56 protein-coding genes (2 of these 56 cut by a window edge) are annotated in these 56,949 nt (G+C 52.7%); 45 read left to right on the top strand and 11 right to left on the bottom strand.

Annotation, left to right across the window (positions count from 1 at the left end; genetic code table 11):
* Positions 1-564 carry the beginning of an ammonium transporter gene (gene amt, locus MLE19_RS18000; protein ID WP_240719511.1) on the bottom strand. 2,817 nt of this gene lie to the left of the window's left edge, so 564 of the gene's 3,381 nt are visible here — the first part of the coding sequence; its start codon is at positions 562-564; its stop codon lies off the left edge, out of view.
* 311 nt (positions 565-875) lie between these two features.
* On the opposite strand from amt, the gene MLE19_RS17995 reads away from it, so the two are divergent.
* The 4 genes from MLE19_RS17995 to MLE19_RS17980 all read left to right on the top strand — a co-directional run bounded on the left by MLE19_RS17995 (position 876) and on the right by MLE19_RS17980 (position 5,091).
* Positions 876-2,117, top strand: a complete 1,242-nt coding sequence (locus tag MLE19_RS17995; protein WP_240719510.1) for an NAD(P)/FAD-dependent oxidoreductase — start codon at positions 876-878, stop codon at positions 2,115-2,117.
* A 138-nt stretch (positions 2,118-2,255) separates the two neighbouring features.
* Positions 2,256-2,465, top strand: a complete 210-nt coding sequence (locus MLE19_RS17990) for a putative motility protein (protein WP_240719509.1) — start codon at positions 2,256-2,258, stop codon at positions 2,463-2,465.
* A gap of 206 nt (positions 2,466-2,671) precedes the next feature.
* A complete protein-coding gene (locus MLE19_RS17985; RefSeq protein WP_240719508.1) occupies positions 2,672-4,261 on the top strand; it encodes a peptide chain release factor 3 in 1,590 nt (529 codons plus the stop codon).
* Positions 4,262-4,317: 56 nt separating this feature from the next.
* Entirely contained in the window at positions 4,318-5,091 is a 774-nt protein-coding gene (locus tag MLE19_RS17980) for a TatD family hydrolase (RefSeq protein ID WP_240719507.1), read from the top strand.
* On the opposite strand, the gene MLE19_RS17975 is transcribed toward MLE19_RS17980, so the two are convergent.
* The gene (locus MLE19_RS17975) at positions 5,088-6,059 is read right to left on the bottom strand and encodes a YgfZ/GcvT domain-containing protein (protein WP_240719506.1); all 972 of its coding nucleotides are present in this window, start codon (positions 6,057-6,059) and stop codon (positions 5,088-5,090) included. The genes MLE19_RS17980 and MLE19_RS17975 overlap by 4 nt on opposite strands.
* 172 nt (positions 6,060-6,231) lie before the next feature.
* On the opposite strand from MLE19_RS17975, the gene MLE19_RS17970 reads away from it, so the two are divergent.
* The 7 genes from MLE19_RS17970 (at position 6,232) to MLE19_RS17940 (ending at position 13,920) form a co-directional block, all read left to right on the top strand.
* The gene (locus MLE19_RS17970) at positions 6,232-6,429 is read left to right on the top strand and encodes a hypothetical protein (RefSeq protein WP_008957999.1); all 198 of its coding nucleotides are present in this window, start codon (positions 6,232-6,234) and stop codon (positions 6,427-6,429) included.
* Positions 6,429-6,836 (top strand): OsmC family protein, encoded by a 408-nt coding sequence (locus MLE19_RS17965; protein ID WP_240719505.1) that lies wholly within the window; start codon positions 6,429-6,431, stop codon positions 6,834-6,836. Before MLE19_RS17970 ends, MLE19_RS17965 begins: the two co-directional genes overlap by 1 nt.
* A 37-nt stretch (positions 6,837-6,873) precedes the next feature.
* Entirely contained in the window at positions 6,874-8,898 is a 2,025-nt protein-coding gene (uvrB, locus tag MLE19_RS17960) for an excinuclease ABC subunit UvrB (protein ID WP_240719504.1), read from the top strand.
* A gap of 4 nt (positions 8,899-8,902) precedes the next feature.
* A complete protein-coding gene (gene nei, locus MLE19_RS17955) occupies positions 8,903-9,724 on the top strand; it encodes an endonuclease VIII (protein WP_240719503.1) in 822 nt (273 codons plus the stop codon).
* A gap of 196 nt (positions 9,725-9,920) precedes the next feature.
* Positions 9,921-11,426 (top strand): fumarate hydratase, encoded by a 1,506-nt coding sequence (locus MLE19_RS17950; protein WP_240719502.1) that lies wholly within the window; start codon positions 9,921-9,923, stop codon positions 11,424-11,426.
* A 95-nt stretch (positions 11,427-11,521) separates the two neighbouring features.
* Positions 11,522-12,940 carry a cardiolipin synthase gene (cls, locus tag MLE19_RS17945; protein ID WP_240719501.1) on the top strand — a complete coding sequence of 473 codons (1,419 nt, stop codon included), beginning with the start codon at positions 11,522-11,524 and terminating at the stop codon, positions 12,938-12,940.
* A gap of 62 nt (positions 12,941-13,002) precedes the next feature.
* Positions 13,003-13,920, top strand: coding sequence for a LysR substrate-binding domain-containing protein (locus MLE19_RS17940; protein WP_240719500.1), 918 nt, complete (start codon positions 13,003-13,005; stop codon positions 13,918-13,920).
* Between the two features lie 23 nt (positions 13,921-13,943).
* On the opposite strand, the gene MLE19_RS17935 is transcribed toward MLE19_RS17940, so the two are convergent.
* A complete protein-coding gene (locus tag MLE19_RS17935; protein WP_240719499.1) occupies positions 13,944-15,038 on the bottom strand; it encodes a bifunctional nicotinamide-nucleotide adenylyltransferase/Nudix hydroxylase in 1,095 nt (364 codons plus the stop codon).
* 119 nt (positions 15,039-15,157) lie between these two features.
* Between MLE19_RS17935 and MLE19_RS17930 the strand changes: the two genes are divergently transcribed.
* Positions 15,158-16,057: a YihY/virulence factor BrkB family protein gene (locus MLE19_RS17930; protein WP_240719498.1), complete on the top strand. Its 900-nt coding sequence runs from the start codon at positions 15,158-15,160 to the stop codon at positions 16,055-16,057.
* Positions 16,058-16,082: 25 nt separating this feature from the next.
* A complete protein-coding gene (locus MLE19_RS17925) occupies positions 16,083-16,358 on the top strand; it encodes an acylphosphatase (RefSeq protein WP_240719497.1) in 276 nt (91 codons plus the stop codon).
* A 45-nt stretch (positions 16,359-16,403) separates the two neighbouring features.
* On the opposite strand, the gene MLE19_RS17920 is transcribed toward MLE19_RS17925, so the two are convergent.
* Positions 16,404-17,345 (bottom strand): D-2-hydroxyacid dehydrogenase, encoded by a 942-nt coding sequence (locus MLE19_RS17920; RefSeq protein WP_240719496.1) that lies wholly within the window; start codon positions 17,343-17,345, stop codon positions 16,404-16,406.
* A 236-nt stretch (positions 17,346-17,581) separates the two neighbouring features.
* On the opposite strand from MLE19_RS17920, the gene MLE19_RS17915 reads away from it, so the two are divergent.
* The 13 genes from MLE19_RS17915 to MLE19_RS17855 all read left to right on the top strand — a co-directional run bounded on the left by MLE19_RS17915 (position 17,582) and on the right by MLE19_RS17855 (position 28,510).
* Positions 17,582-17,881 (top strand): FmdB family zinc ribbon protein, encoded by a 300-nt coding sequence (locus MLE19_RS17915; RefSeq protein WP_240719495.1) that lies wholly within the window; start codon positions 17,582-17,584, stop codon positions 17,879-17,881.
* 65 nt (positions 17,882-17,946) lie between these two features.
* Complete coding sequence (gene aspS, locus MLE19_RS17910; RefSeq protein WP_240719494.1) at positions 17,947-19,728, top strand: aspartate--tRNA ligase; 1,782 nt, start codon at positions 17,947-17,949, stop codon at positions 19,726-19,728.
* Between the two features lie 75 nt (positions 19,729-19,803).
* Positions 19,804-20,352 carry a crossover junction endodeoxyribonuclease RuvC gene (ruvC, locus tag MLE19_RS17905; protein WP_240719493.1) on the top strand — a complete coding sequence of 183 codons (549 nt, stop codon included), beginning with the start codon at positions 19,804-19,806 and terminating at the stop codon, positions 20,350-20,352.
* A 106-nt stretch (positions 20,353-20,458) separates the two neighbouring features.
* Positions 20,459-21,067, top strand: a complete 609-nt coding sequence (gene ruvA / locus MLE19_RS17900) for a Holliday junction branch migration protein RuvA (RefSeq protein WP_240719492.1) — start codon at positions 20,459-20,461, stop codon at positions 21,065-21,067.
* Positions 21,068-21,136: 69 nt separating this feature from the next.
* The gene (gene ruvB, locus MLE19_RS17895; protein ID WP_240719491.1) at positions 21,137-22,174 is read left to right on the top strand and encodes a Holliday junction branch migration DNA helicase RuvB; all 1,038 of its coding nucleotides are present in this window, start codon (positions 21,137-21,139) and stop codon (positions 22,172-22,174) included.
* A complete protein-coding gene (gene ybgC / locus MLE19_RS17890; protein WP_276322492.1) occupies positions 22,171-22,584 on the top strand; it encodes a tol-pal system-associated acyl-CoA thioesterase in 414 nt (137 codons plus the stop codon). Before ruvB ends, ybgC begins: the two co-directional genes overlap by 4 nt.
* A gap of 58 nt (positions 22,585-22,642) precedes the next feature.
* Positions 22,643-23,338, top strand: coding sequence for a protein TolQ (tolQ, locus tag MLE19_RS17885; RefSeq protein WP_240719490.1), 696 nt, complete (start codon positions 22,643-22,645; stop codon positions 23,336-23,338).
* An 11-nt stretch (positions 23,339-23,349) separates the two neighbouring features.
* On the top strand, positions 23,350-23,787 hold the full coding sequence (tolR, locus tag MLE19_RS17880) for a protein TolR (RefSeq protein WP_240719489.1): 438 nt from the start codon (positions 23,350-23,352) through the stop codon (positions 23,785-23,787).
* Positions 23,780-24,967 carry a cell envelope integrity protein TolA gene (gene tolA / locus MLE19_RS17875; RefSeq protein ID WP_425356818.1) on the top strand — a complete coding sequence of 396 codons (1,188 nt, stop codon included), beginning with the start codon at positions 23,780-23,782 and terminating at the stop codon, positions 24,965-24,967. The genes tolR and tolA overlap by 8 nt, the downstream gene beginning before the upstream one ends.
* A complete protein-coding gene (gene tolB, locus MLE19_RS17870) occupies positions 24,967-26,253 on the top strand; it encodes a Tol-Pal system beta propeller repeat protein TolB (RefSeq protein WP_240719487.1) in 1,287 nt (428 codons plus the stop codon). Before tolA ends, tolB begins: the two co-directional genes overlap by 1 nt.
* A 54-nt stretch (positions 26,254-26,307) precedes the next feature.
* Positions 26,308-26,853, top strand: coding sequence for a peptidoglycan-associated lipoprotein Pal (gene pal, locus MLE19_RS17865; RefSeq protein WP_240719486.1), 546 nt, complete (start codon positions 26,308-26,310; stop codon positions 26,851-26,853).
* 62 nt (positions 26,854-26,915) lie between these two features.
* The gene (gene ybgF / locus MLE19_RS17860) at positions 26,916-27,713 is read left to right on the top strand and encodes a tol-pal system protein YbgF (RefSeq protein ID WP_240719485.1); all 798 of its coding nucleotides are present in this window, start codon (positions 26,916-26,918) and stop codon (positions 27,711-27,713) included.
* 35 nt (positions 27,714-27,748) lie between these two features.
* Positions 27,749-28,510, top strand: coding sequence for a YciK family oxidoreductase (locus MLE19_RS17855; RefSeq protein WP_240719484.1), 762 nt, complete (start codon positions 27,749-27,751; stop codon positions 28,508-28,510).
* Between the two features lie 45 nt (positions 28,511-28,555).
* On the opposite strand, the gene MLE19_RS17850 is transcribed toward MLE19_RS17855, so the two are convergent.
* The gene (locus MLE19_RS17850) at positions 28,556-29,224 is read right to left on the bottom strand and encodes an HAD-IA family hydrolase (RefSeq protein ID WP_240719483.1); all 669 of its coding nucleotides are present in this window, start codon (positions 29,222-29,224) and stop codon (positions 28,556-28,558) included.
* Positions 29,225-29,968 carry a bifunctional 2-polyprenyl-6-hydroxyphenol methylase/3-demethylubiquinol 3-O-methyltransferase UbiG gene (gene ubiG, locus MLE19_RS17845; protein ID WP_240719482.1) on the bottom strand — a complete coding sequence of 248 codons (744 nt, stop codon included), beginning with the start codon at positions 29,966-29,968 and terminating at the stop codon, positions 29,225-29,227.
* A gap of 170 nt (positions 29,969-30,138) precedes the next feature.
* On the opposite strand from ubiG, the gene galU reads away from it, so the two are divergent.
* The 7 genes from galU to MLE19_RS17810 all read left to right on the top strand — a co-directional run bounded on the left by galU (position 30,139) and on the right by MLE19_RS17810 (position 40,409).
* Positions 30,139-31,029: a UTP--glucose-1-phosphate uridylyltransferase GalU gene (galU, locus tag MLE19_RS17840; RefSeq protein ID WP_240719481.1), complete on the top strand. Its 891-nt coding sequence runs from the start codon at positions 30,139-30,141 to the stop codon at positions 31,027-31,029.
* Positions 31,030-31,032: 3 nt separating this feature from the next.
* Positions 31,033-32,325, top strand: coding sequence for a nucleotide sugar dehydrogenase (locus MLE19_RS17835; RefSeq protein ID WP_240719480.1), 1,293 nt, complete (start codon positions 31,033-31,035; stop codon positions 32,323-32,325).
* 9 nt (positions 32,326-32,334) lie between these two features.
* Positions 32,335-33,168 (top strand): hypothetical protein, encoded by an 834-nt coding sequence (locus MLE19_RS17830; RefSeq protein WP_240719479.1) that lies wholly within the window; start codon positions 32,335-32,337, stop codon positions 33,166-33,168.
* 99 nt (positions 33,169-33,267) lie between these two features.
* Positions 33,268-35,121, top strand: coding sequence for an autotransporter assembly complex protein TamA (gene tamA / locus MLE19_RS17825; protein WP_240719478.1), 1,854 nt, complete (start codon positions 33,268-33,270; stop codon positions 35,119-35,121).
* 9 nt (positions 35,122-35,130) lie between these two features.
* On the top strand, positions 35,131-39,186 hold the full coding sequence (gene tamB, locus MLE19_RS17820) for an autotransporter assembly complex protein TamB (RefSeq protein WP_240719477.1): 4,056 nt from the start codon (positions 35,131-35,133) through the stop codon (positions 39,184-39,186).
* 11 nt (positions 39,187-39,197) lie between these two features.
* A complete protein-coding gene (gene msrA / locus MLE19_RS17815; RefSeq protein WP_240719476.1) occupies positions 39,198-39,830 on the top strand; it encodes a peptide-methionine (S)-S-oxide reductase MsrA in 633 nt (210 codons plus the stop codon).
* 48 nt (positions 39,831-39,878) lie between these two features.
* On the top strand, positions 39,879-40,409 hold the full coding sequence (locus tag MLE19_RS17810; protein ID WP_240719475.1) for a c-type cytochrome: 531 nt from the start codon (positions 39,879-39,881) through the stop codon (positions 40,407-40,409).
* 26 nt (positions 40,410-40,435) lie between these two features.
* On the opposite strand, the gene can is transcribed toward MLE19_RS17810, so the two are convergent.
* Positions 40,436-41,083 carry a carbonate dehydratase gene (gene can, locus MLE19_RS17805; protein ID WP_240719474.1) on the bottom strand — a complete coding sequence of 216 codons (648 nt, stop codon included), beginning with the start codon at positions 41,081-41,083 and terminating at the stop codon, positions 40,436-40,438.
* A 187-nt stretch (positions 41,084-41,270) separates the two neighbouring features.
* Here can and gorA point away from each other — a divergent pair, with 187 nt between their 5' ends.
* The 4 genes from gorA to MLE19_RS17785 all read left to right on the top strand — a co-directional run bounded on the left by gorA (position 41,271) and on the right by MLE19_RS17785 (position 45,337).
* Positions 41,271-42,653, top strand: coding sequence for a glutathione-disulfide reductase (gene gorA, locus MLE19_RS17800; protein ID WP_240719473.1), 1,383 nt, complete (start codon positions 41,271-41,273; stop codon positions 42,651-42,653).
* A gap of 241 nt (positions 42,654-42,894) precedes the next feature.
* Entirely contained in the window at positions 42,895-43,473 is a 579-nt protein-coding gene (gene ectA, locus MLE19_RS17795) for a diaminobutyrate acetyltransferase (RefSeq protein WP_240719472.1), read from the top strand.
* Positions 43,474-43,584: 111 nt separating this feature from the next.
* Positions 43,585-44,853 (top strand): diaminobutyrate--2-oxoglutarate transaminase, encoded by a 1,269-nt coding sequence (ectB, locus tag MLE19_RS17790; RefSeq protein ID WP_240719471.1) that lies wholly within the window; start codon positions 43,585-43,587, stop codon positions 44,851-44,853.
* A gap of 91 nt (positions 44,854-44,944) precedes the next feature.
* The gene (locus tag MLE19_RS17785) at positions 44,945-45,337 is read left to right on the top strand and encodes an ectoine synthase (protein ID WP_035558199.1); all 393 of its coding nucleotides are present in this window, start codon (positions 44,945-44,947) and stop codon (positions 45,335-45,337) included.
* 127 nt (positions 45,338-45,464) lie between these two features.
* Here MLE19_RS17785 and MLE19_RS17780 read toward each other — a convergent pair whose 3' ends face one another.
* On the bottom strand, positions 45,465-45,995 hold the full coding sequence (locus tag MLE19_RS17780; protein ID WP_240719470.1) for a DUF3833 domain-containing protein: 531 nt from the start codon (positions 45,993-45,995) through the stop codon (positions 45,465-45,467).
* Positions 45,996-46,221: 226 nt separating this feature from the next.
* Here MLE19_RS17780 and MLE19_RS17775 point away from each other — a divergent pair, with 226 nt between their 5' ends.
* The 6 genes from MLE19_RS17775 (at position 46,222) to yidD (ending at position 50,977) form a co-directional block, all read left to right on the top strand.
* Positions 46,222-47,061 carry an ATP-dependent zinc protease family protein gene (locus MLE19_RS17775; RefSeq protein ID WP_240719469.1) on the top strand — a complete coding sequence of 280 codons (840 nt, stop codon included), beginning with the start codon at positions 46,222-46,224 and terminating at the stop codon, positions 47,059-47,061.
* A gap of 38 nt (positions 47,062-47,099) precedes the next feature.
* Positions 47,100-48,623 carry an inactive transglutaminase family protein gene (locus MLE19_RS17770; RefSeq protein ID WP_240719468.1) on the top strand — a complete coding sequence of 508 codons (1,524 nt, stop codon included), beginning with the start codon at positions 47,100-47,102 and terminating at the stop codon, positions 48,621-48,623.
* Positions 48,620-49,618 (top strand): alpha-L-glutamate ligase-like protein, encoded by a 999-nt coding sequence (locus MLE19_RS17765; protein ID WP_240719467.1) that lies wholly within the window; start codon positions 48,620-48,622, stop codon positions 49,616-49,618. Before MLE19_RS17770 ends, MLE19_RS17765 begins: the two co-directional genes overlap by 4 nt.
* Before the next feature lie 66 nt (positions 49,619-49,684).
* Positions 49,685-50,125 carry a transcriptional repressor gene (locus tag MLE19_RS17760; RefSeq protein ID WP_240719466.1) on the top strand — a complete coding sequence of 147 codons (441 nt, stop codon included), beginning with the start codon at positions 49,685-49,687 and terminating at the stop codon, positions 50,123-50,125.
* A 28-nt stretch (positions 50,126-50,153) separates the two neighbouring features.
* Positions 50,154-50,630, top strand: a complete 477-nt coding sequence (gene hisI, locus MLE19_RS17755) for a phosphoribosyl-AMP cyclohydrolase (protein ID WP_240719465.1) — start codon at positions 50,154-50,156, stop codon at positions 50,628-50,630.
* 2 nt (positions 50,631-50,632) lie between these two features.
* Positions 50,633-50,977, top strand: a complete 345-nt coding sequence (yidD, locus tag MLE19_RS17750; RefSeq protein ID WP_425356817.1) for a membrane protein insertion efficiency factor YidD — start codon at positions 50,633-50,635, stop codon at positions 50,975-50,977.
* Between the two features lie 6 nt (positions 50,978-50,983).
* Here yidD and MLE19_RS17745 read toward each other — a convergent pair whose 3' ends face one another.
* Positions 50,984-51,400, bottom strand: a complete 417-nt coding sequence (locus MLE19_RS17745) for a SufE family protein (protein ID WP_240719464.1) — start codon at positions 51,398-51,400, stop codon at positions 50,984-50,986.
* 82 nt (positions 51,401-51,482) lie between these two features.
* Positions 51,483-52,685: a tyrosine-type recombinase/integrase gene (locus MLE19_RS17740; RefSeq protein ID WP_240719463.1), complete on the bottom strand. Its 1,203-nt coding sequence runs from the start codon at positions 52,683-52,685 to the stop codon at positions 51,483-51,485.
* A 197-nt stretch (positions 52,686-52,882) separates the two neighbouring features.
* Between MLE19_RS17740 and MLE19_RS17735 the strand changes: the two genes are divergently transcribed.
* On the top strand, positions 52,883-53,923 hold the full coding sequence (locus MLE19_RS17735) for a DNA-binding protein (RefSeq protein WP_240719462.1): 1,041 nt from the start codon (positions 52,883-52,885) through the stop codon (positions 53,921-53,923).
* Between the two features lie 76 nt (positions 53,924-53,999).
* Here MLE19_RS17735 and nfuA read toward each other — a convergent pair whose 3' ends face one another.
* Positions 54,000-54,623, bottom strand: coding sequence for a Fe-S biogenesis protein NfuA (gene nfuA, locus MLE19_RS17730; protein WP_240719461.1), 624 nt, complete (start codon positions 54,621-54,623; stop codon positions 54,000-54,002).
* Positions 54,624-54,937: 314 nt separating this feature from the next.
* On the opposite strand from nfuA, the gene metH reads away from it, so the two are divergent.
* A protein-coding gene (gene metH, locus MLE19_RS17725) for a methionine synthase (RefSeq protein WP_240719460.1) crosses the window boundary here: on the top strand, positions 54,938-56,949 show its 5' portion. 1,684 nt of this gene lie beyond the right edge of the window; the window shows 2,012 of its 3,696 coding nt (coding positions 1-2,012); it begins with the start codon at positions 54,938-54,940; its stop codon lies beyond the right edge, outside the window.

The raw sequence follows: 56,949 nt of genomic DNA, 5'->3' as shown, positions 1-56,949 counted from the left end.
AGGGCCGATGCTGAGTACCGCTGCCAGCGCCACCCAGCCACCCACGCTATGCACCACTGTCGACCCAGCAAAATCGAGAAACCCCAACGACCCTAGCCAACCTTCTTCGCCGCCTAAAAGTCCGCCCCATGCCCAATGACCAAACACCGGGTAGATAATGAAAGCAATCCATAAGGCTGTCCAGGTGTAGGCTAAAAAGGGCATACGTTCTGCCACTGCACCGGACACAATCGTGGCCGCGGTGGCGCAAAACATTGATTGAAAAATAAAAATGGTAATGACCCAGCTGCCGGAAGCGTCAAGCTGCCAACCGAGTAAGGAGGTGCCAACTAAGCCGTGGTAGGAGTCACCAAACATGATGGCAAAACCCACTAACCAAAAAACACTGACGGCGATGGCAAAGTCCGCTACGTTTTTCATAGCGACGTTAATGGCATTCTTGGTTCGTGTAGTGCCCGCCTCTAAGCAAAGAAAGCCAGCTTGCATCACAAATACCAGAGCAGCCGCCCAGAGTACCCAGAGCGTATCGATCAGCGAGCTGTCCAAATTTAGTCTGGCAGGCATGGTGTTGTCCTTAGCATCTTTTGGTGCAAGTGCGCGTTTTTTTGGTGCATTGTCGATTTGCGCGGAGGGAGGAGGCACCGCCACAGCTGCGTTAAACGGAGGCTGTAATGGTTTCTTAATAGAAACTAAGCAATAGTTATGCCGCTAATAGTGATGTCATCCTTATTGATCATTTTGGCAGCAATAACGACTTAATTTAGAATCTAAAATAGCGTTTTCTACTATATTAATGCGTTTGTTTTGGTGATATTTTTCAAATAGTTATTGACCATCAATCGTGGTTCCGTATCGGTAAAAGGGAGTGCATCAAAATGGCGCGTCAAACGGTAGTTTTGGGAGCAGGCATGGTGGGTGTCAGCATTGCTTGGCATTTACGCCAGCGCGGTCATGACGTCACCATCGTGGACCGCCTTCAGCCTGGCCGAGAAACCTCGTTTGGTAATGCGGGCATTATTCAGCGTGAGGCGGTAAGACCCTATCCTTTTCCACGGGATGTCAAAACGCTATTGAGTGTTCTGCCTAATCGTCGGGTCGATATTCGCTACCGCCCAGCGGGCATGGTCAATGCCGCTTCTCCGCTATTACGCTATTGGATGAATTCAGCACCGAAGACTTATCAGAAAATCGTGCCGGAATACGCTTCATTGATCCAACTCTCCCTACAAACCCACGGCCCGATGATCGAGGCCGCCGGTGCTGAGCACTTAGTACGTAAGCAGGGGTGGCTTGAACTCTACCGCACGCCCGAAAAACTGGCGGCTCGGTTGCAAGACGCCGAAGAGGCGCGCCGACTTTATGGTGTTCAATTTGAGCAGTTAGATCGCCAGGCGCTGGTGGAAAAAGAGCCCTCGCTGAGCGATGCCATCATAGGCGCCATTCACTGGCTCGATCCCTGGACCGTGGCCGACCCTGGCGCGTTGGTAGCCGCTTACGCACAAGCATTCAGTCAGGATGGCGGGCGTATTGTGCAGGCGGATATCAAATCGGTTCAGCAGGTGGGAGCCCGTTGGCAGGTAAATACAGCCGCTGAAACGTTAGAAGCAGATGAGGTTGTCGTAGCGCTTGGGCCTTGGGCGGGTAGTTGGCTTAAAGAGCTCGGCTATCACTTCCCGACCTTTGTAAAGCGCGGGTATCACATGCACTACTCTCCTCAGTCATCGGCAAAACTCAATTACTGGATCATGGACGCCGAAGTAGGCTATCTGCTGGCGCCGATGAATGCGGGCATACGCTTAACCACCGGGGCTGAGTTGGATCGCTTGGATGCCCCTGCAGACGTTAACCAGCTGGGGGCTGCTGAAAAAGTAGCGCGCAGCGTATATCCGCTAGGTGAGCGCCGCGATGAAGCCCCGTGGAAAGGCGCGCGACCGTGCTTGCCTGACATGAAGCCTGTGATTGGGCCAGCGCCCCGCCACCCGGGGTTATGGCTTGCCTTCGGACATGGCCATCAAGGGTTTACCCTTGGCCCTGCAACGGGCCATTTATTAGCCGATATGATGGAAGGGCAGCCTACCGCTATTGATATGGCGCCGTTTCGCGCTGACAGGTTCTAATTAGCGTTGATACAGTTAATGCTTAGGTAAGTTAGGCCGATAGTATTAGAGGCGGTATTAGCCATAGGGCGATTTTTTTGCACATGGCCTAATGCTTTGCTAGCTTGTAAATACATTTGCATACCATGAGGTGGAAATATGGATGTAGGCATTAGCAGTGCAGTGAGTGCTTCGCTGTATATGAATCAGGCGCAAACTGCCGAACAGGCACAAATGCAGGTGTTTAAAGAAGCGCTAGATACGCAGGCTGAGCAAGTAACTGAAGTATTGGCCTCTGCGGACACGGGTGCTCAGCCAGATTTGGCTAAAGAGGGCACTGTCGGTACGCAGGTTAATACCTTCGCTTAACGTGTACTGGCAACACTTTCAGTTAAGTACGATAAAACGCTGACTTGTTCAGCGTTTTTTTTGGTCTTTTTGCTGGGCTATTAACCTTCAAGCCATCCGCGACAACAACCGCCTCCAAGCGTTACAATTGCTGCAATGAACATGACTCAACGCGTGGTAATCGGTGGATTGAGTACTACGCTGAGTACTTATATTGAAGAGGCACAATGAAAGAGACTCAATTAGCCCGCGAAGCCGAGCTTCGCAGGACCTTTGCTATTATTTCGCACCCAGATGCCGGTAAAACGACCATCACAGAAAAAATGCTGCTGTTTGGCAACGCCATTCAGATGGCTGGCTCGGTGAAGAGCAAGCGCAACGACCGACATGCCACGTCAGACTGGATGAAAATGGAGCAGGAGCGGGGGATTTCTGTGACCACCTCGGTGATGCAGTTCCCCTACGGTGGACGCATCGTTAACCTGCTGGACACCCCCGGTCACGAAGATTTCTCAGAGGATACCTATCGTACGCTTACCGCCGTTGACTCTGCATTGATGGTCATCGATGGTGCAAAGGGCGTTGAGGATCGCACTATCAAGTTGATGGAGGTCTGTCGTCTACGCACAACGCCGATTCTGACTTTTATCAACAAAATGGATCGCGATATCCGTGACCCGATTGAAGTCATGGATGAAGTCGAAACTGTCTTAAACATTCAGTGCGCGCCGATGACTTGGCCAATTGGCATGGGCCGTCACTTCAAGGGTGTGTATCACCTCTATAACGATGTGATTCATCTTTACACCCAGGGCCAAGGGAGTCGCATTCCCGATGATAAGCGCATCGAAGGACTCAATAATCCAGAAGTAGACGCCATTCTGGGTGAAGATCAAGCAGAAGAGCTGCGCATGGAAGTTGAGCTGGTGCGAGGGGCTTCCCATGAATTTGATCTGGAGGCTTATCGCCGTGGTGAGCTTTCGCCGGTCTATTTCGGTACCGCCATGGGTAATTTTGGGGTACGCGAAATGATGGATGGTTTTGTCGAGTACGCGCCACCTCCTCAGTCCCACGAAACCAATACTCGGGAAGTCACTTCCGATGATGAGCGTTTCACTGGCTTTGTGTTTAAAATTCAGGCCAACATGGACCCCAATCATCGCGATCGCATCGCTTTTTTACGTGTCTGCTCGGGTAAATACGAAAAGAACATGAAGATGCGCCATGTGCGCATTGGCAAAGATGTCAAAATCGCTGACGCACTGACTTTTATGGCCTCTGACCGCTCCCAGGTAGAAGAAGCCTGGCCAGGCGATATTATTGGCCTGCACAACCACGGTACGATTCAGATCGGCGATACCTTCACCGTGGGTGAAGATATGCGCTTTACCGGCATACCGCACTTTGCGCCAGAGCTCTTTAAGCGCGTACGGCTAAAAGATCCGCTGAAAATGAAGGCGTTGCAAAAAGGCTTGCAGCAGCTTTCTGAAGAGGGCGCAACCCAGGTCTTTATGCCGATGGATAACAATGACCTGATTCTCGGCGCCGTCGGTACCCTTCAGTTCGATGTGGTCGCCCATCGCCTGAAAGAGGAGTACAAGGTCGACTGCATATACGAAGGCGTTAATGTCCAGACCGCCCGCTGGGTTTACTGCGAAGACGCTAAAAAGCTCGAAGAGTTTAAGCGTAAAGCCAGCACTAACCTGGCGATTGATGGTGGTGGTTACCTTACCTACATCGCACCCACTCGGGTTAATTTGCAGATGACCCAAGAGCGTTGGCCGGATATTCGTTTCCAGCCGACCCGTGAACACTAAGTCTTTATATACCTAGGTCCTTGAAAACCTAGGTCTTTACCTACGTAGGCGGATCCATGCTCGTTGATGCTCACTGCCATCTCGATTTTGCTCAGTTCGATCATGATCGAACTGCAGTGTTCGAGGCCGCCAGGGCAGTGGGCGTTAGCCACTTTATCGTACCGGGCACCACGCGTGCTAGCTGGCCACAGGTGTTGGCGTTGGGGGAGCGGTCAGATACCTCGATATGCCTGGGTTTACACCCTTACTTCGTAGAGCAGCATCAAGCGTCGGATATCGCCGCGCTAGATAGTCTGCTCAGTGAGCACCCTGAAGCCATAGGGGTGGGCGAGTGCGGTATTGATGGTCGCTTTACCGACACCCTCGAAATGCAGTGGCACTACTTTGATGCTCAGTTGCGGCTCGCGAAGCAGCACTCACTGCCGGTAGTGGTGCATTGCGTTCATGCCAACGATAAGGTGGCCAAGCGGCTTCGCCAACTGGCTCTACCTCAGGCTGGGTTAATCCACGCCTTCTCGGGCTCTATTGAGCAAGCGACGAAATTTCTCGACCTGGGGTTTAAAATAGGACTGGGCGGAGCGGTGACCTATGAGCGTGCAAAGCGCTTGCGAAGAGCCGTGAAGGCACTCCCTGATGGCGTTTTTGTACTGGAAACCGACAGCCCCGATATGCCGTTAAGTGGTTATCAGGGCAGGCGTAATGAGCCGAGACGAATCGTCAACGTATGCGATACCGTGGCCCAACTACGCAGCCAAACCAAGGAGGAAGTGGCCAATCAAAGCAGTGCCGCCGCCGCGGCACTGTTTGGGTTCACTCAACGCGAGGGTTAAGCGTTCATGCTGATTGCCAATTGCTCTGGGTCGACGCGTTCAATCGCATAGGGAAGCGATTGTAAAGTCGCAGGCGCATCTAGCAAAAAGATCGGCGTGGGTTCTTCCGCTACTTTGGTGCTCATCACTGCCAGCAACTCGACATCCCCTTGGGGGGTAAAAGCGCTGGTTACCACTTCGCCCACCGATTTTTGGTCACTATTAACGACGCTGGCTCCCACTTCAGGTAGCGCTGCAGTGGCTACGCAAATGCGCATCAAGCGTTTTTTAACCTGGCCGCGAAAGTGTGCCCTGGCCACCACTTCTTGACCGGTATAACAGCCTTTCTTAAAACTAATACCGCCGAGGGCTTCCCAATTTAGCATCTGGGGTAGGAAATGATCCTGTTGGGCGTCGGTTAGCCACGCCAAGCCGCTACGAATATCCTCCAGCTGCCAAGCGTTGCGGCTCGATTCATCATCCTCAATCGTTGCTCCAGCGCTCAGTTCCGCGTGATCGAAACACAATAACCAGCGCGGTGATTCACCGGGGTAACGCAGCGCACAGGTATGCTCATCATTCCTATGGGTGCCCACGTGCTCGGGCAGTTGTAAGCCCAACTGCTCAGCAAGTGATTGGTCCTCACCGCATGCGCCAACAAATGTTAGGTCGGGCAGAGGTGTCAGTTCCGCCCGATAGAAAGCGGCGAATTTTTTAAGATGGTTGGCTAAACTCTCTAATAAGGTGTTGCTGAGTATCAATCGAAAATGGTCATCACCGAGCCGCATTAATTGGGCATTAGCCAGCATGCGGCCTTTTGGCGTACAGAAGCAGGTGAGGGGGGCAAAATGTCCATCGGCTAGACTTACCTGGGCGCTGGTCTGCCCTTGTAAGAACTTCTCTGCATCCGCCCCTTTCACATCCAGCGCGGCTAAGTGATGAAGGCGGACGCTGCCAAGGGCGAAATTGCTAGCGGTAACGGTCGCCATAATAACTCCTGAACTAGGTGGTGTGGTGCAAATGGGTAACTGTTTACCCGTCATTGAGTGTGTAGTGATGATATTAAATGCGGGCAGTGAGCATTAATTGCAAGGCACTATTAGCGTGCTAGACTCTTTCCCTTGTATGAGTTTTGCACAGGTCAACAGGTAGGGAAACGGTATGGCGCAGCAATCGTTAACATTCCAGGGTGTTAAATCAGTAGAACAGGTGAATAAAATCACCACGGCGTTAATGATGCTAGATGGTGTTGATAGCGCTGAGGTGGGCCGCCATGGGGCCGATGTGGATGGCCGTGCAAAGCGTGAAACGCTGATCAATGCCATTGAAAAACTTAAACTAGGCATAAAGGTGTCTTAATGCACATACCGATTACCGTTATTAGTGAGCGCAACCGTGCCTTTCGGCAGCGAGTCCAGGTCGATGGCCTGGAGGATTTGTATGGTGATGTGCCGACGGTGGTCGGTGGTGATGGCAGCGCACCGGATCCTCATGACTATTTCGATATCGCCCTAGGTACCTGCAAAGCGATTACCGTGCAGATGTATGCTAAGCGCAAAGAATGGCCGCTTGAGGGTATTACTGTCACCGTGCAGCGGGACGATAGCCAGGAAAAAAAGGGCGTTTACAAACTTGATGTCGCGTTAGAGTTTCACGGTATCGAGGATCCTGAACAGCGCGCCAGGCTAGAAGATATCAGCCACCGCTGTCCAATTCAGCGACTGATGACGACATCTACGGTCGAGATTGTTACCCGTCTTGTTTAGTTAATCTTGTCTCGTTTTTCCCTTATTTGGAGTACCGATGAGCAAAGCCTTTCGATTACAGTCAAAATTTCAGCCTGCTGGCGATCAGCCTGCCGCCATTAAAGGGCTGATCAGTGGCCTGGAATCTGGGCTTGCCCATCAAACGCTGCTTGGCGTGACCGGCTCGGGCAAAACGTTCACTATGGCCAATGTGGTTGAGCAGCAGCAGCGTCCAACCATCGTTATGGCACCAAACAAAACCCTTGCTGCTCAACTTTATGGTGAGTTTAAAGCCTTTTTCCCGGATAACGCGGTGGAGTATTTTGTCTCCTACTACGACTATTATCAGCCGGAAGCCTATGTGCCTTCGTCCGATACGTTTATCGAGAAAGATGCTTCTATTAATGACCATATCGAACAGATGCGCCTTTCAGCCACGAAAGCACTGCTTGAGCGTCGTGACGCGCTGATTGTGGTGTCTGTCTCGGCGATTTATGGCCTGGGTGACCCGGATCAATACCTGAAGATGCGTCTTCATTTCACCCGCGGTGAATTAATTGATCAGCGCGCCTTTCTGCGCCGTTTAGCCGAGCTTCAATACACCCGGAACGATATGGATTTCCGCCGTGGTACTTACCGGGTACGCGGTGATGTGATCGATATTTTCCCTGCCGACTCAGATGAAGAAGCCGTGCGGGTGGAGCTTTTTGACAGCGAAATCGACACGATTCGTTTGTTCGACCCGTTGACCGGTGCCGTTCGCGGTGAAGTGCCGCGTATGACGATCTACCCCAAATCCCACTATGTGACGCCGCGTGAAACTATTTTAGGCGCCATCGACGCCATAAAGGGCGAGCTTAAAGAGCGCTTAGAGTGGATGCGTAAGCATGATCGATTGGTTGAAGCGCAGCGCCTGGAGCAGCGCACGCTTTACGACATTGAGATGATGCTGGAGCTGGGTTACTGCAATGGCATAGAGAACTACTCGCGCTATCTCTCCGGGCGAGCTCCAGGAGAGCCGCCGCCGACGTTTTTTGACTACTTGCCCGACGATGCGCTGCTGTTTATTGATGAATCTCACGTCAGTGTGCCTCAGGTGGGCGGTATGTATAAAGGCGACCGTTCACGCAAAGAAACGCTCGTCGAGTACGGCTTCCGGCTTCCTTCAGCGCTGGATAACCGGCCGATGAAGTTTGAAGAGTGGGAGTCGATTTCCCCGCAAACCATTTTTGTTTCTGCCACCCCAGGTCGCTACGAAGACGAGCATGCCAGCCAAACCGTTGAACAGGTAGTGCGTCCTACGGGGCTTTTGGATCCTGAGATTGAAGTGCGGCCCGCCAGCACACAGGTTGACGATTTGCTTTCAGAAATTGGCCTGCGTACGGCGGTGGGCGAGCGGGTGCTGGTAACCACGCTCACTAAACGCATGTCGGAAGACTTGACTGAATATTTTGACGAGCATGGTATTCGCGTGCGCTATTTGCATTCGGATATTGATACCGTCGAAAGGGTCGAAATTATCCGCGATTTGCGCTTAGGTAAATTTGATGTGCTGGTAGGTATTAACCTGCTGCGCGAAGGTTTGGATATTCCGGAAGTTTCGTTGGTAGCGATTTTAGATGCTGATAAAGAAGGCTTCCTGCGCTCTGAGCGGTCTTTGATACAGACCATTGGCCGTGCGGCTCGTAATGCGCACGGTAAAGCGATTCTTTACGGCGATCGTATTACCGATTCGATGCGAAAAGCGATGGATGAAACCGAACGCAGGCGCACCAAGCAAACTGAACATAATTTAGAACATGGTATTACACCGACGACCGTGACACGTTCGGTGGCCGATATACTCGAAGCAGCCCAAGCGCCGGGTAAAAAGAGCAGTCGTCGGCGTGGCAATGAGCGCAAGGTGGCGGAAAGTGCCGCCGAGTATGATCTGTCGACCATGAGTAAACATGATCTTCTAGGTGCTATTAGCAAGCTTGAGGATGCGATGTTTGAAGCGGCGCAAAATCTGGAGTTTGAAGAGGCGGCGCGGCTACGTGATCAGCTCCATCAGATGAAAGAAAAGCAGTTGATGCTGGGTTAACGGTATGCCTGAAGGCCCAGAAATCCGCCGCGCGGCAGATCGTATTGAGCAGCAGATAGGGGGACGAGTAATTGAGAATGCCTGGTTCGCCTTTCCAGAACTCGCCGAGCAGGCATCGTCTTTTATCGGTGTTAGCGTTGCGCGAGTAGATACCTGGGGCAAGGCGATGCTGATCCGGTTTGCGGATCAGCGCGTGCTCTATTCTCATAATCAACTCTATGGAGTTTGGAAGTTGCATAGTGAAGGTAAGCCGCCCAGCACAAAGCGCACGCTGCGTGTTCGACTAACGGCAGAAGGGCGCTGCGCCAGCCTCTATAGCGCCTCCGATATTTCCCTCTGGCATCAGGAAACGCTCACCGAGCACCCATTTTTAGCCCGCTTAGGCCCAGACCTGCTGAGCCAGGATGTAGCGACATCCGATGTACAGTATCGCCTGAATTTAAAGCAGTTTCATAAACGTAGCCTCGGCGCGCTGCTGCTCGATCAGGGGTTGGTAGCGGGGCTGGGCAACTATTTGCGCTCTGAAATCTTGTTTTTCTCCCAACTCCCGCCGAGTGCTCGCCCGGTAGATTTAACCCCGGAACAGCAGCAAATACTGGCTCAGAGCATTATTGAGATTACTCGCCAAGCCTACCAAACCGCAGGCGTTACCAATCGTGAGACCTGGATTGTGCAGGCCAAAGCCGCAGGTGAGCCGCGCAGACAGTGGCGTTTTGCAGTATTCGAGCGAGCAGGCCTTGAGTGCCACCGCTGTGGAGCGGTGATTGAACGCAAGATGGTAGGATCGCGTCGTCTCTATCTCTGCCCAAACTGCCAAACGAGTTAGGTTGCTACGGTTTTATACCGTTATCTTGCCTGCAAAAGAAGACACGGATCAATTTATCTCGAAGTAATCAGTTCTCAGCGGGGGAGTGCTGCCGCAGAACGGGCAATACGGTATACTTATCTAACGCTTAGACGGCCAACTCCGCACTGGCGGAAGAAAGCCGCAGACTAGACGATAACCTAGGAGCAGTTAGTTCATGACCGTGATTCGCCAGGACGATGTTATCCAAAGCGTTGCCGATGCTCTGCAGTACATCTCTTATTACCACCCTAAAGATTTTATTGATGCGATGGCCGCGGCCTACGAGCGTGAAGAGAACCCTGCCGCTAAAGACGCTATCGCACAGATTTTGATTAACTCGCGCATGTGCGCCACCGGGCATCGCCCTATTTGCCAGGATACCGGCATCGTCACCGTGTTTGTTCACGTGGGCATGAATGTCACCTGGGAAGCGGACATGAGCCTGGACGACATGATCAACGAAGGTGTGCGTCGCGCGTATTTGCTGCCAGATAATATCCTGCGTGCCTCTGTGCTGGCGGATCCTGATGGCAAACGGGCCAACACCAAAGACAACACGCCGGCGATTATTCACCACTCGATTGTGCCTGGCGACAGTGTCGATATTCACGTGGCCGCGAAGGGTGGTGGCAGCGAGGCAAAATCCAAGTTCGCCATGCTCAACCCCTCCGATAGCGTGGTTGATTGGGTGATGGAACAGTTACCCAAGATGGGCGCTGGCTGGTGTCCGCCCGGTATGCTGGGGATTGGTATCGGCGGCACCGCCGAAAAGGCCATGTTGATTGCCAAAGAAGCGCTGCTGGATCCTATTGATATTCAGGACCTGCAAGCTCGCGGCCCCAGCAACCGTGCCGAAGAGCTGCGGTTAGAACTGTTCGATAAGGTCAACAAGAGTGGTATCGGAGCCCAAGGCCTAGGCGGTTTGACCACCGTGCTGGATATCAAGGTCAAAGACTACCCGACCCATGCCGCTAACAAGCCCGTCGCGATTATTCCCAACTGCGCGGCGACGCGTCATGTCCACTTCACCCTGGATGGCTCAGGCCCTGCGACGCTTGAAGCACCTAAGCTCGAAGATTGGCCGGAAATCACCCGTGAGGCGGGCGAGAACGTCAAGCGTGTCAATCTTGATACGGTGACACCTGCTGAAGTCAAAACCTGGCAACCTGGTGATACCTTGCTTCTGAACGGCAAGCTGTTAACCGGCCGCGATGCTGCCCACAAGCGCATGGTGGATATGCTGGCCAAGGGTGAGCCGCTGCCCGTGGATATGCGAGGCCGCTTTATCTACTACGTTGGCCCGGTTGATCCCATTGGTGATGAAGTCGTTGGTCCTGCAGGTCCGACCACCGCTACTCGCATGGATAAGTTTACCCGCACCATGCTGGAAGAGACTGGCCTGCTAGGGATGGTAGGCAAGGCCGAGCGCGGCCAGATGGCCATTGATGCTATTCGCGATAATGAGGCGGTCTACCTCATGGCCGTGGGAGGGGCTGCTTACTTGGTTGCCCAGGCGATCAAGAAATCACGGATTGTTGGGTTTGAAGACTTGGGCATGGAGGCGATCTATGAATTCGAGGTCGAAGATATGCCGGTGACCGTTGCTGTTGATAGTAAAGGCACTTCGGTTCATCAAACGGGGCCTGCCAAATGGAAAGAGATTATTGTTCAATCGGCGTGACACAATGGTAAGGTTGATTAGGCTATGAACGCATAAGTTTTTAAGTGCATAAGGGCTTCGCTGACGGCGAGGCCCTTGTTTTATGAGGATGTATTATGACCTCCTGGTTGCTAGGGACGGGCATCTTATTGATACACCTGATGGGCATTGTGTCAGCCATTATGGCGCTTATGTCCAGCCGGACCTCTCAGGGGGCGGTGGCGTGGATCATATCGCTGCTTACCTTTCCCTACGTTGCTCTTCCCGCGTACTGGTTCTTTGGCCGGCCGCGTTTTTATGGCTATGTATCGGCCCGAGGGCAGCGTGACACCGTACTACGCCGGGTGCTGGTGCGTTATAGAGCCAATGTGGAGCCTTTTGTGGCGCCCTCCAGCAATGCGGATATCCAGGCAGTTGAACAACTTGCCATGATGCCATTGACCCACGGCAACCACGCAACGCTGCTTATTGACGGGCAAGCGACGTTTGAGAGCCTTTTTGCCGGTATTGATAGTGCCCAGCACTATGTGTTGATACAGTTTTTTATTGTCCGCAGCGATGCGCTGGGACAACGCTTGAAGCATCATCTGCAACGTGCCGCCCAGCGCGGGGTGCGGGTCTATTTTCTTTACGATGAAGTAGGTAGCCGCAAGTTGAGCGATGGCTACCTCAACGAACTGATCAGTGACGGGGTTGCGGTAAGTGCTTTTCGCTCTTCTCGGGGCTTCAAGCATCGCTTCCAGCTTAATTTCCGCAATCACCGCAAGGTAACGGTTATTGATGGCAAGCAGGGGTGGGTAGGCGGCTTCAATGTCGGGGTCGAATATTTAGGCGAGGATCCGCGCCATGGTGCCTGGAGGGACACTCATCTCAAGTTACAAGGGCCAAGTGTGCTGGGCCTGCAGGAAGCATTCTGGGAAGATTGGCACTGGGCTACCGATGAGGTGATTAGCCTTAACTGGATGGCAGAGACGTCCGCATCTACCGACCATCATGTCGTCATCGTGCCGTCTGGCCCCGCCGATCGCCAAGACACGGCCAGTCTGCTCGTACAGCAGGTAATTCATAGTGCAAAACAGCGCCTGTGGGTGACAAGCCCCTATTTTGTGCCTGACCAGGGTGTTCAGGATGCGCTCCGCCTTGCCGCTATGCGGGGTGTCGATGTGCGTGTCATGATTCCTGAGCGCCCAGATCATTTATTGGTTTTTCTATCAGCGTTCTCGTTTCTACCTGACATGATAAGGGCAGGTGTAAAAATATACCGTTATCTTCCTGGCTTTTTACATCAAAAAGTAATGCTGGTAGATAGTGAAGCGGCAACGGTGGGAACAGTAAATCTGGATAATCGTTCGTTTCGGTTAAATTTTGAAATAACCGCCTTTATACCAAGCCATGACTTTGCTGCTGACGTAGAAGTAATGCTGGAAAATGACTTTGCACAATGCCGCAGGGTGAGCATCGATGAAATCAATCAACGCTCTGTGTGGATGAAAGTCGTCTCACGTGCTGCTTACCTAATGGCACCGGTTCAATAATTTGTTGAGTGCAAAAGAGAAATCACTATGCGAGCACGATGGGTGAGACAAGGAGTCACCGGGTGAATCTTGAAACAAAATGGCTAGAGGACTTTGTAGCGCTCGCCAACACACGTAGTTTCTCCGCATCAGCGCGGCAACGGCACGTTACACAGCCGGCTTTCAGTCGCCGTATAAGGGCGTTGGAACAAGCTGTTGATGTGACCCTTGTAGATCGATCTACCACTCCCGTAGGGCTGACGCCAGAAGGGCAGCTGTTTTTAGTAACGGCACGCAACCTGGTCGAGCAACTAAACGAATCGCTTAGCCATCTGCGGGGCCTATCTATCGCCAATGAGGCGCTCGATATCGTGGCGGCACACTCACTTGCATTGAGTTTTTATCCCCCCTGGATATCTCGTTTGCAGCAGGGCTTGGGCGAGTTGCCAACGCGTTTGGTGGCCATGAACGTAGGAGAGGCGATCCATGTGCTGCGGGAGGGGAACTGCGATCTAATGCTCGCCTATTACGACCCCTTTGCCACTATGCAGTTGGATGCGGAGGTATTTCCCTCCTTCTCGATTGGTAAGGTCAATATGTTGCCCGTTTCACTCCCTGATGTGCAGGGAAAGCCCAAATTTTCACTTCAGCACGACACTTCAATTCCTTATCTTTCTTATACCCAGGGGGCTTTTTTAGGCCGCAGTGTACGTATGCTGCTAAAAAATGACCCGCTACGAATGAAACTCCGCACAGTGTACGAAACAGCCATGGCCGAAGGCTTAAAAGGCATGGTATTGCAAGGCGTCGGTGTGGCTTGGATACCCGATTTTTGTATTCGTGAAGAGCTAAAAAGCGGCCGTTTAGTCAGGGCGAGTGACCAGAGTTGGGATATTCCCTTGGAGATTCGTCTATACCGCTGCTCTATGGTGCATAAGCCGGGTGTAGAGCGGCTGTGGCGACAAATGATGAAACTGCCGCGGGATTTTCTGCAAGCATAACTCTGACCCGGCAGCGAAGTGCTTTAGCTACTGCCGAAGTCCGCGGGTAGGCCCAAAAAGTTTTGTATGATAAAAAAGTGGTCTTCAAAAAGGCTCTCAGGCTCAAGGTCGGCAAGCGCCACCCAACGTGCATGGTCTCCGCCTTTAACTGGCTTGAGGCGAGGCAGCTGTTGATCTGGGCGCAGTGCAAAGTAGAAAGCTTCCGCCAATGTGCGGCCACGCCAACTGCGGTGAGGTTCATCAAACAGCCGCTGGCCACGTAGAGATCCTTTAAGAACGGGTTCCGGGACTTTTAATCGCAGGCGTTCGCGCAACTCTCGTAAACAGGCATCCAGCAAACGTTCATGAGGATTAATAAATCCCCCGGGGAGGGCGTAAAGTCCTTTGCCCGGTGCCGCTGTCCGCCGAACCAATAGAACATGACCTGACTGCACCACTACCGCATTCACCGTAACAAAAATAGGCGGATAGGGCGCTTGAGCCCACGCCTTGCGGTACTGATCCAATAATTGCTGCTCTTCCAAGAGTTGCTGGTAGGCGCTGACCTGACAGAACTTTTTTACACTGTCGACCACACCGGGGGGGAGGTCGTGGTATGCGCCGGTGCTCAAATAGTCATCCGTTGAGCTCGGCGAACGAAACAAGCGCTCACGAATCTGGCTGGCTGAAATCCCCTCGACCGAAGGCACGCTAACCGACTCCCACTGGGGGAATAACGAAAGGTAGTAGCTTGACTGCCCTCGGCTGGCTCCAATTAAGCCAATGCGTGGAAGACGAGCATTCGCGGGCGCGGCTAAATCACGCACTTTGCGCTGCACGTCCCGTACCCAAACGTCGTCATTGTAGAGGGCATCGAGTAGGGGCGTTATTTCTAAACGTTGGTTGTCTGCCTCATCAAATCCCGCGCGAAGCATGGCTTGACGCTCATCAAATCGCCACGGATTGCGTAACGAGCGCGCCTGCCAGGATGAGCCAACCAATACGATCACTTGGCGTGCGCGTTTGAGCGCTTCACGAATAATCGCTAGATGCCCGAGGTGAGGAGGTTGAAAGCGACCAATAAACACCAAACAGTCGAAGTCGCAGGCGGACTCTGAACGCGCAATATCGGTGGCCATCCAAGCTTCCTTTTTGGTTTGGTGAGATGAGAGATGCAACGTACCAGAAAACTGCGCTAAACGCTGGGGTTAGGTATGCTAGAAAAAACAGCTCAATACCAATGAACCAGGGAGTGGATATGATTAAACGTGCAGCTAACTTTTGGTGGAAGGTAACCCAAGACGCGACCGCTCTATGGTTAGAACGTAATGCCTTTAGCTATGCTGGCTCACTGGCGTTTTACACGCTTTTCTCACTGGCACCAACGATCATCATTGCGGTCACCGTGATCGGCGTTGTTATGGGGGAAGAAGCGGCTCAAGGTCAAATTGTTGCTCAGTTGCAGGGTACATTAGGCGTGGACGCGGCACTGGCTATCCAAGAGGCCGTCGCACAATCAAGAATTGAAGAGTCAGGTATTCTGCCAACCATATTAGGCGTTGGCGCGCTGGTGATTGGTGCGACAACCGTGTTCGCCCAAATGCAGTTCTCACTGAATACCATTTGGGGCGTAACGGCTAAGCCTACCTCTAACAGCGTATTTCTGTTTATTAAAAATCGCTTGCTGTCGCTAACGGTGGTGCTCTCCATTGGATTTATATTATTAGTCTCATTGGTAATGGGGGTCGTGCTGCGCGGAATGCTTCAAGCTGCCGATAACTTAGTTCCCTATGCCAGCTTGTTAACAACGTCGGTTGAGTCGCTAATCTCGCTGGGTGTGGTTACCTTGCTATTCGCCACCATTTTTAAAGTGCTTCCTGACGTTGTGCTGCGCTGGCAGGACGTGCTTATTGGCGCGGTTGTTACCGCCGTATTATTTACCCTAGGCCGCAGTGTCATTGCGATTTATCTGGCGTATACCGCCACCGCTTCAACCTACGGCGCTGCAGGGTCAGTGGTAATGATTTTGCTATGGGTTTACTACAGTTCTCTGATACTGCTATTTGGGGCAGCATTCACTAGATCATTGTTGTTGCGCCGTGGACGCGCATTGATCCCGCGTAATAGCGCGGTGCTGATCAAGCACGAATACATGTAATTTGCTGGTAGGGAGGAGTGAGAGTATGGCTACTTGCTGTGTACGCGCCTTAGTGACAGGTAAGGTCCAGGGCGTCTGGTATCGCCGCGCTGCGCAAGAGAAAGCGCTTCAACATAGCATTACCGGTTACGCTAAAAACCTACCCGATGGACGCGTCGAGGTGCTTATGTGCGGGCATACAGACGCGGTCAAACTATTAACCGAGTGGCTATGGCAGGGCTCAGAGGGGGCTCACGTCACTCACGTTGAGCTCGATGTGCTCGATAATGGTCGCGTGCCTAGCCACTTTAGCACCCAATAGGGCCAGTAAAGGCCCTATTGAGAATCATAGAGTATTGGCAAGGTACTATTTTGCGTCTTTCCATTCACGGATATTGTTAGCCGTCAGGCTAACAATATTCTGGCGAGCTTCCGGCGTGATCCAGGCGTTGTGAGGCGTAACGATTAAGTTAAGCGACTCGTTAAGGGCATCCAGCAGTGCATGTCCATCTCGGGGCGGTTCCGCGGGCAGCACATCCACGCCCAGTCCGCCTAGCTTTCCATTGCGTAGCGCTTCTAGTGCGGCATCTTCATCGATAACCTCTCCTCGGGCGCAGTTGACCAACAGCAGTGAAGGCTTAGCGCGAGATAAGCGCTCTCGATTTATTAAATGCTTGGTAGCTTCACTAAGAGGGCAGTGCAAGCTGATCACGTCCGCATCGGGAAGTAGCTCATCCAGCGCAGGACGCTCATCATTAGCCTCATTTCCTGGGCGTGCAGCAAACGTCACTTGCATTCCAAAAGCCTCTGCCAAGCGTGCTACTTCACTGCCTAACTCGCCTTGACCCACCATGATTAACCGCTTGCCGGACAGCTGCAGGGTCGGGTAATCCTGCAAGCAGAAAAAAGCGCTACGCTGCCATTCGCCTGCGGCCACATCACGCTGATAGCGGGGCAAACGATTAGCTAATGCAAGCATCAACATTAACGTGTGCTGTGAAACGCTGGCAGTACCGTAAGCCGCAACGTTCTTAACCTGGATGCCTTGAGCCTTGGCGGTCTCCATATCGATGTTATTGAGGCCTGTTGCCAGCACACAGATCAAGCGCAGCTTGGGCAATTGCCGTAGTGTCTCTGCATTCAGCACCACCTTATTAACGATGGCGATATCTGCATCGATCAAACGCTCCTGCGCTTGCTGGGTTGTGCTTTGCTCAAACACCTCAAGGTGTGAGACCGACTCTTTAATAGCGCTTAAATTGATCTCAGGGCCTAGGCTCTGTGCGTCTAATATCACGGCATAAGGCATTTTATTCTCTCCAATAGTTACCGAAGGCTGCATAACCTTGCTCGGTAGGGGTCACAAAAGGGTATAATGGCGGCGCTTTATCAACCGCAGCCTTGGAATTTATCCCGACTGGCCACATATTGGCAGCCTGGCAGCGTTTGTTTCGCCACCAATCTTTTCTTTCAGCACTTAGTCTTTTATGACTGAGTATGTCAGAGCTGAGTCTGTCAGGGTTGAGCTTTTTAGGAGCCATTAACATGCCCATCTATGAATATGAGTGCAAGGCCTGCGGCCATCGTCTGGAAAAATTGCAAAAAATAAGCGCTGATCCTCTCAAGGATTGCCCAGCATGCCAAAGCGATGGCTTGGAACGACTGGTCTCGGCAGCGGGTTTCCGCTTGGCCGGTGGCGGTTGGTATGAAACCGATTTCAAAACGGGTAGCAAAAAGAACCTGGTCGCTGACGGCAAAACTGCCTCGCCAGATACCGCTAAATCAAGCGATACCAGTGCTACCGCTAAGAGCGCTACTCCCAGTGACAAAGGCGCCGCAGCGTAGCTGCGGTGGTCAGGGTCGGGACGCCCGCGACAAATTAATTGCCACGAAACAGAACAGGATTTGACATGCGCAGCCATTATTGCGGCCAGCTAAACGAAACTTTGGTGGATCAAACGGTTACGGTATGCGGATGGGTTCATCGCCGCCGTGACCACGGTGGGGTAATTTTCCTCGATATGCGCGATCGCGACGGCATCGCTCAATTCGTGGTCGACCCCGATACCGCCGAGGCGTTCGCCACTGCCGACCGTGCCCGCAGTGAGTATGTCCTGCGCATCACTGGACGCGTTCGGCTGCGCCCTGAAGGTACTCAAAACCCCAACATGCCAACAGGCATGATTGAAGTGCTGGCGAAAGACGTCGAAGTACTTAATACGGCGATTACCCCGCCTTTCCAGCTGGATGAGCATGGCAAAGTGGGTGAGGAGGTGCGTCTTAAGCATCGCTACATCGACCTGCGTCGTCCGGATATGATTGAAAAGCTGCGCCTGCGTTCGCGTATTTCGCACAACGTCCGTGCATACCTCGAAAACCAGGGCTTTCTGGATATCGAAACACCGGTACTCACTCGAGCCACCCCCGAAGGCGCCCGTGATTACCTAGTGCCTAGCCGTACCCATGCGGGTAGCTTCTTTGCGCTGCCCCAGTCGCCGCAGCTGTTCAAACAGCTATTGATGGTGGCGGGCTTTGATCGCTACTACCAGATTGCCAAGTGCTTCCGCGATGAAGATTTGCGCGCCGACCGTCAGCCTGAGTTCACCCAGATTGATATCGAGGCGTCATTTGTGGAAGAGAACGACATCATGGGCATTACTGAAGCCATGATTCGTCAGTTGTTTCAGGAAGTGCTTAAGGTCGAGTTGCCTGAATTCCCGCGCATGACTTGGCAGGAAGCGATGGATCGATTCGGTTCTGATAAGCCGGATCTACGTATTCCGCTCGAGCTGACCGATGTTGACGACCTTATGCAGCAGGTCGATTTCAAAGTCTTCTCCGGTCCCGCGAGTGCGGACGATGGTCGCGTCGCGGCATTAAAAGTCCCCGGCGGTGCCAAGTTGTCGCGCAAAGAGATCGATGAATACACCAAGTTTGTTGGCATTTACGGCGCCAAAGGTTTGGCATGGATCAAGGTCAACGAGCGCGCCAAAGGGCTTGAGGGTCTGCAGTCGCCGATCGTCAAGTTTATGGAAAACATCGTTGAAGAGTTGCTCGACCGCGTGGGCGCGGAAGATGGCGACATCATCTTCTTCGGCGCCGATAAAGCCCGCATCGTTAACGAAGCGATTGGCGCGCTGCGCGTGAAGCTCGGTGCTGACCTTGAGCTCTACACCCAGGAGTGGGCACCGCTATGGGTGGTCGACTTCCCGATGTTTGAAGCCGACGACAACGGTCGCTTAAGCCCGCTGCACCACCCCTTCACGGCGCCTTCCTGCACACCGGAAGAGCTGAAGGCAGACCCTGCAAATGCGCTTTCACGCGCTTACGATATGGTGCTCAACGGTACAGAGCTGGGCGGCGGATCTATTCGTATCCACGACCAAACCATGCAAAGCACCGTATTTGAAATTCTGGGTATTGGTGAAGAAGAAGCCCAAGAGAAATTCGGCTTCTTGCTGGATGCGTTGCAGTACGGCGCGCCACCCCATGGCGGCTTAGCCTTTGGTTTGGATCGGTTGGTCATGCTGATGGTAGGTGCTAAAACCATTCGTGAAGTGATTGCTTTCCCGAAAACCCAAAGCGCTGCTTGTTTAATGACTAATGCGCCGGGCGAGGTCAGCCCTGAGCAGTTGAAAGATTTAAACATCCGCCTGCGCCAAAAAGCCAAAGCGGAAACAGCCGCCGAATAAACCGGTTGTTTGGCTGCCTAACACCGACGCCCCGGCGTCGGTGTTTTTGTATAAAGCCCAACGAGTTTCGACGACATGGATGAGAAAAAGCCTGCCAACCCTGTTCGTATCCTGGGCATTGATCCCGGGTCGCGTGTGACAGGTTATGGGGTAATCGACGTGGTCGGTGTGAAAACATCCTACGTGGCAAGTGGCTGTATTCGCACGGCAGACGGGGCATTAGAGCAGCGCTTGGCGCAAATCTATGCGGGCCTCAGCGAAGTTGTCGGTTTGCATAGCCCCTCTCAAGTGGCCATCGAGCGGGTATTTATGGCTAAAAATCCTGATTCAGCATTGAAGTTGGGCCAGGCCCGTGGTGCGGCGTTGGTATGTATGGCGAATCATGGTTTAAGCCTTGCCGAATACGCTGCGCGGCAGATCAAGCAAGCGGTGACTGGCCAGGGCGGGGCGGATAAAGAGCAGGTGCAGCATATGGTGACGGCTATTCTGCAACTATCCGCGACGCCTCAGGCCGATGCCGCCGATGCGTTAGCCATTGCGTTAACGCATGCTTATAGCTGCAATGGCTTGCCAGCCGCACCATCTCGGGGGCGTCGTCGCTCTACGGGGCGCTGGCGGCTGTAAATAAGCCGAACTACTGGTCACCTGTACAGAGTCGCTTTATAGTAAACAACTGTTTTCACCGTAGTGTTTACACCCAACTGTTTTTAACACCAGCGCGAGCGACGTTATGATTGGACGTTTAAGTGGCCAGTTACTGGCAAAGCAACCCCCCTGGATTGTGATTGACGTTCATGGCGTAGGTTATGAGCTGGAAACGTCAATGAATACGCTGGTGGCACTTCCTGCCGTTGGTGAAAGTGTTTCTCTGTTTACCCACCTCACTATTCGTGACGATGCCCATTTACTGTATGGTTTTGGTAGAGAGCATGAGCGCGCTTTATTTCGAGCCTTGATTAAAGTCAACGGTGTAGGGCCTAAGCTTGCGTTGGCGATTTTATCAGGGATGGATGAAGACGCCTTTATGCGCTGCGTGCGTGACGACGATAGCAAAGCACTGACCACCTTGCCTGGGGTGGGCAAGAAAACGGCTGAGCGTCTAATCATTGAAATGCGCGATCGTTTCCCTGAGTGGGAAGACGGTAGCAATGCGCTACTACCTCTTGAGGCCGCTAATGGTCGAGCATCTGCTCGCGATAGCCTTGCCGATGCAGAAGCCGCATTAGTAAGCCTGGGGTATAAATTGACTGAGGCATCGAAAATGCTCGCCGATATCGACCCCAATCAATCAACCGAGGCTTTGATTAAAGCCGCCCTGACTCAGCGTATGAATAGCTAAGCTTGTGGCTTTTAACCGCGCTAGATTTGGCTAAACACTGCATTTGCAACGTCATAAAGAAGAGCACCTATGCTAGAACACGATCGGCTGATCGCCGCTGAACCTGAACAGGGAGAGGGGCGCATTGATTACGCTATTCGCCCTAAGCGGTTGGATGACTATATTGGCCAGCCCCGTGTGCGTGAACAGCTGGAAATTTTTATCGGCGCCGCAAGGCTGCGCGAAGAGAGCCTGGATCACACCCTGGTATTTGGCCCTCCAGGGCTAGGTAAAACGACCCTTGCGCACATTATTGCGACCGAGATGGGAGTGGGGATGAAATCGACTTCCGGCCCGGTATTGGAACGGGCGGGAGATCTCGCGGCCATGCTGACTAATTTAGAGCCTGGCGACGTACTATTCATCGATGAAATTCACCGCCTTTCTCCTGTCGTCGAAGAAGTGCTCTATCCGGCCATGGAAGATTTTCAGCTGGATATTATGATTGGCGAAGGCCCCGCTGCACGCTCAATCAAGCTGGATTTGCCCCGTTTTACCCTGGTGGGCGCAACCACACGAGCAGGGTTGTTAACCTCGCCACTGCGCGACCGGTTCGGTATCGTTCAACGGCTAGAGTTTTATAACCTTGAAGAGCTGACCGAAATTGTTTCGCGGTCTGCACGCTTAATGGGCGTTAAAACCAGCCATGAAGGTGCGGTTGAAGTGGCTAAGCGCTCAAGAGGTACGCCGCGTATCGCCAATCGACTATTACGCCGGGTGCGTGATTACGCCGAAATGAAGGGTAACGGCGTTGTCGATGTCGCCATGGCGGATGCCGCACTGAATATGCTCAACGTGGATCATCACGGGTTGGATCATATGGACCGGCGGCTACTGTTGGCGATGATCGATAAATTTGATGGTGGGCCAGTGGGAATCGATTCACTCGCGGCGGCCATCAGTGAAGAGCGCGATACCATTGAAGATGTGATCGAGCCCTATCTAATTCAGCAAGGCTTGATTATGCGCACTCCTCGCGGTCGTGTGGTTACCCGCCAAGCATGGCTGCACTTTGAACGAGTGCCCCATGAACAAGCGACCGATATGGAAGGGGAGCGCCGTCCTTGAGTGCGATTGCAGAAAAAGGGTATCGCTTACCGTTGCGCGTTTATATGGAAGATACTGACGCCGGCGGCATTGTCTACTACGTTAACTACTTGAAGTTTATGGAGCGTGCCCGCAGCGAATGGCTACGCCAATTAGGCCTTAATCAGCAAACGCTGCTAGACGAAGGCACTCAGCTAGTGGTATACCGCTTGGCCTGTCACTACGCGAAACCCGCTTGTTTGGATGACGCGTTGGAAATCAGTGCCCATGTCACAGAGATGGGGCGCTGTAGAATGACATTTGAACAGCAAGTTTGGCGTGATGAGGAACTCCTCTGCTCCGCCACAGTCGAGATAGCCTGCTTGAGTGTCGAGCGTATGCGACCTAAAGCATGGCCAGCATCGCTGAATATTTTGATACCGGCCTCTTAACCAAGAGGTCATTCACTGCGTCGGCAATACCGACCCTAATAGATTGATGAGGGCACCTGTGAACGATAACACCATGTCCATTCCCCACTTGATAATGAATGCCAGCACCGTGGTGCAGCTGGTGATGTTGCTACTGTTGGTGGGGTCGATCCTCTCTTGGGTGGTGATTTTCCAGCGCAGCATTGCATTGCGCCGTGCCAAGCAAGAGTACAACCAATTTGAGGAGTCCTTTTGGTCGGGTGTCGACTTAAATGAGCTCTATCGGGAAATCCCCACTGACGATCCGCGTCATGGTGCCGAGCATATCTTTCAAGCAGGCTTCCGGGAATTTAATCGCTTAATGCCGAAAACCCGCCATGCGGACACCGTTTTGGAAGGGGTTCAGCGTAGCATGCGTGTCGCTTGGTCACGGGAAGAAGATCGCTTAACCCAGCATCTAGTGTTTCTGGCTACCGTTGCTTCTGCAAGCCCCTATATCGGTCTGTTCGGTACGGTGTGGGGCATTATGGGGTCGTTCCAAGCGCTGTCGCTGACACAGCAAGCCACACTCGCGACAGTAGCGCCCTGGATCGCTGAAGCGCTTATCGCTACCGCAATGGGTCTTTTTGCGGCTATCCCGGCGGTTATTTTCTATAACCGTTTGTCGAACACATCTTCTCGCTTACTTGGCAAATACGAAGATTTTGCCGAGGAGTTCCACGCTATCCTGCACCGCAATCTGCAAGGTCGTGATGGCAAGCCGAGCGCGAGTTAAGGGAGACAGCCATGCAAGGACCGTTCAATCGTAGTGGTAAAAGCAAACCAATGGGGGAGATTAACGTCGTCCCTTTCATTGACGTCATGCTAGTACTACTTGTTGTCTTTATGATTACTGCGCCAATGTTAACGCAGGGCGTGCAGGTCGAATTGCCACAAGTAACTTCTCAGCCGATTGAGAGTCAGGACGATAATGACCCCATTATTATCTCCGTTGATCGTGATGGAGGTTACTTCATTACACTGGGAGAAGACTCTACCTCCGTATCGTTGAATGAGATGTCACAGCGCGTCGTCGCTATCTTACAGCAGCGTCCTGGTACCCCGGTGATGGTTCGAGGCGACCGCAGTGTGGCCTATGGAGACATCGTCGTCTTGATGAGTACGTTACAAGGCGCCGGAGTGGCTAACGTGGGGCTGCTTTCTGAGCCGCCGCAAGATGGGTAAGGGCAGCGCGAACATGGCAGTACACTCCCCGCGCGATCCACAAGAGGTCGGCTATAAGTGGCCGACTATTCTAGCGATTGGCGTACACGTCGCCATTGTCGTGTTTAGTTTAATTAGTTGGCCGAGCCGAACGGCAGAGCCTGATAGCTCGTCTATCGTTCAGGCTACCTTGGTGAGTACGGAAACATTTACTGATCAGGCGCAGCAGGCAACAGAACAGCAAGCGGCAATGAATGCGCCGGCGGAAGCCCCAACTGAGCCTGAAGCGCCCGACGAACCATCGGCCAGTGAGCAGCAGGCGGCTGCCGAACAACAGGCGGCAGAGGAAGCTGCCCAAGTGGCGGAGGCAGAAGAAGCACAAGCCTTAGAAGCAGCGCGTGAGGCGGCGGAAGCTGAGGCGCAGCGTCGTGCTGCCGAGGCGGCTGAGCAGGCTGAGCAACAAGCCGCCGAGGCCGCTGAACGTGAGGCCGAAGCCGAAGCTGCCGCAGCGCGTCAGCGTGAAGTTGAAGAGGCTCGACGCCAGCAGGAAGCCGCTGAACAGCAGCGCCAGGAAGAGGCGGAAGCCGAGCGCCAGCGCGAAGCCGAAGAGCAGCAGCGCCAGGAAGAAGCTGAGGCCGAACGTGAGCGGGAAGCGGCAGAGCAGCAGCGTCAGGAAGAGGCAGAAGCCGAACGCCAACGTGAAGCAGAAGAGCAGCGTCTTCGCGAAGAAGAAGCCGCTCAGCGGGAGCGAGAGGCCGAAGCTCAACGCCAACGAGAAGCGGAAGAGCAGCAGCGCCGGGAAGCCGAAGCAGAGCGACAACGCCAAGCCGCGGAAGCCGCAGAGGCGGCCATGCAGCGTCAGTTGGCTGGTGAAGCAGAAGCCGCGGCGAATGCTCAGCAGGCCGAGCAGGCTGCCAACAGCTTTATCAATATCGTTCGTCGCGCTGTTGAGCAGGCGTGGTTGATTCCTGCCGGTGCAAGTGATTCGATGAGTGCTACCCTACAAGTAAGGCTAGGGCCGTCAGGAGAAGTGCTGGCAACGTCGATCGTGACATCCAGCGGCGATAGTGCTTTTGACCGGTCTGTCATGCAGGCCGTGGAACATGCTGCACCGTTTGGTGAATTAAGAGATTTGCCAGCCGATCAGCAGCGTAATTTACGTCAGTTTAATCTGCGATTTACCCCGGGGGATGTTCGCTGATGCAAAGTTTGAGCAAAGTATGGTTGTTCTGTGTACTGCTGCTGGTCAGCAGTATGGCGAGTGCCAACTTAACGATTGAAATCACTCGTGGTAGCGATCAAGCGCTGCCCATTGGTGTTGTTCCGTTCGCAGGCTCAGAAGGAATGCCTGAAGACGTTGCACAAATTGTCCAAGATGACCTGGAGCGAAGTGGCCTTTTTGATCCACTAGCGCGTAGTGCTATGTTCGAACAGCCCAGCCAGTCGGACGATGTTCAATTCGGCACTTGGCGGTCTCTAGACGTACGCTATCTGGTCGTAGGCAGTGCAGCGCAAACCGATGGTGGTTTTGAGCTGCAGTTTGAACTGATGGATATCAGTGGTCAGCGCCGGATGATTGGCGAAACCGTGACAGTGAGAGGTAATGACCTACGCGGCGCCGCTCACTACATCAGTGATCAAATTTTTGAAGAGATCACCGATATTCGTGGTGCTTTCTCAACGAAAATTGCTTATGTCACCGCACAAGGTATCGGGGATAACATGCAGTTCGGCTTGTACGTAGCCGACGCCGACGGTCGTCGTAGTGAGCAGGTATTGACCTCTGACGAGCCCATTATGTCGCCTGCGTGGTCACCCGATGGCACCAAACTCGCCTATGTCTCTTTTGAAACTGAGCGTCCCGCTATCTACATTCAAGATGTAGCGACGGGGCAGCGCGTAAAAGCAACGTCGTTTGACGGTATTAACGGTGCGCCAGCATGGTCACCGGACGGTCGTCGTATTGCGATGTCACTGTCGAAAGATGGGCAGCCTGAAATCTATATTATGGATGTCGCTAACCGTTCGGTAGAGCGCATTACTAATAACAACAGCATTGATACTGAGCCCGCATGGGCGCCAGACGGTCGCAGTTTGTTGTTTACCTCTGACCGTAGCGGTGGGCCACAACTTTACCAGTACTCAATGGGTGGTGGTGAAGCCCAGCGTATGACGTTTACGGGTAATTACAATGCTCGCGGGCGTTATTCACCGGATGGTGAGCAGATATTCTTGATCCACCGCTCCAGCCGTGGCTATCAAGTTGCAAGGCAAGATCTAAGCGGTGATCGCTTAGTGGTATTAAGTGAATCAACAAGAGATGAATCTCCTAGTGTTGCGCCGAACGGGACCATGGTAATCTTCGCTACCCAACAGGGTAACAGTGGGGTGCTAAGTGCTGTTTCGGCCGATGGTCGCTCTTCATTCAGACTGCCATCAGCACAGGGCGATGTACGTGACCCGGCTTGGTCACCCTTCTTAAATTGATCAACTCAATTGATTAACATCGAAATTTTTAGTTTTCAGGCAAGGAGTCTGATTATGCAACTTAAACCGTTGGCTCGCTCATTAGCAGCAGCGCTATCTATCGTGGTAATCGCTGGCTGTTCCAGCACCGGCGGAACCCAAGACGGTGACTCGTACGGTAGCCAGGATGGCAGCACTACCGGATCTGGCACCTCGGGCACAGGCACGGGCAGTCAGTATGGTTCTACTTCTGGCTCAGGTTCAGGCTCTGGTCAGCAAGCTGACTCGCGCATCCCTGAAGTACGTACCATTTATTTCGATTACGACCGCGATACGATCAAAAGCGAGTACGAATCTGTGGTAATGGCTCATGCGCGTTACTTACGTGCCAACCCGAGCGCTCAAGTGGTTCTTCACGGACACACAGACGAACGTGGCACCCGTGAATACAACATGGCGCTGGGCGAGCGTCGTGCCGGAGCGGTAGAGCGTTTCCTGAATATTCAGGGCGTTTCTTCTTCGCAAATGAGTGTCGTTAGTTATGGTGAAGAGCGTCCGGCCGTCAATGGCCAAGACGAAAGCGCCTACTCTCAGAACCGTCGCGTCGTATTTAACTACTGAGCGTTTAACTACTGATGAAAGCGGCGTGCTAACCGCACGCCGTTTTTATCTACGGAGTCATCATGAATCACAGTCTCAAGCGTTACGTTGAGAGGCTGTGCGGTGCGGGAGCCATAGCGCTCCCGCTGTCCGTATTGCCCTTAATGGCGGTCGCTCAACAGCCACTTGTTCAAGACCTTAACTCTTCTTCCAGCAGCAGTGGTTTCTACGACCAGACACAGCGGCAAGAAGCTTCAACAGGTAATTTGGTGCTGTTTAACCAAGTGCAAGAGCACCAGCAAGAAATCCAGCAGTTGCGCGGTCAGATTGAAGAGCTACGCCACCAGATGGAACAGCTGCGTCGACAATCGCAGCAGCAGTATCTCGATATTGAAGATCGGCTAATGAGTAGCGGCCCAACCCAAATCGAGCAGTCAACGCCCCCGGTTGAGCCAGAAGCGGCGGAAGAAGTCGTGAATGCGCCTTCAACCCGCAATGTCAGTGAAGACGCTCAAGCCGATTACCAAGCGGCCTTCGCGCATGTTCAGGCACGCCGTTTTGAAGAAGCTATCTCGGCTTTTGAAGCCTTCGTTAGCGAGCATCCTGATACTAGCTTAACCGCCAACGGTCATTACTGGCTGGGCGAGCTCTATGCAGCAGAGGGTGAGCTGGATTCTGCTGACCAAGCGTTTAGCCGTGTCATCGACGAGTATAGCGGCAGCAGTAAAGTGCCAGATGCGATCTATAAGTTAGGCTTGGTGAAAGCGCGCAAGGGCGAGGCAGAGCGCAGCCGCGAACTACTTGAGCAAGTGCGCGACGACTACCCACAAAGCAGTGCCGCGGGTCTAGCCAATGACTTTTTACGTCAGTCAGCGGGTTAATATTTTTTGATCTATTTTTGCTTCAGGGAATCAGCATGAGCTGCAAGATCGACTATCAACCAGCGCCCAACCTATTGGAAAATCGCATCGTGTTGGTAACCGGCGCAGGAGACGGGATTGGCCGTGCGGCAGCGTTAAGCTATGCCCAACACGGTGCCACCGTGATTCTATTGGGGCGCACCATCGCCAAATTAGAGCGTGTCTACGATGAAATCGAAGCGGCGGGTGGCCCTCAGCCAGCTATTTTTCCGCTTAATTTTGAAGGCGCCACGCTAAAAGATTTTCATGATATGGCCGAAACGCTGGACAAAGAGTTTGGTCGCTTAGATGGTCTGTTACATAACGCGGGGCTGCTAGGCCGGATCACGCCATTTGAGCAATACAATCCTGAACTTTGGCAACAAGTGATGCAGGTTAATATCAATGGCCCTATCTGGATGACTCAAGCACTGTTACCCCTGATGCAACAGTCTGAAGATGCCTCCATTATCTTCACCTCATCCAGCGTTGGGCGGAAAGGGCGTGCTTACTGGGGGGCCTATTCCGTTTCTAAATTTGCCACTGAAGGTTTTGTCGACGTACTCGCCGATGAATTGAACAATCAGTCCAATATTCGTGTTAATTCGCTTAACCCGGGTGCCACACGCACTCAAATGCGGCGTACGGCGTTTCCGGGCGAAGACCCCTTCACGCTACGTACACCAGAAGACATTATGCCCACTTACCTTTGGCTAATGGGCCCTGATAGCACAGGCACCAGCGGTCAAAAGCTCGATGCCCAACCGCCTCGGGTTTAACAGTGACTGTAGATATCTGAAAGCCGCGTCGATGCCTGCCTTTTGTTAGCGTTTGAAAACATTGAGGGCATCGACGAGTGCTTGGCACTCCTCAAACCACAGATCAGCAGGCCATTGCTGGTAATCATCCCCGTCACTGATATAGCCATAACCCACCGCTACGGCGGTCATTCCGGCTGCTACGGCTGCCTCGATATCCCGCGCATGATCACCAATATACCAGCACTGTTCGGGTGCGACACCCAAGCGGCGGGCAGCCTCCCAAAGTGGCTCGGGCGAGGGTTTTTTCACGCTTAGATCATCCGCGCACAGCAATGCGCCGGGTTGCAGTGATAGTGCTTCTAATAGCGGTAGGGTATAGCGGCGGGGCTTGTTGGTGACGATACCCCAAGGGCGCTGATCCTCATGCCACTCCTTTAACCAGACATCGAGTGGTGAGAAAGTCCGGCTATGCACTGCCACTGCCTGTTCATACGCATCAAGTAGAAACTCACGCGCCTGAGTATGCTCCTGGGAAGACACCTCTAGCTCAAGGGCCAGTGTTACCAGCGCACTACCCCCATTAGAGACTTGGCGGCGTATTACCTCAAAAGGCAGCGTCGGTAGCCCATGATGTGTACGCAGCGCATTGGTTGCATTGGCCAAGTCAGGGGCCGTATCTACCAGGGTTCCATCTAAATCGAAAAGGATCGCTTGGGGTGCTGGCATCGGCATTTAATCGCTCACCTTGCGGCAGTACATCATGTAATTGACCGATACATCATGGCTGACCAAACGATAGTGGCGCGTCAGCGGGTTATAGGTCAGTCCCGTCTGTTCCCGCACTTCTAAACCACTGGTACGCGACCAGGCAGCCATTTCAGAAGGGCGAATAAATTTTGCGTAACTATGTGTCCCCCTAGGCAGCAGCTTCAGTACGTACTCGGCGCCTAAAATGGCGAACGCATATGACTTCGCGGTACGGTTAAGTGTGGAGAAAAAGACATAACCACCCGGGCGAACAAGGGTGCTGCAGGCACGTATAACGGAGGCGGGGTCGGGGACGTGCTCAAGCATTTCCATACAGGTGACGACATCGTAAAACCCCGGCTTTTGAGCCGCCATGGTTTCCACACTGATGTGCTGATACTCAACCTGGACACCGCGCTCTTCTGCGTGCAACCGGGCTACAGCTAAAGGTGCTTCACCCAGATCAATGCCGGTGACGGTCGCACCGCGATGGGCCATGGCTTCGCTTAAAATTCCACCGCCGCAGCCTACATCAAGGACTTTTTTACCCGCCAATCCTGCCCGCGCATCAATAAAATCAAGCCGCAGGGGGTTTATATCGTGCAGCGGTTTAAATTCGCCTTGAGTATCCCACCAGCGGCTAGCAAGTGCCTCAAATTTGGCAACTTCCGCTGCATCGACATTGCCTTGAAAGTGATCAGCAGTGCTATCCTGTGGTGTCGCTTGCATGTTGTGACTCCCATTGTCATAAAGCATTTAGCGAAAAGTTGACGCCTAATGGCAAGTTATTGCTCATTAGCACGCGTTATCGCCATTGGCGAGGTGGCATCCACTCACGCCTTCAGTATTATGGACATTCTAACCACTCCTGTGTCGGAACGCATGAAAAGGACCTTTCTATGATTCGTAAAGCTGTACTTCCTGTTGCTGGGTTTGGTACCCGCTGCTTGCCAGCGTCGAAAGCAATTCCCAAGGAGATGATTACGATTGTCGATAGGCCAGTCATTCAGTACGTCGTTGAAGAGGCGATTGCTGCTGGCATTCGCGAAATTGTGTTAGTCACCAGCAGCAATAAAAGCGCTATTGAAAACCACTTCGATACACATGCTGAGTTGGAATCGAGCCTCGAAAAAAAGGGTAAGCATGAATTATTAACGATGTTGCGCAACTTGGTGCCCGACAACGTCAACATTATCAGCATTCGACAGGGTGTCCCGTTAGGGCTTGGACATGCGGTGCTATGCGCTCGCCCGATTATTGGCGACGACGAACCTTTCGCAGTCCTGCTGCCCGATGTGTTGGTTGATAACAGCGCCAACGCTGCCACCGACTTGGCCGGTATGCTGGCGGCCTTTGACCAGCAGAAAGTGGCGCAGTTGATGGTGGAAGAGGTGCCGTGGGAGCAGGTAGAGAAATACGGCATTGTGGCACCCGTTGGTGATGTGCCCGCAGCAAATGAGTCAGCAGACTTGGCTGGCATGGTGGAAAAGCCTAAGCGGGATGCTGCACCTTCGAATCTTGCCGTGATAGGCCGTTATGCGTTACCGGGCAGCATTTTCTCCATATTGGAAAAAACACCCCCCGGTGCGGGTGGCGAAATTCAACTGACCGATGCGCTTGAGACGCTGCGCGAACAGTCCGGTGTTCAGGCATATCGTATGCAAGGTACTACCTACGATTGTGGCCATCCATTGGGTTATCTCGAAGCCACGCTCGCCTATGCTCGCCGCCATCCAGAGTTTGGAGAAGCTTTTCAAGCCTTGCTATCACGTTACCAGCAGGGAGCGTAACGCATGCGGGTGTTACTATACGGTAGTGAATTAAGCGCAGCGACGGCCGCTGCTGCGTTGGCCTGGGTGGGGCATCAGGTTCAGTGGCTTCCCCACGCGGATGCGCCTTGGTCAGCACTTTCCCAGGTAGACTGGTTACGTAGCGAACCTCATTTAATGGCCCATCTAGAGCAGGGTTTGGCAGAGGGTACGCTTCAGGTTATTGAACAACTGGAAGATGCGGCAATTCCTGAGGTGATCTGGCTGGGGTTGTCGCCAGCACAGCGCTCAGAGGCGAGCGCATTAATCGGGGATCCGTTACTAGCTGATCAGCACGGGATTGTGCTGGTTAACAACTCAACCTTCCCGGTAGGCGAAACCGAGCGCCTGCACGCACTGATGGGTAGTCAGCATACCAGTGTCGCGCTACCCGATACCTTAGAAGAAGGCCGGGCATGGGACTCCTTCACTCGCCCAACCCGGCGGTTGTTAGGCTGTGATGATGCTGTGGGCGAGCAGGTGGTTAGGGAGCTGTTACGGGCCTTTAATCGGCGCAGCGAAGTGTTCCAGTGCATGCCGCGCCGAGCTGCTGAACTAACCAAACTAGCCATTAATGGGATGCTCGCTACGCGTATCAGTTATATGAATGAAATTGCCGGTTTGGCTGATACCCTGGGGGTGGATGTTGAACATGTTCGCCAAGGGATGGGCGCCGATTCACGTATAGGCTTTGAGTACCTTTACCCAGGCTGCGGGTTTGGTGGGCCTAACTTCTCGCGTGACTTAATACGCTTGGCTGATGTGCAGTTGCAAAGTGGTCGCCATTCAGCGCTGCTTGAACAAGTGATGGATATTAACGAGCAGAAAAAAGAGACGCTGTTTCGCAAGCTATGGGCGCATTTTTCTGGTGAGATGGCCGGTAAAACCGTCGCCATCTGGGGGGCGGCATTTAAGCCCGGCACTGCGCGTATCGACCACGCCCCAGTATTGACGCTGCTTGAAGCTCTTTGGGCGCAAGGGGTTAAGGTTCAGTTACACGACCCGGCTGCAGTGCCTGCACTTCACGCTTTGGTCGGCGAGCGCGATGACCTACGAACATTTACTCATGACCCTTATCAGGCTTGTGAGGGCGCTGATGCGCTGATGCTGGTAACAGAATGGAAAATATATTGGAACCCAGACTGGCACCGACTCGGCTCGCTATTAAACGCTAAGCTCGTATTAGATGGGCGCAATATATACGACCCAGAGTTTGTAGCCAGCTGTGGATTAATGTACCGAGGTATAGGCCGTCGTGCCGACCCGAAGACTCTTTGAGGAAATGTCATGCCAGATTCCACCGCCTCCTCACGTATTGTGCCCGATGTGGATCAAAGCCTGACGGCACAACATTTGCGTCACCGTAAGGGGCCTACTCTCTGGCCGCTATGGCTATGCTTGCTATTGATTATTGCGCTACTGGGCGCGGCGGCGGCTGGACTTTGGTACGAACGTGAACGACTGTTAGATGAGCTTCGCCGGGTGAGTGGGGAAGTCTCTAATGTTCATGCTCGTTTGGATTCGGGTGACACGGATGTACAAGATACGATAACCTTTGTACAAGCTCAGATGTCAACGCTGTTCCAAGAGCAGGAGCAGCTGTCTATTTCGCTAACTGATACGCGCGATGAACTATATAGCTTGCTGACAATGAATGAAGACATGGCGTCGAGCGACTCTATTAATTCGCTGTTACAGCAGTTGGCTCAACTTAGAGAGCAGGCCGAGCTGCGTGATAGCCAGCTACTGGCAATGCGAGAATCCCTCAATGCACTGGAACAAACAGGCGCGTCCGGGCGTCGTAATCTGGTGGAAGAAGTTTCCCACTTGGAACGATTAACCGAACAGCGCTTATCTGCTCTGGATAGCCAGATCAATAATGCTAGCAGTGATTGGGAAGAGCAGTTGTCAGCACAAAGAAGCGCCATCGACTCGCGTTTTAATGAGCTTCAAGCGTCCTTTGATGCATCCGTTGCCGAACTCCAGGCGCCAGCGGATCAAGAAGCACTTGAGGCATTAGAGCAGGAGTGGGCTCAACGTCTGACGTCGCTGGAAAGTGATGTGCGACAAGTGCGTCAAGCGCAGCTTGCCTTTAGCGCTCAGCTAGAAATGTTGCGTTAGAACTGCCCTTATCACATATGACGTTTATCACAAATAAGTAATTAAAGTATTGAAATTGTTAAGTAATGAAGCCGCTGATTTAGGTTAGGATAAAAATGTATGGGACGACAACGGCGATGGACTTCAGCCACAGGTCGCACAATTTGTACTGTGCTTCCTCTGTTATACGTATCACATGGCGCTTGGGCATTAGATGCGACGATCGAGGGGGTCTCAGACCAAGTCGAAAGTAATATTCAAGCCTACTTACAAAATATCGATGCAGAGCAGTATACCGAGGTGCGGCTTGAGGGCGAGGTGCGCCGTCGCACTCAAGAAGCCATGCGTGTCTACGGCTATTATGAGCCTGAAATAACCCTTGAGCGTTCCACCGATGAGCGCGTGTGGCTTGAAATTGAGCCCGGCCCACAAATAGAAATCGAAATTCTCTCAATTAATATTGAAGGCGACGCCAGCAACGATCCTCCCTTTCAGCAGGCAGTAGAAGATTTTCCATTGAAGGAGGGCGATGTACTTCGCCATGCTCCATGGGATCGCTTGCGAAGCCAGTTCTCTGGCTTGGCCATAGAGCGTGGTTACTTTGACTGGGGGTTTACCGATAGACGCATGGAGGTGCGACCGTACCTGCAAAGTGCGCGACTCTATATGGACTTTGACAGCGGCCCACGGTACCAGTTTGGTGATACGTCTATCACGGGCAGTCATATCGTGATTGACCGATTGCGCAGCATGCAGCCTTTTGAGAAGGAGGATCCCTACCTTGCCCAAACGCTAGCTGAATATAACCAATCCCTTTCTGAAACCGGTTGGTTTAGCTCAGTGTCTGTGCGCCCGCGCCTTGAAACAGCACAAGAGTTGGTTATCTCTCCTACTGGGGGCGGAGACCCTTGGTGGAGTGAAGCTACAGCTTCGCAGCCTGAGCGCCCACGGGTCACCAGCGCGGCTTTACTTAGCGCGTTGAGCCTCAACAAGCCTAGTGATACTCAGCTACCCATAGATGTCAGTGTCGAACCGGCGGATCGTCATCAGTTCGAAGTCGGTATTGGTTATGCCACCGATGTAGGCCCACGGCTGCGCTTTGGTTGGGAGCAGCCATGGATCAACCGCTATGGTCATAGCCTTGATCATGATCTCTACTTATCCGCACCAGAGCAGCGTTTTACAGGGGTCTATAACATACCCCTTGAAGACCCTCTGCGCGATAGCTATCGGCTCCAATACGGTATTCGTAATATTGATGATAGTGACACCCAGTCGCTAGAAGGCACCGTGGAAATAGCACGGCGCTGGGAGTTTGATAATGATTGGGTACAGTCGATCTATTTCCGAACTACTTATGAAGACTTTGAGCAGGGTGGCGAAGCCGATCAGGTTTGGCTTTTCTATCCAGGTATTCAGTGGTCGCGTACACGAACACGCCCGCAGCGATTCCCGTTATGGGGAGATCGCCAACAGCTTTCTCTAGAGTACTCGGATACTGTATGGGGCTCAGATGCCCAGTTTGCTCGTATGACGGGGGATACTGAATGGATCCGCACAATCGGCAACAATAACCGTTTCTTAGCGCGTATCAGCTTAGGGGCTATTGAAACCGATGATTTTGCCAAAATACCGCCATCTCTGCGCTTTTTTGCCGGTGGCGACCGCAGTGTGCGCGGTTACTCCTATGAGAGTCTCTCCCCACGTAATGACGAGGGGCGACTACGCGGTGGGCAGCAGATGCTTAGCTCGACCCTTGAGTATCAACGTCGCGTGACCGGAGATTGGTGGGCAGCCACGTTCGTGGATAATGGCAACGCGTTTGATAATTGGGGGCCCGATGACTTGAAAACCGGCGCAGGTGCGGGTGTTCGCTGGGTTTCACCGGTCGGGCCAATTCGCTTCGATATCGCACACCCCTTTGACCACGAAGACGATTGGCGTTTGCACTTTTCCATCGGACCGGAATTCTAGGAGAGAGATTTGTCTCAGGCTGAACCAGCGTCATCTGATAAGCGCCAGCGGCTATCACCTAAATATCGTACCTGGCTCCTGTTATGGAGCCTTTTGCGCCTGATTATCGTATTACCCATTTGGCTCTTTGGCATTGTGGCGTTAATAGTTGGGGTGGCATTATCTCCTTGGGGCACCGGGGTGTTGCTTTCGCAGGGTGAGCAGCGGGATTTCTTCACTTATGCGCATCATGAAGGTGGTCTGCTTGATCACTTCCTGCTTGAAGACTTTCAACTGCAGCTGGGTGAAACGCGCATCAGCATTGATGAAGTTGAACTGCAATGGGCGGATGACTGTGTGTTATCAGGGCGGCTTTGTATCGAAACACTTCGCGTCGTAGGGGCAGATATCCGTTTAGGTTCATCAAACGAACAGCAGCCACCTCCTGAAGACGATGGTTCGCCGCTGACTATCCGGTTCCCCTTTCCCATTGAGTTGCGTTCGTTACAGCTTGATGATGTCAACGTGCGCCTTGCCGATGGAACAGAAGTGGCTTGGCGCTCTTTAAGCTCGGCGGCTGTTGCAGAAGGAAATGAAGTACGGCTCGCGCCGACACACTTGGAGCAACCTCGCCTTTATTTGCTACCTTCGTCAGGCGTTTTATTAACCCTAAATACGGACACTCCACTTTCTGCTCAGGCGATAGATGCCGCCATATTGCTCCGCGAACCTCAAGACGAGGCTGTACTGGCAGTAGAATCCGCTGAAGAGCAGTTAGAAGCACGAGAACGTCTGGAATTACCTGATATCACCCTGCCGGTGGATATTCAGATACCCGAATTCACACTCAATGATTTCCGTTTGGAAGGGGCCACGGAGTATCGCGTGGATCGCCTCCAGCTTGGACTGATGACCGAGGGCGACCGCGTTGAGTTAACCGAGCTTGCTGTCGTTACCCCAGATGCAGAGGCAGCATTAACCGCAAACGTCACGTTAAATGATAACTACCCACTTGAAGCCCGCTTGAACGTTGAACTGTTTTTAGCTGAAAGTTTTCCTGACCTCGATGGTGAAACGCTAACATTAACGCTTTCTGGCCCACTGGATGCGCTTGAAGCGCAGTTGGAGGCTTCAGGCGCCGTGAATGCGTCGTTAAACGGCCAAGTAGACGCGCTAGCCCCAACGCTACCCTTTCAACTGCAGCTGCAAAGTGACCAAGTTCAATGGCCGCTTGCCGATGAAGAAACGGCAGAAGCCGACGGCGATGCTTCCACCGAACCTTATGTGGTCGATGAGCTGGATCTACAGGTCACCGGTAGCCTGAGCGAGTATAGCGTTCAACTCGCGATGGCCGTCGAGGGCCCTAGTGTGCCTCGTACCCAGATTAACGTCAGCGGTGAGGGCGACCTTGAACACTTTAGTTGGCAGCCGCTTACGCTGGCCATAGGCGAAAGCTCCCTACGCAGTGAAGGCACCATTAACTGGTTAGCACCTTTGCAGGTCAGCGCAAACATACACTTGGATCAGTTTGATCCTTCTCACTTCGTTGACCAGTTAGAAGGCAATTTAAATGGCGATATTGAGCTTGCAGTAAGTCAGCAACAAATTAGCCAACAACAGGGGCAGCAAGAAGACGTATGGGCAATTAGCGTGCCCAACTTGGCGATTGACGGCGAGTTACGGGATTATCCCTTAACGCTGCAAGCGACCTTTGATGCAAACAGCAATCTGGAGCTGGATATTGATGAGTTGCTGTTTACGCAAGGGGATAATCGCTTAGAGGCGGCTGGGCAGATCAGTGAAGAGGCCATGTCCTTAAATGCTGATATCGCACTTCGCCAACTGCAGACGCTTTCCCCTGACCTCGCGGGTACTATTGTGGGTACACTTCAGGCGAGGGGTAGTTTTAATCAACCGCAACTCCAGGCCACCTTACAAGGTGATGGCGTACGTTTCGGAGAAAACCGCATTGAGCGGCTGTCGCTTGATGCGGATATCGAGGGCGTTGAAGATCCCTCCCTGGATGTACAACTTGCGCTACAAAATGTGAATGCCGGTGGTCAGGCGTTAACAAGCATTAATGCCGACCTAGCGGGCCGTCTCTCCCAACATCGGCTTGAAGTTGCTGCTCAGGGTAGCGAAAACGGCGTTTTAAGCCGTGCGTTGGTTGCCCTCGATGGGGGCTTAAATCAGCAGAACCAGCTGTACCAAGCGAGGATTACCCCGCTTGAAATCGACTCTGAAGCAGGCACTATTCGTCTCGAATCGCCCTTGGACATTCGCTATAACTTGGCCAGCGGTCAGGCAAACCTATCCCCATTCTGCTTGCGTCGAGAAGAGGGTGGTTTGGTGTGTTCTGAAGAGGAGATCAATGCATCGGCTCAACAGGGCAATGCCGTACTTTCGTTACGTGAAGTGCCAATGGAGATGGTTGAGCCATTTTTACCCGAAGAGTGGCAGTTAGAGGGCGACACGACGGCCGATCTATCCGCCAATTGGCGCCAGGGCGGTGCCCAGTGGCAGGCTAATCTGCAGGTGTTGAGTGAGCTCGCCGTGACCGCTATCAATGATTATGGTCAGCCGGTGCAGTTGCCAGAAATAAATTTGGATGCCCAGATCGAGGCTAACCAAGCGCAGGCAGATGCCAACGTTACGCTTTCGCTTTCTGAAGCTGGCGATCTAAATCTGAACCTGTCGATCAACGACCCGCTCGGTAGAGGTGAGTTAGCGGGCGAGCTGCGGGCAGACGATGTATCGCTACAGCCTTATCGTCCCATGTTAGTGGGGATGGATCGACTTGAAGGCGACTTGACCGGCAGCGTGCAAATTACCGGCACGACTGCACAACCTGATTTGCAGGGCCAGCTAGGGCTTCGTGGTATCCGCGTAAATGGCCCCGAGATTCCCGTGGATGTTCAGGACGGTGAGTTGGTAGTCTCATTCGACGGTGAGCAAGGCGATATTGAGGGTTATCTAGCCGCTGAGCGCGGCCGGTTAGCCATCAGCGGGGATGCCTACTGGCCAAGCGGCGATGACTGGCGAATTGGCGTCGATTTAAATGCGGTTCAAGAGCCTATTTTAATCGTCTTGCCACAATTTGGCCGCCTAGAAGCTGCGCCCGATATCCGCATTCGGGTGACGCCTGAACGGTTGCAGGTAAGGGGCGATATCAATCTACCCTGGGCGCGGTTGGAAATTGGCGATATGCCCTCATCGGCAATTACCCCAAGTGGTGATGAAGTGATTATTACCGAGCGTGATGATCGACAGGCAGAAATCCAGGCACAGCGTGCCGCCGCCAATGGGGATGATCCAAGCGCTGCGGATGAGCTGGCCGCCACCGGTATGGCACTGGATATACTAGTGACACTCACGCTCGGCAGCGATATGCAGATATCTGCCTATGGCTTGGAGTCTGGGCTAGGTGGGGCACTTGAAATTCGCCAAAGTAGCGGTGCATTGCAGCTGTTTGGCGATGTTAATCTGGTCAATGGTCGTTTTCAGGCCTTCGGCCAAGACTTGGTCATTCGCCGCGGCGAACTGCTGTTTAGCGGTCCTCCTGGGCTGCCGACCCTCGACTTTGAGGCTATTCGTAACCCTGATATCACCGAAGATGATGTGATCGCTGGCTTGCGGGTAACCGGCAGTGCTGAAGAGCCGAACGTGCTGATTTTTTCTGAACCTGCCATGGATGAATCACGTGCGCTTTCTTACTTACTCCGGGGTCGCGCGCCGGATGCTTCGGGTGGCGGTATGGATAGCGCGCTGACCACCGCTCTAATCGGTATGTCACTAGGACGCACGGGGGGCGCGGTGGGCTCCATTGGCGAAGCGTTTGGCATTGATGATCTAACGCTAGATACCGCCGGAGCGGGCGATGATAGCCAGGTCGCAGTCAGTGGGCAGTTAACCGACGATCTTAGGATTAGTTACGGGGTTGGAATTTTCTCGCCAATTGCAGAACTAACACTACGCTACACGTTATGGCGTAATCTCTATGTACAGGCCGTATCGGGTACCAACCAAGCCGTCGATTTGATCTACACCTTCACCCGTTCCGGTGATCCTAAAATTTTACAGCAGTAAGTGAGGGCGATATGTCGCTATTTTCAAACGCTAATGCCAGTGCTAGCCGTGTATTGCCTGGGCGCGATACCCCCATTGAGACCAGCGATGTACATACCATCAATGGTCACTCGCTACATCCGCCATTCCCGAGTGGCTATGAAGACATTGTTCTAGGGATGGGCTGCTTCTGGGGCGTGGAGCGACTGTTCTGGCAGTTGCCTGGTGTATATGTGACCGCGGCGGGGTATGCCGGTGGTGAAACACCCAACCCAACCTATGATGAGACATGCACGGGGCGTACCGGCCATACTGAAGTAGTAAGAGTGGTTTACGACCCTAAGCAAGTTGGTCTGGAAACCTTATTGCAAGTGTTCTGGGAGCAGCACGATCCAACCCAGGGTAATCGTCAAGGTAACGATGTTGGCTCACAGTATCGTTCTGCCATTTTTACCACCAGCCAAGCACAGCTTGAAGCTGCCCAGCAGAGCGCAGCTGCGTATCAACAGGCGCTAGACGAAGCGGGTAGGGGTGCGATTACCACCGAGATAAAATTATTAGACACGTTTTACTATGCAGAGGCATATCACCAGCAGTATCTCGATAAAAACCCTAATGGCTACTGCGGTTTAAAAGGCACAGGTGTTACCTGTCCCATTGGCTAGTTCTCTGTTTAACAACGTTAATTAGTCAATTATCCATAGGAATCCATAATGCAGCAGTGTTATTACCCTAAAAGGGCGTTATCAGGCATTGCGTTGAGTAGTGCCTTCGCGTTTTTGCTGTGCACGCCGTTGGTTTCGGCTGATGGGCCTGCCAATAGCTCGCTAACCATGCCAGCGGCGGCCAGTGATACGCCCTTCGCAAGCGACCGCGAGGCAGTGGTATGGCGCCGTGAAGAGCTTAAGGATATTGAAAGTCTGGTACGGCAGCTGCGTTTTGATCTGATTAATAATCAAGATATCGAAGCCGCTGCACCGCGTTTAGCGGAGCTTCAGGAACGCGCAAGCGCACAACACTTATTGCCGGCATTTATAGCAGGCACTCACGGAGGCGGCTCCGAGGCGCGCGCTTCTATTTGGGAGGAGTGGGATGAGTTCGCCGCTGGGTTTACTGATCTTGAGGAGAAAGTTGCCCATTTGGTTGACGTAGCGGAGCAGGAGGATCCTCGTGAGACGGCCCGAGCGCTTTCAGACGTTGGCGCAAGCTGTAAAAGCTGCCACCGCGCCTACCGCTACGACTAAGCAGCGGTAGGCGTGGAAGTTGTTGCTTAATCGCCTCTCTCTAAGCGATCTATACGGTAGAGTGTCTCCACCTGTTCCAAGCCGCTGATAGTGCAGTTCAGATCTTTAACGCGCCCATCACTCAAACCGTATACCCAGCCATGTACCGAGATTTTCTGGCCACGCTGCCAAGCGCGCTGCAAAATCTTGGTGCGGCATAAACTGTTAACCTGAGCTTTAACATTGAGCTCACACATGCGATCAATTTGATCTTCGAGAGGGAGGTGATCTAGCGAGTCCCGGTGACGATTATACTGCTCGCGAACCGAATGCAGCCAGTAATCGACGACACCACATTCGCCTCCCATCATGGCGGCCTTAATGCCACCACAGCCGTAGTGTCCGACAATCATGATGTGGCTGACCTTCAGCACATCCACCGCATACTGAACCACCGACAGGGCATTCATGTCCGTATGGTGGAGTAGATTTGCGACATTTCTGTGTACGAATACTTCGCCTGGCGGCAGTGCGATAATTTGATTGGCAGGCACACGGCTATCTGAACAGCCAATCCATAAATAATCTGGATTTTGCTGATTTGAGAGACGCTTAAAGTATTCGGGATCCTCTTCGCACATGCGCTCAGCCCAAGCACGATTGTTATCGAGTAGCGTCGCAATAGGGTCAGACATACGGTCTCCAACAGAGTTAAATAGAGTTAAGTCGCTGATCAAAAAGCAGAATGTTAAATCTTGGCAAGTATAAAGTATTGGACAGTATAAAATAGCAGAAAATGGTTTTAACCTCCTCTGAGGGCTTGGTCAATACGTTCACTTGGCCTGAACGGGGCACAAATTTTAAACTCCACGGGAGCATACGATGGCAGACGTTTCTGAATACGAATATGACCTTCTGGTTATCGGCGCGGGCTCTGGTGGTGTGCGTGCTGCCCGAATGGCAGCAGCCACGGGCGCTAAGGTGGCAATAGCGGAAGATCGATACCTGGGTGGAACCTGTGTCAACGTTGGCTGTGTCCCTAAAAAGCTTTACTCGTACGCTGCACATTTTCAAGACAGTTTTGACGATTCCGCCGGTTTTGGCTGGCAATTGCCTGGCCCCGCCAGCTTTGATTGGGCAACGCTGCGTGATAACAAAGTTAGTGAAATTAAGCGTCTCAACGGCATCTACCAACGCATGCTTGAAGGCGCGGGTGTAACGCTATTTAACGCACGCGCGAAATTAACCGATGCCAATACCGTCACGCTAAGTGGCGAGCACGGTAATGTATCGTTGACAGCTAAAAAAATCCTGCTCGCAACAGGCGGGTGGCCTTGGGTGCCGAGCTTTCCCGGCAGTGAATACGCGGTAGATTCCAACCAGATCTTTGATTTAGAAACGTTCCCCAAGCGATTCTTGGTGCTGGGTGGGGGCTATATCGCTGTGGAGTTTTCCAGCATTTTTAACGGCCTGGGAAGTGAGACGCACCTCATTTATCGCGGCGAGCTTTTTTTGAAAGGCTTTGATCAACAGGTACGCGAATTCACCTTTGCTGAAATGAAAAGGAAAGGGGTTAACCTTCACTTCAACACCAATATCGAGCGCATAGAGGCGAGCGACGAAGCTTATAATGTTCATCTAACCACGGGCGAAGTGCTTGAAGTCGATGTCGTGTTGGCAGCCACGGGGCGTAAAGCCAATATTCGTGACTTGGGGCTTGATGCGCTGGGTTTAAGCTTGGACGAATCGGGCAAAATTCCTGTCAATGAACGTTTTGAGACAGCACTGCCTTCGGTACTAGCGCTGGGGGATTTAACCGCCGGGCCTGAGTTAACCCCGGTGGCACTGGCAGAAGCGATGCAGCTTGTCGATTGCCATTTTGCCGATACTGCGCCAGAACCGTTGGATTACTCTACGATCCCAACCGCTGTTTTTTGCCATCCAAACATTGGTACCGTGGGGCTCTCCGAAGAAGCAGCTCGGGAGAAATTCACCCATATTCGTGTCTATAGCACTGATTTTCGTGCCATGAAACACACTCTATCGGGTAGCCATGAACGTACCTTAATGAAGCTGGTGGTCGATGACGCGACAGATGTGGTGGTGGGTGCCCATATGGTCGGTGACGATGCAGGTGAAATCATTCAGGGTATCGCCATTGCTGTAAGGGCCGGCCTTACCAAGCGTGACTTTGACCGCACGGTGGGCATCCACCCAACTGGAGCAGAAGAGTTCGTGACGCTGCGTACGCTAACCCGCACTTAGCATCATCACCGTATAGCGTTTAAAGGCATTAAAAGGCGTCGCCATTGGTGCGCCTTTTTTTGACGCTGAGTTACGCTATTCTAAAAGTAGTCACGTAACGATGAACGTGAGCACGCTGCTAATATGCCGCCGGCTCATAACAAAAAATTATGGAAAGTAGGGTGGTGAATAATATGGCTTTTGAATTGCTCATAATCAGCTGTTATAATAATCGTCAAATTCGCTACAGCGAAGCATAACTATGAGTACGCCGACACAACCTTTTACTCCCTCTGCTGACCTCGCGCGGCCAACGGTGGCTGATGCTGTTGTAGGGCACTCAGAGATGCCTCTTTTCATTCGTAAGCCTAATGCAGACGACGGCTGGGGCGTGTATGAGCTTATTAAAGCTTGTCCGCCACTAGATGTGAACTCCGCCTATGCTTACTTGTTACTCGCCACCCAATTTCGTGATACCTGTGCGGTTGCGACCAATGAAGAGGGCGAAGTAGTCGGTTTTGTGTCTGGCTACGTAAAAGATAATGCGCCCGATACCTACTTTCTCTGGCAAGTAGCCGTTGGTGAAAAAGCTCGTGGTACTGGTCTTGCGCGTCGGCTGGTCGAGGCAATTATGTCGCGCCCTGAACTTGAAGATGTGCATCACCTTGAAACCACCATCACCCCCGATAATTTAGCTTCATGGGGGTTATTTCGCCGTTTAGCGGCGCGTTGGCACGCGCCGCTCAATAGTCGCGAATATTTCTCTACCGAACAGCTCGGGGGGGAGCATGATCCGGAAAACCTGGTTCGTATAGGTCCGTTTCAAACAGACCGCATCTAATACGCTGTCCTCATCGCGTTTATATTGGATAGGAACATACTATTTTTCCCGCTCATGTTGCTCCGGGCCAGTAACGCCTGAAGGCAAAATGATCAACCAAGGAGGTCGCTAATGCAGACCCAGACGCTTGAACGCATGGAATCCAATGTACGTACTTATTCTCGTTCATTTCCGGTGGTGTTTACCAAAGCGCAAAATGCGCGCCTAACCGATGAGAATGGCCGTGAGTACATTGATTTCCTCGCCGGCGCGGGCACGCTTAACTACGGTCATAATAATCCGCATATGAAGCAGGCCATGATCGATTATCTGGCCACTGACGGTGTCGTTCATGGCTTGGATATGTGGACCAATGCCAAGCGCGATTATTTGGAAACCCTTGAAGAAGTCATCTTCAAGCCGCGTGGCCTTGAATATAAGGTTCACCTGCCTGGTCCAACGGGTACCAACGCAGTAGAAGCGGCTATCCGCCTGGCGCGTGTTGCTAAAGGCCGTCACAACATCGTTACGTTTACGAACGGTTTCCATGGTGTGACCATGGGTGCCTTGGCCACCACGGGGAACCGTAAATTCCGTGAAGCCACCGGCGGCATACCGACTCAAGGTGCCAGCTTCCTGCCTTATGATGGCTACATGGGCGAGCATACCGATACGCTAGACTATTTTGAAAAGCTGCTCAGTGACAAATCTGGCGGTTTGGATATTCCAGCCGGTGTCATTATTGAAACCGTGCAAGGCGAGGGCGGCATTAACGTTGCTGGCCTGGATTGGTTGAAGCGCTTGGAAAGTATTTGCCGCGCTCACGATATCTTGCTCATTGTTGATGACATTCAGGCAGGTTGTGGTCGTACTGGTAAGTTCTTTAGCTTTGAACATGCTGGTATTACGCCCGATATTATTACTAACTCAAAATCGCTCTCCGGTTTCGGTCTGCCATTTGCTCATGTGTTGATGCGCCCTGAGCTGGACAAATGGAAGCCGGGTCAATACAACGGCACTTTCCGTGGTTTCAGCTTGGCGATGGTGACAGCAACCGCTACGCTGAAAAAATACTGGTCCAATGACACCTTTGAGCGTGATGTTCAGCGCAAAGGGCGTATTGTAGAAGAGCGTTTCCAAAAGCTCGCGGCGCTACTCACAGAGAGCGGCATGCCTGCTACCGAACGTGGTCGCGGCTTAATGCGCGGTATCGATGTGGTATCAGGTGATATCGCTGACAAAATTACCAGCAAAGCCTTTGAACATGGCTTGGTGATTGAAACCAGCGGCCAGGATGGTGAAGTGGTGAAATGTCTTTGCCCGCTTACAATCACGGATGAAGACCTGCTGGAAGCGCTCGATATTCTGGAAATGTGCGTCAAAGCAGTTGCTAGCGAGTAATTAGCCGTTAGGATAAGAGCGTAAGCTCACGGGTTTTAGTTAGGGATAAAGTGGCTGGTAATCGCCAGCCACTATGCAACGGAGTACTTCTATGATCGTTCGTAATCTTGAAGAAGCGCGCAAAACGGAACGCCTAGTGACCGCCGAAAATGGCAACTGGGACAGCACACGTCTTGTTCTGGCTAACGACAATGCAGGTTTTTCGTTCCACATTACCCGCATTTTTCCAGGTACCGAGACGCATATTCATTACAAAAACCACTATGAAGCCGTTTTTTGCTATGAAGGTGAAGGCGAAGTTGAAACGCTAGCCGACGGTAAAATTTGGCCAATCAAAGCCGGTGATATCTATCTGCTGGATCAGCACGACGAACACCTGCTGCGCGGCAAAGAGAAAGGCATGACGGTTGCCTGTGTCTTCACGCCACCGATTACAGGTAATGAAGTTCACCAGGAAGATGGCTCCTACGCAGCTCCAGAGTGAGCAGCGGTTGAGTAAAACGTCAGCGTAAGATATGAAAAGCAGCCTGCTAAAGCGGGCTGCTTTTTTGCTGGATTGAATCAGCTCGTTAGCTCAATGTCTACGTTACCGAAAAACCGCTATCTAGCTACTAGCTTTTATCGAAAACGAGCGTGATTTCGCCAAGCGTAAAGCCAAATTTGCGCATTGCCGTTCGATTAATCAAACGGCCATCTGGCTGCAGATACATCCAGTCATCCATGGTGAAAGTAATCATACGTCCATCGATAGAGATTTCTAACGGGTAGCGCATGTGAAAAGCATGGCCATATTGTCGTGCATCCACTTGGACATCCACGTCACTGGCGTTACCAACCCAGTGGTTGGCATTGATACGTTCAAAGGTCCAAACCCTGCGATCAGTTTCTCCGTCTGAAAATGTGAAGGATTCATCTAGCGTCAGGATGTCGTTTTCATAGCTGCCTTGGATCTCCACGGTAAAGCGGCGCTGTACCTCGCCAGAGTAATCCTGCACCATGCCCCACGCGCGGGTAGAGCCTTCGAAATACTCGGCGATATCGAGGCGGGGCTCCGAATCGGCATAATCTTCGATATCAACATTGGCACAGCCAGCCAGTAAGAAGAGCAGCGTGAAAAAACCAATACGAAAAAGGCGACTCATGGTGTCATTTCCTATATGAAAATGGATTCAGGTACAATTGTGGTGAAACATTCTGACAGCATAGAGTACCTAAGTGGTCATGGCTACAGTCACTCCTGTTGGTTCGCTTAATATATATTATGTTAAATCAAATAAACTGGGTGTCTGAAAAAGCATGATGACGTTGGACACTAGTCGCCCATCTCCTTATCATTCCCCCACCTATTGTCCAAGGATATCTCTCGTTATGCGCCCAGGTGTTTTGTGGCTAATAGCTGGCTTGTCGCTTTCAATCGCAGGCTGTGCAGCGATCGCCCCGCCAGAAACTAATGAGCCGCCTCCTTTAAGTGAAGCGTCTTTTAATGCACGTATCCTGGAATTACAAAGTGAGCTGGCTCAGCAATGCGGCACGAGTTCTGAGATTCAGACACGCCAGCTTGATCAGCAACAAATACTGACTGCCGACATGCGTGAAGTCGGCAGTTTACTGCGCAATTTGCGCCAAGATGTACAGCAGTTAGAAGCACGCGATGAAGAGCCTGTCATCATCCGCGAAGAGTGTGAAGTAGATGAAACGTTAAGTACCAAAACACTACTGGGGCGCAGCGAATGGGTTGGGCTGCCGAGTTTGGGTACCTACCTTAAAGCGCGTGTTGATTCAGGTGCCAATACGTCGTCGTTATCTGCCGCTGACATCACCCGCTTTGAACGTGATGGTGAAGATTGGGTGCGCTTTAAATTAGCCCTTAACGATGACGATGTGGCCGTTGAGTCGCAGCGTGATGAGTGGATTGAAGCCCCGATTGTGCGCCGAGTGCGTATCGTTCAAGCCTCAGGAGAAGAGTCACGCCCGGTTATTTCTTTGTTAATGACCTTGGGGCCTATTCGTGAAAACGTGGAATTTACCCTCAACGACCGCTCGCATCTTGATTATCCCGTCCTGCTTGGCCGTCGTTTCTTGCTAGATATTGCGGTGATTGACGTTGCTGACACCTATTTACATGAACGCCCCGAGTTTCCTGGTGGCGAGCCAGCCGATGAAGCTGCTGATGATGAAGCAGTTGATGAAGACGATACAGAAGAGTAACTGCTCTTCCCTGGCGCTAAACGCAGAAAGGAATCTCCATGTCACGGTTAATGTTTTATATCATTGTCGGCTTCTTACTGGTGGCAGGTATTGCCACCAGCGTACATCGCCATGTGCAGTTTGAAATCCCATGGTTGCCCGGTGAACAGCGCCAAGTATGGGAGATTGAGGCGGGTATCACCTTTAATGCTCAAGGCGGCCCGGTACAGGTTGACTTAGCCCTGCCTTCTCACCAAGCGGGCTATCGAGTATTGACCGAAAATACGGCATCTTCAGGTTTTGGTCTTGCTTATCAAGCAGATGAGCTGGGTCGTACTGCTCAGTGGACGATTCGCGAAGCAGCGGGCAGCCAAACACTCTATTACTCGGTGCAAATGCTGGTATCCCAAGATGCCCGTTCGCCCATACAAACGCCGCCTGAAATGTCTCCGGCAACACCGTGGGAAAGTCCTTACGATACGGCGGCCAGTCAACTGATTGAACAAGCCTGGGCACGAAGTGCGAATAACGCCACCTTCGCTCGCGAACTCATCCAGGATGTGAATGGTGAGCGTCAAGGGGAAAACGCGCGTCTCCTGCTGTCTCAAGAGAATCCTGCAGCCCTGGTGGTGCGCTTGCTCAATCAGGCAGGCGTTTCCGCGCGTGAAGTGAGCGGCCTACTGTTGGAAGATGGACGTCGTCGCCAAACACTAAGCAGTTGGATTCAGGTGTTTGATGAGACTGGCGAAGAGTGGTCAATTTTCCACCCGCTTACAGGCGCGCAAGGCAAGCCGGACAATTTACTGCTGTGGGAAACCGGCGGCCGAGCGGTGTTAGAAGTTCAAGGCGGCACAAACTCACGGGTTACGTTTTCCATGATGACCCATGATCAGCCGGCTTCAGCAGCGGTGCGTAATCACTACTCAGAAGACACATTGCTGAACTTCTCTATTCACAGCCTGCCCCTGGAAGAGCAAGCGCTATTCCAAACCATTTTGCTGATTCCGATTGGCGCCTTAATGGTGGTGTTTCTGCGTGTGCTGGTGGGGGTTAAAACGTCCGGTACTTTTATGCCGGTATTGATCGCCCTCGCCTTCATTCAAACCACCCTGCCCACGGGCTTGATTGGCTTCCTGCTTATCGTTGCCGTTGGTTTGGTTATTCGTAACTACCTCTCCTATTTGAACTTACTGCTAGTGGCCAGAGTGTCCGCGGTCATCATAACGGTGATCGCGATAATCTCTATCTTCACCGTACTGGCCTATCGTATGGGGCTTAGTGCTGGCTTAACGATCACCTTCTTCCCGATGATCATTCTTGCCTGGACCATTGAGCGGATGTCGATTTTGTGGGAAGAAGAAGGTCCTAAGCAGGTATTGATACAGGGTGGCGGCAGTTTGATTACCGCTATTCTTGCTTACCTGGCGATGAATAACCCCTGGGTGCGTCACATCACCTTCAACTTCCTAGGCGTGCAGTTAATTTTGATGGCGCTGATTTTGTTGCTGGGCAATTACACGGGCTACCGTCTACTAGAGCTGCGCCGTTTCAAACCGATTACTGATGATGAGAAACCATCATGAGTTGGTTTAACAATTGGACCTGGCCAACGCGCTTGCGTGATAAAGGCATTATTGGCATGAATCGGCGCAATATTCGCTATATTGGCCGCTATAACAAACGCCGACTTTATCCATTAGTGGATGACAAGCTTAAAACCAAGCTGCTGGCCCAGCAGTACGGCATTACCACGCCAGAGCTGATTGGAACTGTAACGACCCAGTTTGGCGTTAAACACATTGGTGCAATGCTCACGGGCCACGCAGGCTTTGTTATCAAGCCTGCAAAGGGAAGCGGCGGCAAGGGCATTCTGGTGATTGAAAAGGTGGAGGATAACGCCTTTATCAAGCCAAGTGGTGTCAAGCTAACGCTTACCGATGTCGAGCGGCATGTGTCGAATATCCTATCGGGGCTCTACTCGTTGGGCGGCTCACCCGATGTGGCAGTCATTGAAACACTGATTAATTTTGATGAAAGCCTGATGGATTACACCTATGAAGGGGTTCCCGATATTCGGGTTATCGTCTTTAAGGGCTATCCCGTTATGGCCATGATGCGTCTCTCTACGGCAGCCTCTGATGGCAAGGCTAACCTGCACCAGGGGGCGGTAGGCGTTGGTTTGAATATCGCGACCGGCGCTGCATTGCGCGCTGTTCAATTTGACCGCCCCTGTTTTAGCCACCCCGACACGGGGCACGATCTGGCAAGCTTGGTCGTGCCACAGTGGGAAACACTGCTTAATCTGGCCGCCGGCTGTTATGAGATGACCGGGCTGGGTTATCTGGGTACCGATATGGTGTTGGATCGCCAGCATGGGCCGATGCTACTTGAGCTCAATGCCAGGCCAGGACTGGCGATTCAAATGACCAATGGGGAAGGCTTACGCCGCCGCCTTGATCTGATTGAGCGACAGCCGGATGGCGTGCCCGCAAAAGAGCGTGTTGCTTTTGCACAGCACCATTTTGCTCGCCAAAGTGAGCTGGTAGAAAGCCCTGACACCTCCTCCGCCAGCGCGTAGACTGTTGACCCAGTGACGAGAGCTTATTGACGCAAGTTCAGGCTAACCACGTTCAACGAGTTGCCCATGACCCAAGCAAATACACTACTGCAGCAGGCGGAGTCTCAATGCCATATTCGTGGCGTTCGTTTCACCCCCATCCGCCGACGCGTGCTTGAGCTTATTGCCGAAAATGGTGGTGGGCTTAAGGCGTATGACTTGCTCGACAAGCTCTCTACCGAGCACGCAGCTGCGCGGCCGCCGACGGTTTACCGAGCGCTTGAGTTCTTGATTGATCAAGGCCTGGTTCATCGAATAGAGTCACAGAATTCTTACGTGGCCTGTGCATGTCCTGAGCATGTGCATGGCTTTCAGCTGCTTATTTGTCGTCACTGTGGCTATGTGGAAGAGCTGCATTTAGACGAGATAAGCGATCAGTTGGCGGCGCTGGCAAAAAGCCAAGGGTTTAACGTTGAGCGCCAAACGATAGAGCTCCAGGGGCTCTGCCAAGATTGTCGAACAAGCTAATGTGCTGAACAGCTAGCGAGTAAATACTATGTCCCGCTTTGAGCAAGTGGCTCCGGATGTCCTTTTTAAGCAGCTAGAGCGTGCTACGCCTGATGATAGCCTTCCCGCTGTCGCCACCCTACTGGCGGCGGTTCGATTTAATAGCGATGGCTTGATTCCTGCCATTGCCCAGCAGCATGACTCCAAAGAAGTTTTGATGATGGCATGGATGAATCGACAGGCGCTCGAAGAGACGTTAACGACTCAGCGTGTCTGCTACTACTCGCGCTCACGACAAAAACTGTGGCGTAAGGGTGAGTCCTCAGGTCAACAACAACGGCTTATCTCTGCCGCACTTGATTGCGATGGCGATACGCTATTATTGCAAGTTGAACAAACGGGCCCTGCTTGCCACACCGGGCGTCGCAGCTGTTTCTATATTGCCGTGGATGGTCAAAAAGCGGCGATCACCTGCACCCCGCTGATTGACCCCGACGACCTCTACGGCAACAAAGCCTCATCTTAGTCATGAAACGGCTCGCCAAAAAACGCTGGCTAACGACACTGCTATCAGCACCACGCAGGGTATTGGCAAAAGTGATGATTGGCGGCGTTAAAACTTACCAATATACGATTAGCCCCCTTTTGGGGCCACGTTGTCGTTTCTGGCCGAGCTGCTCGTCCTATACGGTTGAGGCGATTCAAGTGCATGGGCCAATAAAAGGTGGCTGGATGGCCGTCAAGCGCATTGTAAAGTGCCACCCAGGCAGCCCTGGTGGGATGGATCCGGTTCCCGGTGGTCGCAGCGAGCAGCTGTGTCGCGAAGACGAGGATGCCACTCCGCCCTGCTGCAATGACCATCCGCCTCGCTAGCTTCTTCTACTTTTGCTGCGCAACTGTATAAATCTTTTCGAGCATGGCGTGCAGGCCATTGCTGCGCGTTGGCGAAAGGTGCTTATCTAAGCCTAAGTCCGCCAAAAAATGAGGCTCGGTCGCACGAATTTCAGCGGCCGTGCGATCGCTGTAGATTCGAAGTAGAACAGCGATCAGCCCTGACACAATAGCGGCATCGGACGTCGCCTTAAAAATCAGCTTATCGCCCTCCTCCTGGTGCCGCATCCATACATTTGACTGGCAGCCCTGAATTTTAAATTCCTCGACTTTCCACTCATCGGGAAACTCAGGCAGCTGTTTACCCATATCGATAATGTATTGGTAACGGTCCATCCAGTTATCAAATATTTCGAAATCTTCAATCAGCTCTTGCTGGGCCTGCTCGGCGCCGGAAGTGCTCATGGTATTTCCTTTTTGCGATAGTATTTTTACTAAGATATTTCTTTAAAGACACTCTGTTAAATACGTGCTCTCCAAGAGAGTATCAATCAGCCCCATTATAACGACTCAACGGCACCTTAAGGGAACCTTCAGGGTGTGAATTGTTATCTGAACGATTTAAGCGATGACGCTGCTGCTCACTGTGCCACTCAATGTCTTCGGTATGCAGGTAACGGGAGGTGGTATCGAGACGAGCGTGCCGGGCGCTTTCCGCTAAATGACGCAGGCTAATGCCTGACTGAGCTTGATGTGTAATCGAGGTATGCCGTAACCAGTGGGGCGTTGCTTGGCGAAGTGCGGTGACGTGTTGTGGGCTGCCGGCGTTCTCTTCAAGCGCCTGTGCCGCTTCTTGAAACGTCGCTCTAATTAGCCGATAAAGCTGGTTATGCCCGAGTCCGCGCTGACCATCCAGGGCGCGTAACACCGGCGCATTCGTTTCTAGCTCACTTGGTTGATCAGGCAAATCCAGCGCCTGCCTCCACTGGTAAAGGCAATCCAGCATATCGTCAGGTAGTGGGATGCGCGCCACCTTACTGCCCTTGCCAACTACGTTCCACCACCAGCGCCCTTCACTGTGTTGAAAATCACCCATGCGTGCTTCCGCCATTTCACTGATGCGTGGCGCAAGCAGGTAGGCAAAGCCAAAGATAAAGCGCCGCCGTTGATGTTCAAAATACTCCCGGCTGCCCCTTGCCGCGGCGATGGGGTCATTGAGCCAACGCCATAGCCACGCCCATAGCTCGCTCTCTAAATAGCGCTCTATACGTGCTGCCTGGTTATTCAGGCGGCGCGATTTGTCCCGCATCAACCGGAATGGATTGTGATAAACCCACCCTGCTTCTACTAACCAGCCAAACATACTTTGCAGTATCACCAGGCTCTGGCGTCGGCTAGCGGGCGATAAGGGCCCACGAAACGGCCGCCACGCTGGGTGATCGCGTGGCTTCGAGGCGCCTACCCACTGCTCGCTTGGCTGAGGGTCAGCCAGAAAAGCTTCGAACTGGCGTAATAGCTCGCGGTTTATATCTGAAAATGTGAGTCGTTGGCTCGCCAGCCAAAGTAAAAGCCGCTCCGACTCTCGACGGTACGCCTTCCAGGTTTGCGGGCTATCATTGTACTCGTTAAGCCAAGCCGTGACCGCCTGAACATCATTTTCTGCGTTGATTCTGCCGCCAAGTTGACCACTTGAGAGCGCGTTTTCCTGTGGCTTTTGCGTTATGACCTCAGGCATTAGCTTACTCGGCATGCATTAGTATCCTTTTAAACAGCTGTCTAGCTTGAAAGTGTGTCGTTACTGCAGGATAAATTCAAGATAATACGGGTAATCTTGAATTTATGTATCTTATGATAAATATTATTACGTAATATGCAATACGTAATAATTGCATATTACTGACTGAATCCCGACAATAGCCGCTATATAAACTCCCACAAGGAACACGCATGGCCCGCAACGGCATTCAGTACAGTGATGTTCAGCAAGCTATTGATGAGCTGCTCACGCGAGGTGATACCCCGAGCGTGCAGCGTATTCGTGATGTGTTGGGCACTGGCAGCTTTACTACCATCAGCGACCACTTCCGCCTGTGGCGTAGCGAGCGCGAACAAAATCGCGATGTTCCACCCCCTAAGGGCGTCCCAGAAGTTATCGTAACGAAGGCAAGCGAGCTGTGGCGCGAGGCCCAAGACGTGGCTAATCAAGCACTGCTCCACTATCGCGAGGATGCCAACCGACAAGTGGCAGATGCCCAGCAAGACGCAGAGGATGCTAAACAGCAAGCGGCTAACGCCGAACAGCGTGAAAGCGCGCTTGCCGAGCACTTACGCCACATGGAACAGCGCATAGAGGCGTTAAACCGTGAACTGGCTGCCAGTCAGACCAGTGAACACCACTGGCACCAGTTGGCTGAAACGACACAGAAAGACATCGCCCAATTGAAACAGGTCAATCAGCAGCTAGAAGCTCAGATAGAGACTCAGCGCGAGACCCATAGCCGGGATCTCAAAGAGCAGCAGGCAGCGTGGGAGCAGCGGCTTTCGCAGGAAGAGCTGCGTCATGAAGCGGCGGAAGGAAGACTGATGGCGATGTTAGATAGTGCTCAACAGGCACGCGCCCAGGAGGAGAAGGGTTACCAAAAACGCCATCAGCAATCTGAGCAGCGTATTGAGACATTGAGCCAGGAGCTAAAGACTAAGCAGCAGGCTCTGCATCAATTGCAGCTGGAGACCAGCGAACGCGAGCAACAGCTTAATGAGCAGAAGCAGCAAGTCACATCATTGGAAAAGCAGCTGCATGTACTATCCCAGCAGCTAGATGAGGCAAAAACAGCGCTAAGTGACCAAGCCCAACAGCATGTAGAGCGTGAAACCGCGCTACAACAAGCGTGGCAAGAGAAACTCTGGAATCGGATGGAAGCCCTTCAGCAACAGCTCACCGACCTGCCCGCCTCTTTGACAGAAAAGCAGTCAACGCCAAAACATTAACGTAGATTGCATAGACAAAAAAACGGCCACCTCGTCTGAGGTGGCCGTTTTATAGATCTACTGCCTTGACGGCTTATTAACGATAATAAGCGTTAGTAGTATCCGTATGATCTGTAACATCGCGAATACCGGCAAGCTCCGGGATACGCTCCATGAGGGTTTTCTCAACGCCATCCTTCAGGGTTAGATCAACCGCTGCACAGCCCTGGCAACCGCCGCCAAAGGCTAAGATGGCGTACTGCTCCTCGGTGAGCTCTACCAGCTTGATCTCGCCGCCGTGGGCTGCCAAGCCTGGGTTGATTTCGCTGTAAAGCACGTAATTAATACGGTCTTCAAGCGGGCTGTCAGCGTTGACCTTGGGCATTTTAGCGTTGGGCGCTTTGATCGTCAGCTGGCCGCCCATGCGGTCGGCGTTGAAATCCACCACCGCCTCTTCCAGAAACGCCAAGCTGTTCTTGTCGAGAAATACGTTAATTTTCTCAAGCTCTAGGGTAACGTCAGTAGGCTCTTCTTCCCCAGGGCGGCAATAGGCCAAACAGGTTTCGGCGTAAGGCGTGCCTGGCTGGGTAATAAAGATGCGCACAGCAATCCCTTCAACGTTCTGCTTTTCCAGCAGTTCTGCCAGGTACTCTTGCGCACTATTGGTAATATCAATACCTTGGGTATCGATATTGGTCTCTTTTTCGCTAGTCGTGGTCATGAGGGCTGTCTTCCTCCCGTGGTAGTGGCGGCGCCACTTCACATGTCATTTGCGTCTATGGTAAGCAAATCCGGGCGCTGACACAATCCCGACTGTTTTAGTAGGCTATTTGAACATTACTTTCCTAGGCGCATATCGTTCATTATCTTTTTATATGCACCGTATAGCGGCGATTATCCACTGTAGAGGGCGCTTGAGGGGGCGTTTTGCACTCGCTTTTGTTATCATTACGCGCCTTGTAATGACTGATGCTGCTTTTCCGACGATAACAACATCCCCTTTGACGACTGTGACGCTGGAGAACTTCCCCTGCCATGGCTGATAGTGCTTTGATCGCAACCCTCACCCAACGCCTTGCTGAACGCATCCTGATTCTGGACGGCGGCATGGGCACCATGCTGCAGAATGCCCAGTTGAGCGAGGAGGATTTTCGTGGCGAACGGTTCAGCGACTGGCCCTCAGATCTAAAAGGTAATAATGATCTGCTCGCACTCACCTGCCCTGACGTCGTTGCGCGCATTCACCGCGACTACTTAGAAGCCGGCGCGGACATTATTGAGACCAATACTTTTAACAGCACCCAGCTGTCACAGTCCGATTACGGCATGGAAGCGCTGGTGGTTGAGCTCAACCGCGAGTCCGCGCGCCTGGCCCGTGAAGTGTGCGATGCCGTTGCCGCTGAAACCGGCGTGCCCCGCTATGTAGCAGGTGTGTTAGGCCCCACCTCGCGCACCGCGTCGCTATCGCCAGATGTGAATGACCCTGCCAAGCGTAACGTCACCTTTGATGAGCTTCGCGAGAATTACTATGAAGCCGCCGAAGCGCTGATTGCGGGCGGTGCCGATCTAATCATGATCGAAACCATCTTCGACACGCTCAATGCTAAAGCGGCGATTTACGCCCTGGAAGAGCTGTTCGATGATCGCGGCGAGCGATTGCCGGTAATGATCTCCGGCACGATCACCGATGCCTCCGGTCGTACCCTCTCCGGGCAAACCACCGAAGCGTTCTGGAACTCTATCCGCCACGCCCAGCCGTTGTCAGTGGGCTTAAACTGCGCGTTGGGTGCAGAAGAGCTTCGCCCCTATCTTGAAGAACTTTCTACCAAGGCCGACACCTTTGTCTCTGCTCACCCCAATGCAGGGCTACCCAATGAGTTTGGTGAGTACGACCAAACGCCGGAAGAGATGTCGGAGATCGTCAGCGAGTTTGCGGCAAGCGGCCTGGTCAATATTATTGGCGGCTGCTGCGGCTCAACGCCTGAGCATATCCGGGCAATTGCCGATTCCGTTCGCGATATGGCTCCCCGAGTCATTCCTGAGCGCAGCCGCGCCTGCCGTCTATCCGGACTAGAGCCGTTTAACATTGAAGCCGACTCGCTATTCGTTAACGTCGGCGAGCGCACTAACGTCACCGGCTCGGCACGCTTTAAGCGGTTGATCGTGGAAGAGGACTTCACCACGGCGTTAGAAGTCGCCCTGGAGCAAGTCGAAAGCGGCGCCCAGGTGATCGATATTAATATGGACGAGGGCATGCTCGAGTCCAAGGAAGCCATGGAGCGCTTTCTAAACTTGATCGCTGGTGAGCCGGACATCGCTCGCGTGCCGATTATGATCGACTCCTCCAAGTGGGAGATCATCGAAGCGGGCCTGAAGTGCGTTCAGGGCAAAGCGGTGGTGAACTCCATTTCGCTGAAAGAGGGCGAAGCCGCCTTCCGTGAACAAGCCACCAAGTGTCGCCGTTATGGTGCTGCTATCGTGGTCATGGCCTTTGACGAAGATGGCCAGGCAGACACCTTCGCCCGCAAAACCGAAATTTGTCAGCGCGCCTATCGCCTGCTGGTCGATGAGATCGGCTTTCCCGCCGAAGACATCATTTTTGATCCCAATATCTTTGCCATTGCCACCGGTATTGAGGAGCACAATAACTACGCAGTCGACTTTATCGAAGCCACCCAGTGGATTCGTGACAACCTGCCCCACGCGATGATCTCGGGCGGTGTCTCTAACGTCTCGTTCTCGTTCCGCGGCAATAACCCTGTGCGCGAAGCGATTCACTCGGCGTTTCTTTATCATGCGATCCGCGCGGGCCTCTCCATGGGCATCGTCAACGCGGGCCAGCTAGCCGTTTATGACGACCTACCCGCTGAGCTGCGCGATGCCGTTGAAGATGTTGTGCTTAACCGGCGCAGCGACGGCACCGAGCGCCTGCTGGATATTGCCGATAAGTATAAAGGTGACGGCAGCGGCGCTCCGAAAAAAGAGGATCTCGAGTGGCGCAGCTGGCCAGTCAATAAGCGTATTGAGCATGCGCTGGTCAAAGGTAT

The sequence above is a fragment of the Vreelandella neptunia genome, from assembly GCF_022489065.1.
Taxonomy (GTDB): Bacteria; Pseudomonadota; Gammaproteobacteria; order Pseudomonadales; family Halomonadaceae; genus Vreelandella; species Vreelandella neptunia_A.
Note: the sequence above shows the minus strand (reverse complement) of the source record. Positions and strands in the feature narration are given on the sequence as shown.

Bases quoted from the DNA above. Each gene is read 5' to 3' on its own strand.
- ruvB (WP_240719491.1), top strand. From the start codon at position 21,137: ATGCTAGAACACGATCGGCTGATCGCCGCTGAACCTGAACAGGGAGAG.
- MLE19_RS17740 (WP_240719463.1), bottom strand. From the start codon at position 52,685: ATGCCGAGTAAGCTAATGCCTGAGGTCATAACGCAAAAGCCACAGGAA.
- MLE19_RS17775 (WP_240719469.1), top strand. From the start codon at position 46,222: ATGCGCCCAGGTGTTTTGTGGCTAATAGCTGGCTTGTCGCTTTCAATC.
- tolA (WP_425356818.1), top strand. From the start codon at position 23,780: ATGGGTAAGGGCAGCGCGAACATGGCAGTACACTCCCCGCGCGATCCA.
- ybgF (WP_240719485.1), top strand. From the start codon at position 26,916: ATGAATCACAGTCTCAAGCGTTACGTTGAGAGGCTGTGCGGTGCGGGA.
- MLE19_RS17770 (WP_240719468.1), top strand. From the start codon at position 47,100: ATGTCACGGTTAATGTTTTATATCATTGTCGGCTTCTTACTGGTGGCA.
- tolB (WP_240719487.1), top strand. From the start codon at position 24,967: ATGCAAAGTTTGAGCAAAGTATGGTTGTTCTGTGTACTGCTGCTGGTC.
- MLE19_RS17935 (WP_240719499.1), bottom strand. From the start codon at position 15,038: ATGGCCACCGATATTGCGCGTTCAGAGTCCGCCTGCGACTTCGACTGT.
- MLE19_RS17765 (WP_240719467.1), top strand. From the start codon at position 48,620: ATGAGTTGGTTTAACAATTGGACCTGGCCAACGCGCTTGCGTGATAAA.
- gorA (WP_240719473.1), top strand. From the start codon at position 41,271: ATGGCAGACGTTTCTGAATACGAATATGACCTTCTGGTTATCGGCGCG.
- MLE19_RS17970 (WP_008957999.1), top strand. From the start codon at position 6,232: ATGGCGCAGCAATCGTTAACATTCCAGGGTGTTAAATCAGTAGAACAG.
- MLE19_RS17745 (WP_240719464.1), bottom strand. From the start codon at position 51,400: ATGAGCACTTCCGGCGCCGAGCAGGCCCAGCAAGAGCTGATTGAAGAT.
- ruvC (WP_240719493.1), top strand. From the start codon at position 19,804: ATGGATGAGAAAAAGCCTGCCAACCCTGTTCGTATCCTGGGCATTGAT.
- MLE19_RS17950 (WP_240719502.1), top strand. From the start codon at position 9,921: ATGACCGTGATTCGCCAGGACGATGTTATCCAAAGCGTTGCCGATGCT.
- uvrB (WP_240719504.1), top strand. From the start codon at position 6,874: ATGAGCAAAGCCTTTCGATTACAGTCAAAATTTCAGCCTGCTGGCGAT.
- ectA (WP_240719472.1), top strand. From the start codon at position 42,895: ATGAGTACGCCGACACAACCTTTTACTCCCTCTGCTGACCTCGCGCGG.
- nei (WP_240719503.1), top strand. From the start codon at position 8,903: ATGCCTGAAGGCCCAGAAATCCGCCGCGCGGCAGATCGTATTGAGCAG.
- tamA (WP_240719478.1), top strand. From the start codon at position 33,268: ATGGGACGACAACGGCGATGGACTTCAGCCACAGGTCGCACAATTTGT.
- hisI (WP_240719465.1), top strand. From the start codon at position 50,154: ATGTCCCGCTTTGAGCAAGTGGCTCCGGATGTCCTTTTTAAGCAGCTA.
- MLE19_RS17930 (WP_240719498.1), top strand. From the start codon at position 15,158: ATGATTAAACGTGCAGCTAACTTTTGGTGGAAGGTAACCCAAGACGCG.
- MLE19_RS17915 (WP_240719495.1), top strand. From the start codon at position 17,582: ATGCCCATCTATGAATATGAGTGCAAGGCCTGCGGCCATCGTCTGGAA.
- galU (WP_240719481.1), top strand. From the start codon at position 30,139: ATGATTCGTAAAGCTGTACTTCCTGTTGCTGGGTTTGGTACCCGCTGC.
- tolR (WP_240719489.1), top strand. From the start codon at position 23,350: ATGCAAGGACCGTTCAATCGTAGTGGTAAAAGCAAACCAATGGGGGAG.
- cls (WP_240719501.1), top strand. From the start codon at position 11,522: ATGACCTCCTGGTTGCTAGGGACGGGCATCTTATTGATACACCTGATG.
- aspS (WP_240719494.1), top strand. From the start codon at position 17,947: ATGCGCAGCCATTATTGCGGCCAGCTAAACGAAACTTTGGTGGATCAA.
- ectB (WP_240719471.1), top strand. From the start codon at position 43,585: ATGCAGACCCAGACGCTTGAACGCATGGAATCCAATGTACGTACTTAT.
- MLE19_RS17785 (WP_035558199.1), top strand. From the start codon at position 44,945: ATGATCGTTCGTAATCTTGAAGAAGCGCGCAAAACGGAACGCCTAGTG.
- MLE19_RS17920 (WP_240719496.1), bottom strand. From the start codon at position 17,345: ATGCCTTATGCCGTGATATTAGACGCACAGAGCCTAGGCCCTGAGATC.
- ruvA (WP_240719492.1), top strand. From the start codon at position 20,459: ATGATTGGACGTTTAAGTGGCCAGTTACTGGCAAAGCAACCCCCCTGG.
- MLE19_RS17980 (WP_240719507.1), top strand. From the start codon at position 4,318: ATGCTCGTTGATGCTCACTGCCATCTCGATTTTGCTCAGTTCGATCAT.
- MLE19_RS17830 (WP_240719479.1), top strand. From the start codon at position 32,335: ATGCCAGATTCCACCGCCTCCTCACGTATTGTGCCCGATGTGGATCAA.
- MLE19_RS17855 (WP_240719484.1), top strand. From the start codon at position 27,749: ATGAGCTGCAAGATCGACTATCAACCAGCGCCCAACCTATTGGAAAAT.
- MLE19_RS17760 (WP_240719466.1), top strand. From the start codon at position 49,685: ATGACCCAAGCAAATACACTACTGCAGCAGGCGGAGTCTCAATGCCAT.
- MLE19_RS17975 (WP_240719506.1), bottom strand. From the start codon at position 6,059: ATGGCGACCGTTACCGCTAGCAATTTCGCCCTTGGCAGCGTCCGCCTT.
- MLE19_RS17995 (WP_240719510.1), top strand. From the start codon at position 876: ATGGCGCGTCAAACGGTAGTTTTGGGAGCAGGCATGGTGGGTGTCAGC.
- MLE19_RS17925 (WP_240719497.1), top strand. From the start codon at position 16,083: ATGGCTACTTGCTGTGTACGCGCCTTAGTGACAGGTAAGGTCCAGGGC.
- MLE19_RS17990 (WP_240719509.1), top strand. From the start codon at position 2,256: ATGGATGTAGGCATTAGCAGTGCAGTGAGTGCTTCGCTGTATATGAAT.
- MLE19_RS17850 (WP_240719483.1), bottom strand. From the start codon at position 29,224: ATGCCGATGCCAGCACCCCAAGCGATCCTTTTCGATTTAGATGGAACC.
- MLE19_RS17985 (WP_240719508.1), top strand. From the start codon at position 2,672: ATGAAAGAGACTCAATTAGCCCGCGAAGCCGAGCTTCGCAGGACCTTT.
- MLE19_RS17965 (WP_240719505.1), top strand. From the start codon at position 6,429: ATGCACATACCGATTACCGTTATTAGTGAGCGCAACCGTGCCTTTCGG.
- MLE19_RS17810 (WP_240719475.1), top strand. From the start codon at position 39,879: ATGCAGCAGTGTTATTACCCTAAAAGGGCGTTATCAGGCATTGCGTTG.
- nfuA (WP_240719461.1), bottom strand. From the start codon at position 54,623: ATGACCACGACTAGCGAAAAAGAGACCAATATCGATACCCAAGGTATT.
- msrA (WP_240719476.1), top strand. From the start codon at position 39,198: ATGTCGCTATTTTCAAACGCTAATGCCAGTGCTAGCCGTGTATTGCCT.
- ubiG (WP_240719482.1), bottom strand. From the start codon at position 29,968: ATGCAAGCGACACCACAGGATAGCACTGCTGATCACTTTCAAGGCAAT.
- yidD (WP_425356817.1), top strand. From the start codon at position 50,633: ATGAAACGGCTCGCCAAAAAACGCTGGCTAACGACACTGCTATCAGCA.
- can (WP_240719474.1), bottom strand. From the start codon at position 41,083: ATGTCTGACCCTATTGCGACGCTACTCGATAACAATCGTGCTTGGGCT.
- MLE19_RS17780 (WP_240719470.1), bottom strand. From the start codon at position 45,995: ATGAGTCGCCTTTTTCGTATTGGTTTTTTCACGCTGCTCTTCTTACTG.
- MLE19_RS17735 (WP_240719462.1), top strand. From the start codon at position 52,883: ATGGCCCGCAACGGCATTCAGTACAGTGATGTTCAGCAAGCTATTGAT.
- pal (WP_240719486.1), top strand. From the start codon at position 26,308: ATGCAACTTAAACCGTTGGCTCGCTCATTAGCAGCAGCGCTATCTATC.
- MLE19_RS17835 (WP_240719480.1), top strand. From the start codon at position 31,033: ATGCGGGTGTTACTATACGGTAGTGAATTAAGCGCAGCGACGGCCGCT.